We start from the raw sequence: 56423 nt of genomic DNA, 5'->3' as shown, positions 1-56423 counted from the left end.
GTCGGCGTTCTCCACCGTGCCCCGGCGGAACTGCATGGGCCAGGAGCCGTCCGGCCGCTGGGTGGCGGCCGACCAGGCGTACGCCGCCCGCGCGTGCTCGTACAGTCCGGCCACGGTGAGCGCCATGGCCGATTCGAGGTGATCCCACGGATCGGTGTGCCCGCCGTCGAACCAGGGAATGGCACCGTCGGATTCCTGTGCGGCGGCGATGGATTCGGCCGTGCGCAGCAGCTCGGCCGTGGTGAGCACCCCGGGCACGCCGGGTAGGTCAGTAACCGCCAAGGCGCACCGCCGGTTTCGTGAAGTACAGCGCCACGCTCTTGCCGATGAGCGGATCGAGCAGCCGTTCCGCCACCCGGGTGAGCGGCGGTGCGGACATCATGTCCCACACCAGCATTCGGTGATACGCCGATACCAGCGGATGTTTGTCCGCGGATACCCCCACCGCGCATTTCAGCCACCAGTACGGCGCGTGCAGAGCGTGCGCGTACTCGGTGCGCACGTGTCGCACCCCGCGCGAGCAGATCTTCTCCCGCAGTTCGTCGGCCTTGTAGATGCGCACGTGGCCGCCCTCATTGGCGTGGTACTCGTCCGACAGCGCCCAGCAGATGCGCTCCGGCAGCCATCGCGGCACCGTGACCGCAAGCGCCCCACCGGGTTTGAGCACCCGCACCAGTTCGTTGACGGCCTGGCCGTCGCGTGGGATGTGCTCCAGGATCTCCGAGGCGATCACCACGTCGAATTCGCCGTCGCCGTAGGGCAGATCGAGGGCGTCGCCGCGCACCGTCTCGGCCTTGGCGTAATCGGGGCTCTCCCCGGCCTCGGCCATGGCCTCGAACATGACCTGCACATCGGCGAGATCCGCCGCGTTCTGATCGAAGGCCACCACGTCCGCGCCGCGCCGATACGCCTCGAAGGAGTGCCGTCCGGCCCCGCAGCCCACGTCGATGACCCGGACGCCGGGTCCGATGCGCAGGCGGTCGAAGTCGACGGTCAGCATGTGCGTGCCTCCTGGGTGGGCGCGCCGAGTGGCGCGATGGCGGGGCGGATGAGATGCCGGGCGATGGCCCGCTCGTAGACGGTGACCGTCTGCGCGGCGACGGCCTCCCAACTGAAGACGGTCAGCGCGCGGCGGCGTCCGGCCGCGCCCAGGTGGTATCGCCGGTCCGGGTCGGCCAGCAGCGCGCCCAGCACGCGGGTCAGTTCGTCCACATTGCCGGGCTCGACCAGTTCCGCGCAGTCGCCCACCACTTCCGGCAGGGCCCCGGCCCGGCTGGCGACCAGCGGCGTGCCACTGGCCATGGCCTCCACGGCGGGCAGCGAGAACCCTTCGTACAGGGAGGGAATGCAGGCGATCTCGGCCGAGCTGAGCAGCCGCGCCAGTTCCTCGTCGGCGAGTCCGCTGACGGCGGTGACGATATCGGCGAGGCCGAGTTCGGCGATGAGCTTCTCGGTGGGTCCGTTGGGTTCCAGCTTGGCCACCAGCCGCAGTTCCAGGTCATGGGAGTTGCGCAGGCGCGCGATGGCTTTCAGCAGGTGACCGATGCCCTTGAGCGGCTTGTCGGCGCTGGCGACCGCCACGATGCGGCCGGGCACCCGGGGCAGCGGATGCGGCCGGAACAGGTCGGTGTCCACGCCCAGCGGCACGGTGCGCAGCTGCTGGGGCGCCACCCCGAAGTCGGCGCGGATATCGGCCGCCGACGAGGAGGACACGGTGATCAGGTCGGGCAGCTGGCGCGCCACCCGCATCTGCATTCCCAGGAACCCGTACCACCTGCGCACCAGCGGTTTGCGCCGCCACGGGGCCGCCGCCAGATCCACCGCCCGGTCCCGGGTGATGGGGTGGTGGATGGTCGCCACCAGCGGCAGATGCCGGGCGATGTCGAGCAGTCCGGTGCCGAGGCACTGATTGTCGTGCACCACATCGAAATCCCCGGCGCGGGCGCGCAGCAGCTTCGCGACCCGCAGGCTGAAGGTGCGCGGCTCCGGGAATCCGGCGGTCCACATGGTGCCCAGTTCCAGCAGGTCCACGCCATCGCGGAGCTCGCCGGGACGCGGGGTGCGGAAGGGGTCGGACTCGCGGTACAGGTCCAGGCTCGGCACCTCGGTGAGCCGCACCCGGGGGTCGAGCAGTTCGGGATACGGCTGTCCGGAGAACACCTCCACCCGATGCCCCAGTTCGGCCAATCCCTGGCTGAGGTACCGGACGTAGACGCCCTGCCCGCCACAGTGTGTCTTGCTGCGATACGACAGCAGGGCTACGCGCACGTCGGTGTGCCTTTCCGTGATGAAGCGTGGTGAAGCGAAAAGCGGGCTGGGCGAGTCGAACTCAGTCGTGCAGCCCGAGCGGTGCGAGTTTGCCCGCCAACCGGTCGAGGTAGGCGAAGACCTCGTCGTCGGATTTGTCCGGCAGGCCGTAGAGCACGTCGGTGACCCCGGCGTCGGCCCAGCGGGCCAGCCGCTCCGGGTCCGGTTTGAAGTCGAGCGCCACCACGCGGGGCGCGCCGGTGCGTCCCGCCTCCCGCCAGTGCTTCATGAGCAGTGCCGTGGACGCCTGCACATCCGATTCGGTCGGCGTGGTGATCCAGCCGTCCCCGGTCCGGGCGATCCACCGGAAGGTCTTCTCGGTGCCGCCCGCGCCGATCAGCACCGGCACGTGCGCCTGCACCGGTTTGGGCCAGGCCCAGCTGGGGCCGAAGGAGACGAACTCGCCGGAGTAGCTGGCCTCCTCCTGGGTCCACAGCGCCCGCATGGCCTCCACGTATTCGCGCAGCACCGTGCGCCGTTTGTTGCCGGGGACCCCGTGGTCGGCGAGTTCGTCGGTGTTCCAGCCGAATCCGGCCCCGAGCGTGACCCGCCCGCCGGACAGGTGGTCGAGGGTGGCGATGGTCTTGGCCAGGGTGATGCAGTCGCTCTCGGTGGGCAGCGCCACCGCCGTGGACAGTTCGATGCGCGAGGTCACCGCCGCCGCGGTGGCCAGCGCCACCCAGGGGTCGAGGGTGCGCGTGTACCGGTCGTCCGGCAGTTCGGCATTGCCCGTGAGCGGGTGCGCCGCTTCCCGTTTCACCGGAATGTGGGTGTGCTCGGGCACGAAGAAGGAGCGGAAGCCGCGCTCCTCGGCGGCCTTCGCGGCGGTCGCGGGCGCGATGCCGCGATCGCTGGTGAACTCGACGATGCCGAATCGCATGCGTGTCAGTACCTCTCAGTTGCCCTTGGCGGCGGTCACACCCGCGCGCCGACCGTAGAAGCTGCCGTCGCCGAGCGAGCAACCGCTGGCGTACCCGCCCGCGCAGATGCCCGAGGTGACCCGCCCGGCCGCGAACAGTCCGGGAATCGGTTCGCCGTCCACGTGCAGCACGCGCGAATCCAGGTCGGTGCGCAAGCCGCCGAGGGTGAAACCGCCGGTGTAGCCGCGCAGGTCGTACGCGCCCAGCGGGGTGCCGATGGGCTTGACCCATTCCGGCTTCTTGTGCAGGAACGGGTCCTCGCCCTTGGCGGCGTGGTGGTTGTACAGGTCGATGGTGGCCTGGAGTGCGTTCTCCGGCAGGCCCATCTCGGTCTCGAGTTCGGCCACCGTCTCGGCCACCCAGGTGGGGGCGATGCGCAGGAACGACATGGAGGACTTGGTCTCGAAGGCCGCCTCCAGGGCGGCCTCGTCGATGACCAAATACGCCTGGTTGTGCTGCTCCTGCAATACCGCCTGGCCCATCCGGCCCGGATAGGTGTCCTCGGTGATGAAGCGCTGGCCCTGCCCGTTCACCAGAATGCCGCGCACGATGACCTGCGGGTCGGCGATGAAGGCGACCTCGGTGGCGTCCATGTGCGCGAGATCCGCGCCGAGCGCCTGGGCCACCCGGATGCCGATGCCGTCGTGCTCCTCCACCGTCGCGGCGGGACGGCCGAAGATCTTGGGCGCGAACTGTTCCACCATCTGGTGCGCGTAGGCGAAGCTGCCCGTGGCCAGCACCACGCCGCGTTCGGCGCGCACGTGCACCGGTTTTCCGTAGCGGGTGGCCGCCACCCCGACCACCCGGCCGGAGTCGTCCACGATCAGCCGCCGCAGGCGCACGTCGTATTCATGGCGGACACCGAGCTTTTCGGCGGTGTCGGCGAGCGGCTTCATGAGCATGTAGCCGCCGCCCTTCTCACCCAGCTTCTTGTCCGGGGTCAGGGGCAGGTGCCCGCGCGGTGCCGGGTCGGCGATGGTGTTGAACGGCGCGGCGTTCTCCCCGCCGGAGTACATCAGCCCCTGGTCGGCGGGCGGTTCGTAGCCCGGTTCGCCCCAGAACTCCTCCTTGAACGGCACGCCCTGGGCGACCAGCCAGTTGTAGTGTTCGACGCTGCCCTGGCAGTAGTCGTGGATCTTGGCCTTGTCCACTCCGGGGCCGAGGGCGGCGGTGAGGAATTTCTCCATGTTCTCGGGGGTGTCGGAGAAGCCGAGCGCCTGCTGCAGCGGGGTGCCGCCGCCCAGGTAGATGAAGCCGCCGGACATGGCGGCGGCTCCGCCCCAGCCGCCGGTGCGCTCGAGCACCAGGGTGTCGGCGCCCGCGCGGGCGGCTTCGATGGCGGCACAGGCGCCGGCCACGCCGAAGCCGACGACGACCACGTCGGCCGTGTGATCCCAGGTCGGCACCTCGCTGGCCCGGAGCGGTCGCACGGTGGTTGTCTCGGCCATGGTGTTCGTATTCCTCACTGTTGAAACGCCGATACTGTTGAAACGCCGATTACTTCTTCTGCTCTTGCGCGATGACCTTCCCGACCTTCTGGTCGAGCGTGGTGCCCGCGGGCCAGCCCACGTAGTGGCACAGGAACAGCGCGATCTCACGCAGCTGCTCCGCGTCCAGCTCCTCGTTGCGCAAGGCCGCGCCGAGCTGGATCTCGGCGATATCGAACAGGCCCTGGGCGGTGAGCGCGCCGAGCAGCAGCAGCCGCCGGTCACGAATCGACAGGCCGGGGCGCGACCAGATATCGGCGAAGAGGTGATCGGCGGTGACCGCGAAGTGCGCGCCGGGCCCGTCCTGGAACTCCCAGCCGTACACCTCGGACATCTTCTTCAGGCCGCGCTGCCGACGCTCGTCCGGTGCTGTGCTCACTGCTGCTCCTTCTTCGCGACCGTGCCGGGACCGACGCCGAGGCCGGTGCCCAATTCTTCGAAAGCCTGTGCAGCCAGCGGTAATTCGACGCCGAGCCGGGATCCGAGCGCCAGTGCGAGCGCGAGATCCTTCTCGCCGAGATCGCGGACATGGCTCAGGATGGGGAACCAGAAGTCGTCGGCGGCCACCGGTGCGGTGGTGTCCCGCAACATGATGGAGCCGGGACCGCCGGTGTATGAGTCGGAATGGCGCACCACCTTGCCCAGTTCGGTGATGTCCAGCCCCGCGGCCTCGGCCAGGCGCTGCGCCTCCGACGCCGCGGTGAAGGCGATGAAGTGCAATAGATTGCGGGCCAGCTTCATCCGTGTCCCCGCGCCCACCGCGCCCGCGTGCACGATGAGCGAGGCCCAGCGCCCGAACGGTTCACGCACCGTGGCGAAGGCGGACTCGCTGCCGCCCACCATGACCGCCAGCGCCCCGTTCTCGGCCGCCGGAGCGCCGCCGCTCACCGGGGCGTCCACGAATTCCACCCCGTGCTCGGCGCAGTCGGCCGCCACGGCGACGGCCGTATCGTCGGAGATGGTGGAGTGCACCGCGACGACCGTCCCCGGCTTCGCGGTGCGTAGGATGCCGTCCGGACCGGTGACGACCGCGCGGACCTGCGCGTCGTCGAGCACCGCCACCGACACCACGCCGCAGCGCTCGCCCACCTCGGCGGCGCTCACCGCGCCTTCGGCGCCCGCGCTGGTGAACGGCTCCACCACCTCGGGCCGCATATCGCACACCACCAGTCCGCCCGGCCACTCCAGCAGCCGCCGCGCCATGGGTGCGCCCATATTGCCCAGGCCGATGAATCCGACCGCGGTCTCGCTCACGATCGGAACACCTGTCCGCCGTCGACATTCAGGATCTGGCCGGTCACCCAGGCGGCGTCGTCGGACAGCAGGTACAGGCAGGCCCCGACCAGATCCTCCGGGGTGCCGAGGCGTTTGATCGCCAACTGCTGTCGCACCATGGAGTCGACGATATTGCCCGGCACCACATTTCGCGTGGCCTCGGTGTCGATCGGGCCGGGCGCGATGGCGTTGACGCGGATCTTGGAGCCGCCCAGTTCGTGTGCCAGCTGCTGGGTGAGGCCGTTGATGCCGACCTTGGCCAGGCCGTAGAAGCCGGAGTAGGTCCAGGCGGCCGTGGAGGACTGGTTGACGATGGACCCGCCGCCGTGCTCCGACATGGGTTGCCAGACCGCGCGGGTCATATTCAGCGCACCGTCGAGGTTCACGCTCATGAACTTCTTGTAGTAGTCCCACGGCACGGTGAGCAGCAGGTCGAGCTTCATATCGCCGTAGATGGCGGCATTGTTCACCAGGTGGTCGACGCCCCCGAATTCGGTGACGGTGAATTCCACCGCGGCGGCGGCGGATTCGGGGTCGGAGACGTCCACCCGCCGGAACACCGCCGTGCCGCCCTCGGCGGCGATCTCCTTGGCGGTCGCCTCGCCGCGCTCGCTGTTCAGGTCGGCGACGACGACTTTCGCGCCCTCGGCGGCGAGCGCACGCGCGTACGCCGCGCCGATGCCCTGTGCGGCACCGGTGACGATTGCGGATCTTCCCGTGAAGCGGGCCATGGTCGAACTCCTTCAGCAGCCGGTCGCGATCAATTTGGTCTCGGTGTATTCCTCGAATCCGGCGACGCCCATCTCGCGTCCGATCCCGGACTGCTTGTATCCGCCGAAGGGCGCGTCGGCGGAGTACCAGATGCCGCCGTTCACGCTCAGCGTCCCGGTGCGCACGCCCTCCACCACGCGCCGCACCCGCTCGGGGTCGCTGCCCCACACCGAGCCGGACAGGCCGTAGGGGGAGTCGTTGGCCAACCGCACGGCGTCGTCGTCGCCGTCGTGCGGAATGATCACCAGCACCGGTCCGAAGATCTCCTCCTGTGCCACCGTGGCCGAGTTCGGCAGGCCCGCGATGAGGGTGGGTTCGATGTAGTAGCCGGTCGCCGCGTCGGCGGGGCGGCCGCCGCCGGTGACGACGGTGCCGCCCTCGGCGCGGGCGAGGTCGAGGTAGTGCTCCACCCGGGCCCGCTGGCGCTCGGAGATCACCGGGCCGCAGACGGTTCCGGGAAGCGACGGGTCGCCGGGCGCGATACCGCCGAGCGTGCGCGCGGCGATCTCCACCGCCTGTTCGCAGGTTTCGCGCGGGACCAGCAGTCGGGTGCTGATGGCACAGCCCTGGCCGGCGTGCACGCAGACGCCGAAGGCCGCGTAGCTCACCGCCGCCCGCAGATCGGCGTCGTCGAGCACGATGAACGCCGATTTGCCGCCGAGCTCCAGGAACACCTTCTTCAGGGTGGCGGCGGCGGTGGCCATGACCGCGCGGCCGGTCTGGGTGGAGCCGGTGAAGGAGATCATGTCCACGCGCGGATCGGCCACCAGCTGGGTGCCCAGGGCGTGGTCGTCGGAGGTGACGATATTGACCACTCCGGCCGGAATGTCGGTCTCCTCGGCGATGATCCGGCCGACGGCCGCCGCGCACCAGGGCGTATCGGGTGCGGGCTTGAGCACCACGGTGGCGCCCGCCGCCAGCGCCGGACCGAGCTTGGCGAAATTGATCTGGTGCGGGAAGTTCCAGGGTGTGATGGCTCCGACCACCCCGATGGGTTCACGCCGCACCCGCCGGGCGCTCTTGATGCCCATGGGCTCGGCGACGCCGAGATCGGTTTCCCACGCGTAGTTCTCGGCCAGGTCGGCGAAGTACCCCAGATCGCCGACCGGTCCTTCGAGCTGCGGACCGCTGGTGAGCATGCGCGGCGCGCCCGCCTCGGCGATGGTGATCTCGCGCAGTTCCTCGATGTGCCCGCGCAGCGCGTCGCGCAGCTGGCGCAGGCAGCGCGCGCGGAAGGCATGGTCGCGGGGCCAGTCGGTGGTGTCGAAGGCGGTGCGCGCGGCGGCGATGGCCGCGTCCATATCGGCGCTGTCGGCATTGGCGGCCGGGCCGAGCGCCTCCTCGGTGGCCGGGTTGACGGTGGTGAAGACGCCCGCGCCGCCCGGTAGCAGCTTGCCGCCTATCAGCAGCTGTGACCCAGCGCTGGTGACGAGGCCGTTCATCGGTAGCTCCTCTGCTGTCCGGACACGTGTACGGACTATATGTTCGGAGTTCGAAGCCACGCAAGAACCTGTTTCAGTATGACGATCCGCCGCGGGGCTCGCGATTTATCCGGAAATGGGCGAACCCGTTGTTTCACTCGGGCCGCTCCAGTACCGTACAGACACATGTCCAGCTATGTGTCTTCCATGGCGGGCGGGTGCCGACACTGCTCGGTGAACGCGTTCTCGAACGGGAGGTGTGCGCGATGACAGCCGCATCACTGGAACCGCTACTCTTCGACCCCTACGACTACGCCGTCCACGAGGACCCGTACCCGCTGTACCGGCGGCTGCGCACCGAAGCGCCGCTCTACCACAATCCCGAGCTGGGTTTCTGGGCGCTGTCCCGGCACGCCGACGTCTCGGCCGGGTTCCGCGACAATATCGGCCTCTCCAGCGGCAACGGCGTCTCCCTGGACCCGGCGGCCTGGGGACCGCACGCCCACCGCACCATGTCCTTCCTGGCCATGGACGACCCCGCGCACCTGCGCCTGCGCAAACTCGTCTACCAGGGCTTCACACCGCGTCGGGTCACCGAGATGGGCGACCGCATCCGGGAGATCACCCTGCGCCACCTCGAACCGGCCCTGGCCCGTACCGATTTCGACTGGATCGACGACGTCGCGGGACGGCTGCCCATGGACGTCATCTCCGAACTGCTCGGCGTCCCCGAGGCCGACCGCGCCGAGATCCGGCGCATGGCGGACCTGCTGGTTCACCGCGAGGACGGTGTCCTCGACATTCCGCCCGCCGCCATGGACGCCGCCCTGCACCTGGCCGGGTACTACGCCGAGATGGTCGCCGAGCGCCGCCGGTCCCGCACCGCGGATCTGACCTCCGCGCTGCTCGACGCCGACGCCGACGGCGACCGGCTCACCGACGAGGAGATCATCGGCTTCATGTTCCTCATGGTGGTGGCGGGCAACGAGACCACCACCAAACTCCTCGGCAACGCCCTGTACTGGGCGGCGCGCCACCCCGAGCAGTACACCAAGGTGGCAGCTCACCCGGAACTGGTGCCGGACTGGGTCGAGGAGACACTGCGCTACGACGCCTCCACCCAGATCCTCGCCCGCACCGCCACCGCCGAGCTGAGCTACGCCGACGGCACCATCCCGGCGGGAGCCAAGGTGCTGCTGCTCATCGGCGCGGCCAATCGCGACGACGCCGTCTTCCACCAACCCGACCGCTACGACATCGAGCGCGGCGACAAGGGCGGGCTCATCAGTTTCGGTCGCGGCGTGCACTTCTGCCTGGGCGCGCATCTGGCGCGGCTGGAGGCGGAGATCGTGCTGCGCGAATTCGCCACCCGGGTACGGGATTACGGCGTGGACGAGGCCGGGAGTGCGCGCGTGCACTCGATCAATGTGCGCGGTTTCGCGAAACTGCCCGTCACGGTGGAGGTTCGGTAATGCCCCGATTCGCACCCCATCCCGAGCGCCGTCCGGTGCTGATCGCCGGAGCCTCCTCCGGCATCGGCGCGGGCACCGCGCTCACCCTGGCCGAACAGGGATATCCGGTGGCGCTGGGTGCGCGCCGGGTCGACCAGTGCGAGGAGTTGGCGGGCAAGATCCGCGCGGACGGCGGTGAGGCGTTCGCCCAGCGGCTCGATGTCACCGACGGGGCGTCCGTCGACGCGTTCGCCACCGCCGCCGAGAACGCGCTCGGCCCGATCGAGATCGTCGTCTCCGGAGCCGGGGACCTGGAGTTCGGCCGGATCCACGCCACCGATCCGGACGTCTTCGACCAGCAGCTGCGGGTCCACCTCGGCGGCGCGCAGCGGCTGGCCCACCGGCTGCTGCCCGGCATGATCGAGCGCCGCCGCGGCGATTTCGTGGTCATCGGCTCCGACTGCGCGGATCGGCCCCGCCCCGGCATGGCCGCCTACAACGCCGCCAAGATCGGCGCGGAAACCCTGGCGCGCCAGCTCCGCATGGAGTTGGAGGGCACCGGTGTGCGCGCCTCGGTGGTGCGGCCCGGCCAGACCCTGACCGGCATGGGCATGAACGCCGCGCCCGAGGTGGTCGGCCCGCTGCTGGAGGACTGGGTGAAGTGGGGTTTCGCCCGCCATTCGCACTTCCTGCGCGCCGCCGATATCGCCGCCGCCGTCGCCGCCGTGGTGAGCACGCCGCGCGGAGCGCATCTGGTGCTGGTGGAGGTCCAGCCGGAGGCCCCGCTCAGCGATGACGGGAGCCGGTGATGCGTCTCGTCGTGGATCTCGATCTCTGCCAGGGGCATGCGGTCTGCCAGGACGAGGCCCCGGAACTGTTCGAGGTGCCCAAACAGGGGCAGGTGCGCATTCTGCGCGCCGACCCCGGTGCCGATCTGGAGGCGGCCCGCCTGGCCGTCCGTTACTGCCCGACCCAGGCGCTGTCCCTGGTCGACGACGACAAGGAGTCGTAATGCCTTTCCCGCGTGCGGAACTCGATGAGATGGTGCGCCGCTGGGTGGAGGATAACCAGCGCTGCGAGGCCCTCGGCGACTGGAAGCCACTGGCGCACTTCTACACCGAGGACGCCACCTACGGCTGGAACTACGGCCCGCAGCAGGAGTTCATGGCCGTCGGCCGCGACGAGATCCGCGAGATCGCGCTCGGCCAGGAGATGTTCGGGCTGGAGGGCTGGACCTACCCGTACCAGGAATTCGTCGTCGACGACCGCAGTGGCAGCGTCATCGGCCTCTGGAAGCAGGTCAACGAGAAGCACCGGCCCGACGGGCGGCCCTACAGTCCGGAGGGCATCGGCGGCAGCTGGTTCCGCTACGCCGGGAACTTCCAATGGTCCTGGCAGCGCGACTTCTTCGACTTCGGCAATGTGTCGGCGCTGTTCGTGGAGATGATGACCGACAACGCGCTCTCGGCCGGTATGCAGAAGCGCATCGAGCGGTCCGTCTCCGGGCAGCCGCTGCCCGGCTGGTATCCGGTAGGTCAGGGGCCGGTCCCGCAATGGTGACAGTTCCCAGCCGATTCGACAGCCTCTCCCGCGCGGAGTTGGCCGTGCTGGTGCCGGAACTGCTGCTGTGCGGGCACCTCATCGACCGCTCCGGCATGGCGCACACCATCGCCGCCTTCGGACGCGCGGGAATGACGGCCGTGGCCATCGAGGAATGGCAGCTGGCGAGCCCGGTCTACGCGCGGCGCATGCGCGAGGCGCTGCGCATTCCGGGCGACGGCGTGGACGCCGTCTTCAAGGCCATGCAGCTGGATATCGGCGCGCCACCGCAGTTCATGGACTTCCGGTACCGGGTGATCGACCACGACCACGGCGAATTCCATCTCGACCACTGCGGTGCGCTGGCCGATGTGGAGCCCATGGGGGAGGACTACGTGGTGGCCATGTGCCACCACATCGAGGACCCCACCTTCGACGCCACGGCCCTGGCCACCAACCCGCGCATCCGGGTGCGACCCGTGCACCGGCCGCCGCGGGTGCCCGCCGACCGGCATCCGGTGTGCGCGTGGACCGTCACCATCGACGACAGCCATACGCCGCCCCCGACCCCGGCCAATGCGCACCGCACCGCGAATTCCCGTGCGGCGCTGCTGGAATTGCCGCCCATCGAACGGGAGGGCCCCGGGCTGCACGATTACGCCGGACCGCTGCTCGCCGACCTCCGCTTCGGCGACTTCTCCCGATCGGCGCTGGTCCGGATGGCCGACGAGGTGTGCCTGCAACACCACCTGCTCACCCTGGGCTTCCGGATCGCGCTGGCCGAGCGCGCCGACGAGCCGACCGCCCTGGCCATCGCGCGCAAACAGTTCACCGGTATCGCCGGACTCACCGCCGAGCGCATCCGACGCGCCCTGGGTCTCGGCGACGACATGGCGGCACTGGCGAAAGTGCTACGGCTGCATCCGGCCTGGAACCCGGCGGCCTACGTGGGAGTCGACGTGGCCGTGGAGACCGTCGGCGGACATCAGGCCGTGGAACTGCGGCTGCGCCGCGATTGCGACGCCGTCGCCGACGGCGCGTGGCCCGCACTGCTCGCCTCCGACCATCTGGAACCCCTCGATGCCATGGCGCGCGGTGTGAACCCGCGCTTCCACACCCGCCTGCGCGCGGCCGACGACGACCTGCTCGTCGTCGAGATCGCCATGGCCGCAACGCCGTTCCGGGAGGCCGACGAGGTGGCCGTCACGCGATTCAGCACCGGCGCGGACTTCACCTTCACCGAACACGGCAGCACCCCACTGCCGCTCACCAACGGATAGACCAGAAAGCGACAAGCCATGGCGTGTAATTTCGCCGATCTGTACGAGCACTCCGTCGACGCCATGCCGGATCGGGTCGCCGTCATCCAGGGCGACCGGCGGCGCACCTTCGATGAACTCGAGCAGCGCGCCAACCGGCTCGCCCACCATCTCGCCGCGGCCGGTGCGGGACCCGGCACCCACATCGGCTTCCTCATGCACAACAGCGTCGAGACCCTGGAGACGCTGCTCGCCTGCTTCAAGATCCGGGCTGTCCCGATCAATATCAACTATCGGTACCGGGCCGACGAGCTGCGCTACGTCTTCGACAACGCCGACCTCGAGATGGTGGTGCACCACCGCTGCTACGCGCCGCTGGTCGAAGAGGTGCGGCCCCAGGTGCCGTCGTTGCGGCACGCGCTGGTGGTCGAGGACGATCAGGGCGGCGCGGGGACGGCGAGCACCTCGGTGCCCTACGAGCAGGCGCTCGAGAACGGATCAGCGGCACGGGATTTCGGGCCGCGCAGCCCCGACGATCTGTTCCTGATGTACACCGGCGGCACCACCGGCCTGCCCAAGGGCGTCATGTGGCGGCAGGAGGACATGTGGCGCGTGCTCGGCGGCGGCATCGACTTCTACACCGGCGAACCCGTCGCCGACGAGTACCAGCAGTCCCGCACCGGCGCATCCGGGGACCAGGCCACCTGGTTCATTCTGCCGCCGCTCATCCATGCCGCCGCCATGATGCCCACCTTCACCGCGCTGTGGTCGGGCAATGCGGTGATCTTCGAACCGCGCTTCGATCCGGCGCGGGTCTGGCGGGTGGTGGCGCGGGAGCGACCGCAGGTGCTGGTCATCACCGGGGACGCCATGGCTCGACCGCTGCTGGACGCGTACCGGTCCGAGCCCGCCGATGTCTCCGCACTGTGGGTGATCGCCTCCGGGGCGGCGCTGCTGTCGCAGTCGGTGAAGAACGAACTGCTCACCACCTTCCCCTCGAAGATGGTGTCGGATTCCATCGGCTCCTCCGAAACCGGTTTCGGCGGTATCGGATTCGCGCAGCGCGACGACGATCCGACGCGCGGGCCGCGGGTGAACGTCGGACGCGGGGCCGTGGTGGTGGACGACGACGGACGGCCCGTCGCGCCCGGCGGTGAGGGCTGGGTGGCCAAGACCGGCAATGTGCCCATCGGCTACTACAAGGACCCGGCCAAGACGGACAAGCTCTTCCGCACCGTCGACGGGGTGCGCATGGTCATCACCGACGACCGCGCCAAGGTGGAGCAGGACGGCTCGGTCACCCTGCTCGGACGCGGGAACATGGTGGTCAACAGCGGTGGGGAGAAGGTGTTCGCCGAGGAGGTGGAGGCCATTGTCAAGGCGCACGAATCGGTCTACGACGCCATAGTCGTCGGTGTTCCGCACGAGCGGTGGGGACAGCAGGTCGCCGCCGTGGTCTCCACCGCCGACGGAGGGGTGGACTTCCCCGCCCTGGAGCGGCACGTGCGCGCGCATCTGGCCGGATACAAGCTGCCGCGTCGGATCTGGGTGGCCGAGACGGTGGTGCGGACGCCCAGCGGCAAGCCCGACTACCGCTGGGCCAAGGACTACGCCGCATCGCACGCGCCCGATTACGAGGTCGTATCCCGGTGATCGGGATATGTGTCCGGAACCCTGTACGTATGCTATGAGAACCTGTTCTAATTCCATCATGGTGGAGGCCCATACCGTTCTCGGGGAAGACGTCCGCATGCCGGTGGAAATCCGCGCCGCGGACACCAGTTCAGCGCTGTTCCCGGTCGACGCCGCGGCGGCCCGCGTGCTGCTCGCGGCCACCGGGCTGGAACCGGTCACCGTGCTCGGCCGGGCGCTGTGCAATCTCGCCTTCGTGCGCTACGTCGACGGCGATCTGGGCCCCTACCACGAATTCGCCTTCTCGCTCATGGCGCGCCAGCCCGGCCGCAAGGGCAGCACCGGCGCCTATATCCACTGGCTGCCGGTGAACCAGAGCTTCACCTGCGCGGCGGGACAGGAGATCTGGGGATTCCCCAAACTCATGGCCGATATCGACATCGTGCCGACCCGGCGCGGCCATCGCTGCGAGGTGGCGGTGGACGGCCGAAAGGTGCTGGCGCTCACCGTGTCCGACGGCATCCCCGCGCCCGGCGCGGCGGGTGGGGCCTCCATCGACGCCTACACCTACCGCGACGGCGTCCTGCGCCGCACCCCCTGGGCCATGCATCCGGGCGGGGTGCGCATGCGGCCCGGCGGTGTCCGCCTCGAACTCGGTGATCACCCCGTCGCCGACGAGCTGCGCTCGCTCGGCCTGCCCCGATCCGCCCTCTTCGCCAGTCGAATCGGCGCGCTGCGAATGACTTTCGCCGACGCCACCACGGTACTGCCCTCCCGGGAGAACTCATGACCAAGACAGCACTCGTCACCGGCGCGGCCAGCGGTATGGGCCGCATGGTCGCCCAGCGCCTGGCCGCCGCGGGTCACACCGTCGCCGCCCTGGACCTCAATGGGGAGGGGCTCGCCGAGACCGCGCGGCGCTCCCCGAACATGCACACCTACACCTGCGACGTCTCCGACACCGATCAGGTGTTCGCGGTGGTGGAGAAGGTGCGCGCCGAACTCGGCACCCTCGACCACGTGGTGCACGCCGCGGGCATGTGCCACGTCCACGCGTCCGCGCTCGACCACGACGTGGCGCAGATCCGGAAGATGATGGACGTCAACTACATCGGCACCGTGAACATGTGCCAGGCCATCATTCCGGCCATGAAGCAGGCACGCGCCGGCACCGTGGTGCTGTTCGCGTCGGTGGCGGGCTGGCTGCCCTCACCCGGTATGGCCGGGTACTCGGCGTCGAAGTTCGCGGTCGTCGGATTCGTGGAGAGCCTGTCCTATGAACTGCGCGACAGCGGCGTGCGCCTGCTCGCGCTGTGCCCGCCCATGGTGGAAACGCCCTTCCTGGACAAGGTTCGGGAAGAGAACGCCTCCGTCCTCGGCGGCGCGGGCGGGATGAGCCCGGAAGGAGTGGTGGACGCGCTGGAGCGGGCGCTCGCCAAGCCCACCAATCCACTGTTCGTCTTCCCGGGCCAGGCCAAACCCACCTACTACGCCCGCCGCTTCATCCCCGGCACGCTGCGCAAACTGGTCGCCAGCAAGGTCAGGCCGGTCGACTGACCCTCACACCGCGACCTCGTCGGCGAGGAACCCGCCGGACTGGTGCCGCCACAGCTTGGCGTAGGCCCCGTCGGCCCGCAGCAGCTCGGCGTGCGAACCCTGCTCCACGATGCGGCCGCGATCCAGCACCACCAGCTGATCCATGCTGGCCACCGTGCTCAGCCGGTGCGCCACCACCAGGGCGGTGCGGCCCGCCATCAGCTCCCAGAGGGCCTGCTGCACCAGCAGTTCGCTCTCGGAGTCCAGGGCGCTGGTGGCCTCGTCGAGCAGCAGGATGGGCGCGTCGCGCAGGATGGCTCGGGCCAGTGCGACTCGCTGCCGCTGACCGCCGGAGAGCTTCACGCCGCGCTCGCCGACCAGCGTGTTCATCCCCTCGGGCAGTGAATCCGCGAATTCGGTCACGTGGGCGGCCTTGGCCGCGCGCATGATCTCCGCATCGGTGGCCTCGGGCCGGGCGAAGCGGATGTTCTCCCGCAGCGTGCGGTGGAACATGGCCGGTTCCTGTGGCACATAGGCGATCAGGCCGCGCAGCTCGGCCTGGGTGATCGTGGCGATGTCCTGGCCGCCGATGCGGATCGCCCCGCCCTGGATATCGGTCATGCGCAGCAGCAGTTGGGTGATGGTGGTCTTGCCGCCGCCGGAACGGCCGACCAAACCCAGCCGGGTGCCCGCCGGCACCTCCAGTTCCAAACCCTGGAACAGCGGTCGCGCACCCGGGTAGGTGAAGTCGACCTTGTCGAAACGCACGCTGAAATCCTTGGGGCGCAACGGTTGCGGATCGACCGGATCGAGCACCTCGGGTTCGCGCAGCAGCAGTTCGGTGAACTGCGCTGCCTCGGTGAGCGAACTCTCCAGCCGCCGGTAGATCTGGTTGAACTGGAACATGATTCCCGTGGCGTTCCAGAAGTACGTGAACGCCACCAGCACCACCTCGACCCCGGCCTTGCCGCCCACCAGCCGCAGTGCCACCAGCAGGCCGAGCACATTGGTGAGCACGAACATGGGCGCGACCACGGTGTCGATGCGCAGATTGGCGTAGTCCCAGGAGATCAGCGTCTTGCGCCGCTGCTCGGTGACCCGTCTGCGGTGCTCGGCGGCCTCCTGGGGTTCCGCGGCGAAGGCGCGCACGGTCTGCATATTCGACAGGCTGTCGGCCACATGCCCCGACACCCGGGCGATGGACTCCTCCCGGGCGTCCACCAGGCGCTGGCGGCGTTTCACCAGCGGCGTGATGATCAGTCCGGTCGTCACGATCAGGCCGATCAGCACGAAGACCAGGCGCGGGTCGTAGCGCCACAGGATCACCGAGGCGAAGAGCAACGGCACCAGCGCGGCGAAGATCTCGAAGACCAGCGTGTCCACGAACTGCTCGAAGCGGGTCGCGAAACTCAGCGATCGCTTGGTGAGCGACCCGGCGAAATTGTCGTGGAAGAACGCGGCGTCCTGCGCCAGCAGCCGGTCCATGGCCTGGATGTAGAGACTCTCGATGCCGAGTGCGTCGGCGCGGTTCAGGCAGTGAATGCCGATGCGCCAGCACACCTCCGACGCCAGCAGCAGCCCCGCCACACCCAGCAGGTAGGGCGCGACCGTATCGAAACTCGCATCGCCGGTGGCGGCGATCCTGGCGATCAGCCAGGCCACCACCAGGGGTGCGATGTACAGCTGACAGATATTGCCCAGCGCGGGCGCGAACAGCGCGGGTAGGGCGAAGCGCGGCCGCCTCGCCAACTCCCGGAAGTAGTAGCGAAGAACCAGCCTGACAGCGGGTGCGCGGGTAGCCATCCGCCTCCTCTCGAATCGTGTTCGAGCACAAGCCCCGTCCTCCGAACAGCGCCGATCGGCGTCCCGGTGTGCCTGGTGGCCGGGACGCATGCGAGAAGGGGGAGCCTCCATGCTGCCCCGCCTGCCCCGGTTCGGCCACCGAATTTCCGAACCGCCATCCGCCTGCGGCCCGCACGTCCGCGATCTCCGCTGTCGGCGCGCCCGGCCTCGTCACACGCCGACGGCCCCCGCCCGGCAGGGCAGGGGCCGTTCCTCGGCTGGATGTAACGCGCTGTTGTAACCCTCAGCGTCCCTGGAAGTTCGGCTTGCGCTTCTCGGCGAAGGCGCGCGGCCCCTCCTTGGCGTCCTCGCTGCGGAACACCGGCACCCCGACCTTGGCGTCGATCTGGAACGCCTCCTCCTCGTGCATGCCTTCGGTATCGCGCATCACCTTCAGAATGGCCTGCACCGCCAGCGGCCCGTTGTTGTTGATGAGTTCGGCGATCTCCAGGGCCTTGTCCAGCGCGGTGCCGTCCGGCACCACGTGGCCGATCAGGCCGAATTCCTTGGCCTCGGCGGCGGTGATGTGACGGCCGGTCAGCAGGATCTCGGCGGCGAGGGTGTAGGGAATCTGGCGGGGCAGCCGCACCGCCGATCCGCCCATCGGGAACAGGCTCCACTTCGCCTCGGAGACACCGAATTTCGCGCTCTCACCGGCAACGCGGATATCGGTGCCCTGCAAGATCTCGGTGCCACCGGCGATGGCCGCGCCCTCGACGGCGGCGATGAGCGGCTTGGACAGCCGGTAGCCCTTGAGCAGGCCGGGCATGCGGGTCGGATCGAACGAACCACCGGCCGTCATATTGTCGCCCGGATTGGACCTGGCCATGTTCTTCAGGTCCGCGCCCGCGCAGAACGCCCCGCCCGCGCCCGTGAGAATGCAGGACCGGATCTCCGGATCGCTGTCCACGCGCTGCCACGCCTCGGCCATGATGGACAGCATCTCGGCGGTCAGCGCGTTCTTGGACCGGGGTCGGTTCATGGTCACGATCAGCGTCGCACCCCGCTGCTCGACCAGGGCGTGCGGTTCCTCGGTGCCGTCGGTGTTGCTACCTGTTGCAGCGGATGCGGTGGTCATCGTTGGCCCTTCTTGTCCTTGCGTTACCGGAGATTCTGAGACGAAAGTACCCGGCGGCGTTGTACAGAACAATAACGTGTTCTAGTTTGGAACGTGGTGACCGCCGTCACGGGCGGGGCGAGCATTTGGAGAGAGGTCCCCATGGACACAACGAGTACGCGCAGTGAGTCGCGGGCGAAGCTGCCGCCGCGGATCACGGAATCCTTGATCAACCGGCTCACCGCCATGGTGACCGCGGGTCAGGCGGGCGAACCCCGCGAACCGTACGAGATGATCGAGGTCTATACCGGCGATATCGTCGGCGAACTGCCGCAGTCCTCGCCCGAAGACGTCGAGAAGGCCGTCGCCACCGCCCGCGCGGCACAGCGCGAATGGGCCGACTGGCCGCTGGAGAAGCGGCTCGCGGTCTTCGAACGCGCCCACGAACTCATTCTCACCGAGATCGAGACCCTGGCGACGCTGATCCAGATCGGCTGCGGCAAGTCGCGGCGCATGGCCATCGAGGAAGTGTGCGACACCCCGATGGTCATCGCCCACTACCTCAAGACCGCGCGCAAGGTGCTGAAGTCGAAGCGGCGCACCGGGCCCATGCCGATCATCACCTCCTCCACCGAGGAACACCGGCCCAAGGGCGTGGTGGCGGTGATCGCGCCGTGGAACTTCCCGTTCGCCATCTCCATGTCGGACTCCACCCCGGCGCTCATCGCGGGCAACGGCGTGGTCATGAAGCCGGACAACAAGACCGCGCTGTGCACGCTGTACGGCATCGAACTGCTGCACAAGGCCGGTATGCCGCGCGGGCTGGTGCAGGTGGTGTGCGGCGGCGGCCCCGACGTCGGCCCCGCCCTCATCGACAATGTCGATTTCGTCATGTTCACCGGCTCCACCGCCACCGGGCGGGTCATCGGCGAACAGGCCGGACGCAACCTCATCGGATGCAGTCTCGAACTCGGCGGCAAGAACCCGATGATCGTGCTCGACGACACCAACCTCGACGAGGCCATCCCCAGCGCCATCTTCGCCGTCTACGGCAACAGCGGGCAGGCGTGCATGCATATCGAGCGCATCTACGTGCACGAACGCATCCACGACGAATTCCTGCGCCGCTTCGTCGCCGCCGCGAAGGAACTGGGCGACAAGGCGGGCGCGACCTACGACTTCGGCCCCGAATACGGCTCGCTGGTCTCGGTGGACCACATGAACCGGGTGGCGGCGCACGTCGACGAGGCCCGCGCCAAGGGCGCGACCGTACACACCGGCGGCAAGGCGCGCCCCGATATCGGGCCCGCCTTCTACGAGCCGACGGTGCTCACCGGGGTCACCCCGGAGATGGAGCACGCCACCAAGGAGACCTTCGGCCCCGTCGTCGCCATCTACACGTTCGGTGACGAGGCCGAGGCGATCCGCCTCGCCAATGCCACCACCTACGGACTCAACGCCAGCGTGTGGGGCGGCGACCTGGACCGCGCCCGCCGCGTGGCCGAGCGGCTGGAGGCGGGCAGCGTCAATATCAACGACGGTTTCGTGACCACCTATGCCGCCAAGGGCACGCCGTCGGGCGGGGTGAAGCAGTCCGGCGTGGGTACCCGGCACGGCGACGCCGGGCTGCTCAAGTACACCGACACCATCAATATCGGCGTGCAGAAGAAGCAGATCCTCGCCGCCCGCTCGGGGATGCCCTACGAGAAGCAGCTCAAGAGCACGCTGGTCACCCTGCGGCTCATGAAGAAGCTGCGCATGGGCTGAGATGCGGCCGCGCTAGCGCCAGCCGGTGATCTCCACACCCTTGGCGACATCGACGCGGAAGGAGAGGTTCACCGTCTCCGTCTCGCCGGGCGCGATCTCGAGCTTCCAGGTGATCTCGCCCAGGTCGGTGGTCTCCGCCGGCGTGGGGGAGGTGCGCACATCCTTGACGGTGATGGCCTCGTCGCGCGACACCGGCGACTGGTCCAGGACGGTGACGGCGATCGCGGCGGGCGTGTGATTGGCGATGGTGGTGCGGTATTCGGCCTCGCGGCGGCTGGTGCTCGACAAGGTGGCCTTGCTCGCGGTGCGGCGCACCAGTTTTCGCTCGATGCGAATGCGATCGTCCACGCCCAGCGCCAATTCCAGCTCCTCGCCGGGAGCCCAGGTGTCGATGCGCGTGCTGCCGACGAACTCCTCCCCACGGAAGATCGACGCCTTGCCCGCGCGCAGGGTGTGTTCGGAGTTGTTGGTCACCTCGGCGCGCAGGTATGCCTCCTCGGCCTGGACCGGGGCGGTGATGTAGCCGAGGTTCGCGGGAAACTCCAAGCGCGCCAGCGTGGCCCGGTGCCCGCGAGCTCCGGTGGGGATGGCGGTGGGGCGCACGGTGCGATAGGTGCTCGCCGTCGCGCCCTGCTCCAGGTCGGCGAACTCGTCGGCCATCGGTGCCATGGCCACCATCTCGACCTCGTCGGCGGCACCGGCGAATGTCATGGCGGGGCCCGCGGCCCGAGCGCGCATCGCCATTCCGGGCGCGGGCGGCGCGCCCACCGGCAGCGGCCGGTTCCGGTCGAGGAACCACGGCCGCAGCTCCGGCACCGTCACGGTGACCGCCGGGCGCGCCGTGGACAGCGACAGCTCGCACTCCGGCCAGTTCTCGCCGGTGCGCTGGGTCACCAGGCCGTACCACATCACCTCGACGTCCTTGTCACCCACGCGAACGTCGTACGCCGGTTCCCAACTCGCGTTCTCGACCACGTAGGAAAGCTCCAACTCGGCCGCACCCGTGCCGGTCGCCTCCAGCTCGACCACGACTTCCGTACTGTCCCTGCTGGATTGGCGACCCATCGACTGGATGCGCCGGTCCAGGGCGTCGAGCTCCTCCTGGGCTTCGTCGCGCCGGACGGCGATCGCCCGCCGCGCCTTCAACGCCTGTGCCAGCTGCGCGTCCAACGCGCCGCCGACCGTCGCGATCCGGCCGGGCTCGGCCTTACCCTTCGCCAACGCCTGCGCGAAGCTCTCGGCACTGCTGCGCGCCAGCTCGGTGAGCATCTCGACCTTCGTCGCCGCGGCCTGCTCCTCATCGGCGATGCCGTCGATCGTGGCCTGCAACGCCTTCCGCTGCGCGGTCAGCTCCCGTCGCTTGGCATCGGCCGGATCGGGGTGGTGCGCGGTCCGCACATCCACCCCGACGATCCGCGCGGGCCCGGCCCCGGTGACCCGCACCGACTCCGCGTCCAGCGCCACCGGCAACCCGGCGAATACGATGCGCGGTCCCTCGGCCACGTCGAACTCGGCCCGCCGGGTGACCCTGGCCTGCTGCGGATACACGGTGACGGCGACGATCGGCGCGGTAACGGTCGGCATGCCGCCGAGGCTAGTCCGCCGTCAGCGTGAATGCCGCCGTCCGCACCACATTCCCGTGCCGGAAGTCCAGGAACAACCGGTAGGTACCCCGTCCCGGCACCGCGGTGTGGAAGGTGACCTCCGGCCCCGCGGCCGTAACCCCGTCTCCCGGTTCACCATTCGGATGCACGTGCACATAGGCGAGATCGCCCGCCCGCAGTACCACCAGGTGACCGTAGGCCGCCAGATACGGCTGGAGATCCGTCACCGGCGCACCGTCCTTGCGCACGGTGAGCGTGAGCAGCCGCCCCGCACCCGCCTCCAGATCGCCGTCCAGGGCGACCTCGTACCCGTCGACCGCCGCGATGCGGCCGGTAACGGGCACCGGCCGCGGCCGGTAGTCGCCCGCGACGGCGAAATCCGCCCCGAGCGTAATGGTCTTGCCCAGCGCCGTCGGCGCGATATCCGTGAACGCCCGATACGCCCCCGCCTCCGGCAACGTCAACCGCACCTCCCAGGTCCCGTCCTCCCGTCGCACCGGATGCACATGCCAGAACCCGTCCAACTCCCGCCGCACCACGATCAGATGCAACTCCCGATCGTGAATAGGCGCGAAATCGGTCACCGCCTTCCCCTCCGGCCCCACGATCCGGAACCGAAAGTCGACTTCCCCTGCGCGCACGATGTTCTCGACCAGTTCGAGCGTGTACCCGTCCTGAGTCACCTGCAACCCGCCCGGTGCGCCATGAGCGGCGTGATCGCCGTGCCCGGCGTGGTGCTGGTGCCCGCCATGATGTCCCGTGGTGCCGCCGTGAGCCCCATGGTCGGCGTGGGTGGTGTGCGCCGCATGCTGTGCGTGCGTGGTGTGTCCCGCGTGGGCGGTGTGCTGAGCGGTCATGGCTGGTACCTCCGAACGGTCGCGCTTCTTCGTTGCCATGAACATATACCCCCAGGGGGTATCTGGCAAGTGTCGTCGTATGCGAGGTGATCCACGAGCGGCGATCGGGAAAAATTCTTTCGCGGGCGGCGATGAGTCTTCGGGACCTGCTCCGTCCTATCTGTTGAACGCGCTACCAACCCGGCGCGACCGACCAGAAGGACCAGACATGACCACCGCCAACCCCTCCGCGAACTTCTCCGACGCCGCCTACCGTCCCGGCAAGATCCGCAACCGCGTCCTGTGGACCCTGCAGATCGTGCTCGGCCTGTTCTTCATCATCGCCTCCGGCGGGCCGAAGCTCGTCATCCCGAACACCCTGATGGAAAACGCCCCGGAGAACCTGACCATCCCCCTCGGCCTGCTCATCTTCATCGGAGTCGTCGAGGTCGCGGGCGGTATCGGCCTGATGGTTCCCCGCCTGAGTGCCCTGGCGGCGGCGGGCCTGTCCGTTCTCACCGTGCTCGCCGCAGGAACCCAGGCATTCATCGCCGACGCCCCCGAGATGGCGATCTTCCCCCTGGTCCTCGCCGCGATCTTCGCCTGGATCGCCTACGAGCGCCGCGCCACCATCACCGACCTGCGCAAGTCGCTCTCGCGATGACAACCCCATAAGCACGACCGGCGATCGGTGGGTGACCACCGATCGCGGTCGCGTGTCCGGGTCGATCGCCTGTCGGGTTGGCGGCGATCGATCCACACGGCCAGCTGGCGCCACGCCTATCCGAGCGGGGGCGCCAGCTGGCCATCGTGTGCGTGCAGTGCATGGCGGCCGTAATGCTTGCCCGGCAGCACATTTCATCGGTCGTCTTCGAGCCAGGTCAGAAGGGCGGGCGGTCCGCATCCCCTTCGAAGCCGCCGACATCGCACAAAGTGCTCCCGATCCGGATGGTGTGACGGGCGCGGAGGTTGCGTTGGCTTGGTGATATGTAGACGTGGAGTAGCTCGGTGAGCGCGTTGATCACCTGGCCGGGGTTCAGTAGTGGTGGATCGGGTTGCGGATCAACGGGTTCCACCCGTGTCGCGGCCACCGGTGTATGCGGGAAGAGGAATTTCGCGCCTTCGGGGCTGGTGGTGATCGAGTCGCCGGTGGGCGTGCTCCATTCGATGCGCCGGTGTGGATGGTGGGTGACCGTCCACCCGTTGAGTCCGTGGTCGGCCAGGGTCTTGAGGCGATGGTGGCGGCGGCAGCGGCAGCCGAGGTTGTGCACGGTGGTGGGTCCGCCGGTGACGGGGGAGCGGTGGTCGAAGGGCTGTTGGTGATCGAGGTCGGTGGCCGCGGCCGAGACCGAGCAGCCGGGAGCCCGGCAGGTTCCATCGAGTGCCCGCACGCGTGCCGCGACCGTGGCGCTGGGCCGGTACCGCCATTCTGGCGGGTTCGCCGGTGCTGGTGGGGGAGCCGGGATGCGCGGGGGCGGGTCCGCGGGTTCGATGATGACAGGGCCATCGCCAGCCGGTTCGACGATTGCGGCGCTGTCGCTGGTGGGTTCGGTTGCGGCCCTTGCGTGATTGGTGGTGTTGGCGGATTCGCCGCGCGCCGAGCCACGGTGGGCGGCGGCGGGTGTAGTCGCCGCCGAGGCACGGCGGTTGGCAGGCACGGTTGCCACCGAGCTGGGATCGGTGTCGTCGCCAGCGTCTTCGGGCACGGTCGCAGTCCGCGACTGCCCCGTGTGGAGTTCGGTGGTGTCGCTTGTGTGGGGTGGGGTGGTGCCACTCGTGTGCGATGCGGCGGAGCCGCGACGCATCTCGTCGCTGGTCTCGGTGACCACATGGAAGCGGGCGTGGCGGGCGATCTGCCGCGCCAGATCGGCGTCGATCGCCCCGAAACCGGCCAACAACCCCGGATTGTCCTGCACCCCCGCCAGGGTCGCCGCGCTGACACCGACCTGCACCAACGCCCGCCGCGCCACCGGCACCGGCACGGTCGGGTCCCGGCGGGCACACTCGGGCAGTCCGCAGCCGCAGATCAGTCGCCCGCTCCCGTCGGCCAACGCCACCAACGCATCAGCACGCCGCTGGTTCATCGAGCGCGGATCGGCGGCACAACACTGACTGACCGCCATCTCCCGCAACCGTTCGAACAACGTCCACCCCCCGGCCGCGGGCAACACGGCATCGACCAGCGCGGTCCCGTCGTCGGCCGCACGCACGGCCACATACCGTTCGCGTTCGGCCTCACGCCGCCGCCGCGCCTGCCCGGCGGGGTCGAGCTCGAGCAGCCGCTTACGGATGATGCGCCGCAACCGCGCAGGATCACTGCGCTCGGCACGAGCGACGACCGTTTCTTCCAGTTCTGTGACGGTGTCGTCGGGTGTGTTGACCAGGGTGTCGTGGATCGCGCGTACCCGCGCCAGATCGATGCGCCCCTGCGCGAACGCGACCCGGGTCGCGGGCAACCGCCCCAATCCCATCCCGAGCGCGATCAACCCGTCCGCGCTGCGCTGCGAGACCCGCACCGCCACACCGATTTCCGTGGCCGCCGACTCCCCGGCATACCGTGCCGCGACCCCGGCCTCGAGCTGCTGGGCGCGCCGCAGCCGATACAGCCGCGTCATCAACGCCACCTCCTCGGCCTGGGCGGCGGCGATCTGCGCGTGTACCTCCCGCAGCCGCGCGACCAGCTCGTAGCTGGTGGCCTCGACCGCGACGGTTTCGCTCATGTGTTCGAATCTACCGCCCGCGACCACGACACGAAACCCCAGCTAGACCGACATGCCGAACCAATTTCGATAGGCGATGCCGCACAACGGTTCGGCAAGGTCTCACCGAGTAGAGGCGGAAAAGAAAAATGGCTCTAGATCAACCTTGTCGATCCAGAGCCATCTTCGTGTCTCAACCACACGAGTCGGGGTGACAGGATTTGAACCTGCGACCTCTTCGTCCCGAACGAAGCGCGCTACCAAGCTGCGCCACACCCCGTGAAGCGAACGGGGAGTAGCTTAGCGCACGGTGGGGGTGGACGTTAAATCGGCTGGTCAGGGGATCAAATGAGGCGGAGGGTGGTGAGGAGGCGGCGGGCGAAGGTGGGGTCTATGGAGCGGTCTACGCCGGTGTCGGCGGCGATGGTGAGGACTATGGAGTTGGTGGTGCCGCCGGAGACGGCGAAGGTGTAGACGGAGAAGGTGTCGGCGCAGCGGGGGTCGGGGGCGGTGAAGGTGCCGGTGGTTTCCATGAAGACGCCCTGGAGGGAACCGTCGGTGTTGGTGAGGGGTTCACCGGGGGTGGAGGTGACGGCGGAGCCGGTGGTCCAGCCGATGCGGGCGATCTTCTCGCCGATCTCGCGGGCCGAGGCGGTGGCGTCGGGGTTGGTGGTGGCGCTCAGGAACATGTTGGTGCGCACGAAATCGGTGCAGTAGTTGACGCCCTCGGTGGTGAGGCCGGAGACGGGGACGGTCTCGTCGGCGCTGGCGAACTCCTTGATCGACTCGTCGAGCACCCAGTCCTGCGGGACATCCCAGGCCGCGCCGATATCGGTGGGGGAGATCACCTGATAGCCGGGGATGACGGGCGACGGCGTGGTCGGTCCCGTCGTCGGCTGGGTGGTTCTGGTCGTGGTGGTCGGCTTGGCCGCGGAGGTGGTGGTGGTCGGACCCGCGACCGGTTCCTCGGAGCCGCGGTTCACCAGGATGACGGCCACCGCGGCGACCAACGCCAGCACCACGATGCCGATACCCGCGAACAGCAGGCCCTTTCGGCCGCCACCGGATGGTGGACCGTACTGGTTCGGAGGGAATGGCGCGGGGCTGGACTGGTACGGGTTCGGCGCCGACGGACTCGCCATCGTTCCGAACGGATTCGGAACGGTTCCGGACGGGCTCGAAAAAGGTCCGGAGAGATGCGGAACAGGTCCGGATGGAGGCGAAGCAGGTCCGGATGGAGGCGAAGCAGGTCCGGAAGGATGTGATTGTGGCGCAGCGGGATTCGGCACCGGCCCGGATTGCTGCGGTGCGGGTCCGGGCGCATACGGCGGATAGCCCCCGTACCCGCCCGGTGCCCCGTACCCAGCCTGCGTCGTCGGGTCGCCGGGCTGCTCCGGGTAGCGCGGCTGCGACTGCCACCGCGAACCGGGTTCGGGATCGCCCTCCCACCATTCCGGATTCCGCTGTGTCCCATCGTCATCGCGGTCGTTCGAGCCACTGGTCATGGTCGACCCCCTGTTTCTTGCGGCCGTCGATCCGCCTAGAGGGGGCGGAGAGTGGCCAGGAGTTGCTTGGCGAAATCTGTGGTCACGGCCTTGTCCACACCCGTGTCCGCGATGATGGTCAGCACGAAAGCGCCACTGTCGCCGGGGAATCCGAAGGTGTAGATGGCGTAGGTGGACGCGCAGCCCGGGCTCGGCGCGGGAGCGTTGCCGGTGGTTTCCACGAAGACGCCCTCCAGCTTGCCGTCGGAGGTCCGGAACGATTCGGCGGGGCCCGGCGTGGAGTCCGTGGAGGTGGTGTACGCGAATCCGATCACGCGGGCGGTGACGTCGGAGATCGCCCGCACCGGATCGGATTCGTCGGATTGGGTCAGGAACATATTGGTGCGCACGTAGTTGGGGCAGTAGCCCGCGCCCTCCTGCGCCACCCCCGCCACCGGCAAAGCGTCAGCGCCGTAGCCGATTTCGACGGTGCTCCGGTCGATCTCCCAATCGGCGGGCACATCGTAGGCCGCGCCGTTCTCCGGAAGCACGACCACCTGGTAGCCGGGGATCACCGCGGCGGGCGTGGTGGGGCGGGCCGCCGTGGTTCGGGGAGCGGTGCTCGTGGACGGTGCGGAGTTCTCCGTGGTCAGTGCGCTCACCATGGACGGTGTGCTGCCCGGCGAGGCGGAATCGGCGGAATCCCGGTTCACCAGCGCTACCGCAGTGACCGCGCCGACGACCACCAGCGCCAGCACGCCGAGGGCCGCGAAGAGCAAACCCTTGCCGCGCTTGCCATTCGGAGGTCGGCCGTAACCGTGCGCCCCGTATCCGGGCGGGCCACCGTACGGCGGCTGGCCCCCGTACCCGGCGTGCACGGTCTGGTCCATCGGACTCGCCTGATACGCGGCGGTCGGCGGCCCCGAAGGATCGGGTCCGGCCCACGGCTGGGGTGGCCGATACCCGGCGGTCGACTCCACTCCGTACGGGGTAGTCCCGGCGGGCGGGCCCGCAGCGTACGGACCGGCCTGTGGATGAGGCGGCGCCGCGTCTGGAGCGGGCGCGCCCTGCCACCACTGCGGCTCCGGCTGATTGCGGTCGTCGCCACTCATGGTCGTCCCCTGCCTGTCGTATCACCGCGTTGTATATCGCGGCCGACGCCTATCGCGCAGCAGTGGCCGAAGACGCGGTGATCCCGCGCCCGCTATCGGCGGCCGGCTTCTTCGGCGGAGCGCCCACCAGGGTGAGGAGGGTGGCCTCCGGGCGGCAGCAGAACCGGTACGGGGCCCACGGCGAGGTGCCCAGGCCCGCCGACACGTGCAGGCGGGTGTGCGCGCCCCAGCGCGACGCGCCCTTGACCCGGGAGCGGTCGATGCCGCAGTTGGTGACCAACGCGCCGTAGAACGGCAGGCACAGCTGGCCGCCGTGCGTATGCCCGGCCATGACCAGGTCGTAGCCGTCGTCGGCGAACCGGTCCAGCACCCGCGGCTCGGGGGAGTGGGTGAGGCCGATGCTCAAGTCCGCCAGGGGATTCGGTGCGCCCGCCACGGTGTCGTAGCGATCCCGCTTCAGGTGCGGGTCGTCGACGCCCGCGGTCGAGATCTTCACCCCGGCGACCTCGATATCGCGGCGCACGTGCGTCAGGTCCAGCCAGCCCCGCTCACTGAAGGCGGCGCGCAGATCCTGCCATGGCAGCGGGTCGCCGAAGACCCGCTTGTGGTCCTTCTCGAAGTACTTCAGCGGATTCTTCGGCACCGGCGCGAAGTAGTCGTTGCTGCCGAAGATGAAGATGCCGGGCCGCGCCAGCAGTCCGCCCAACGACTGCACGACGGACGGCACCGCCTTCGGATGCGCCAGATTGTCGCCGGTGTTCACCACCAGATCCGGTTCCAGCCGATCCAGCTCCCGCACCCACGCCTGCTTCAACTGCTGGCCGGGCGTCATGTGCAGATCGCTGATGTGTAGCACGCGTAGCGAGGGCTTACCCGGTTCGAGCACCGGTAGCGTCGCCTCCCGCAGCACGAATGCGTTCCGTTCGATGAGCGAGGCGTAACCGATTCCGGCGACCGCGGCCCCGGCGGCTCCCAGAGCGGCGTTTCGCAGGGCGGAGGTCGAGATAACGGGCATTCGCCCAGAATAGGCGACCTGCGGGGGAAACATCGACTTGTATGAGGCGTGGACCACTCCGGGGCGTCGACACCGGGAAAAAGAGTGGCGGGTGCGGGGGCCGCGAGCGGTAGCGTGGGCGCATGTCGGAACTCAAGGCGAAGCTGCGTACGGACCTCACGGCCGCGATGAAGGCCAAGGACGCGCTGCGGCTCAACACGCTGCGCATGCTGCTGTCGGCCGTGCAGAACGCGGAGGTCGCGGGTACCGAGGCTCGGGAGCTCTCCGATGCCGAGGTGATCACGGTGCTGTCCAAGGAAGCCAAGAAGCGCAACGAGGCCGCCGTCGTCTACGAGCAGAACGGTCGCGGGGAGCTCGCCGCCAACGAGCGCGCGGAGGAGTCGATCATCGAGGAGTACCTCCCCACGCCGCTCACCGACGCGGAGGTCGCGAATGTCGCCGACACCGCCATCGCCCAGGTGGCCGAGCAGAACGGGGAGCGCCCCGGCATGAAGCAGATGGGCCAGGTCATGAAGATCGCGACCGCCCTCGCCGCGGGCCGCGCCGACGGCTCGCGCATCTCGTCGGCGGTCAAGGCTCGGCTCTAGCCGAGGGCGTCACTTCCCGCCGGGAACAGCGAAATCGCCCGGGGTGCACAGTGCACCCCGGGCGATTCTCGTCGGTGTTCCCGCTAGCGCGGGATGGGTATCGGTAATGGGATCGGTGGCAACTGCGGGAGACCCGGCAGGCTCGGCACGCCCGGTGGTGGCACCGGCGTCTGCACCGGGGCCGGGCGCTCACTGCCGTCGCTCACGTAGATGGTGACCACCGAGCCCGGAATCGCCGATCCGTCCGGCGAGATGCTGAGCACGGTGCCCTTGGTCGGCCCGGGGGCGGAGGCGACCGACACCTGGAAGCCCGCGCCGATCAGGGTCGAGGTGGCCTCGCCCTGGCTCATGCCGACGACGTCGGGGATCTGGGCATTGTTGGAACCGCGCACGTACTTGTCGTCCAGTGGCGGGAACGCCAGCGGCGGGAAGCGGTCGAGCACGTTCTTCATCGCGCCCATCCAGGTGCGGGCCGGTTCGTTACCGCCGAACAGGTCGCCGCTGTAGCAGTTGCGCAGCGGGAACGAGCAGATCTCGCCGGGCGTCGGGGTGTCGCCGTAGATGTAGGCCGCACCCGCGAACGAGTTGGTGAACGCCAGGAACGCCGAGGAGCGGTGCGATTCGGTGGTACCGGTCTTCGCCGACAGCGGCCCGTTCCAGCCCACCGAGCGGGCCGCGCCCGCCGCCGTACCGCTGATGTCGTCCTTGCCCATGGCATTGGCGAGGGTGTGCGCCAGACCCGGCTCCACCACCTGCTCACACGCCTGCTGCGTCAGCGGCACCGGTTTGCCGTTGCGGTCGAGCACCTCGCGGATCGGGGTGGGCGGGCACCATTTGCCGCCGGAGGCCAGCGTCGCCGCCACATTCGACAGCTCCAGCGGATTGATGGCGACCGGCCCCAGCGTGAACGAGCCCAGGTTCTGGTTCTTCACCATGTCGGCCAGGCTCTGGTTGCCGAAGCCGGAGGTGCCGGGCTGGGTGTAGGAGCGCATGCCCAGCCGCACCGCCATATCCACCGTCGGCTCGACGCCCACGTCCCGGATCAGCTTGACGAAGGTGGTGTTGGGCGAGGTCGCCAGCGCCTCGGTCACCGACATGGGCGACTTGTAGGAACCGGCGTTCTTCACGCAGTAGGTCTCGGGCGGGCAGCCGGGGGTGTTGGAGTTACCCATGCCCCGGGCCTGGAAGGTGGACGGCACATCCAGCTGGGCGCTGATGCCGAGGCCCTTCTCCATGGCGGCGGCGGTGGTGAACAGCTTGAACACCGAGCCCGCGCCGTCACCGACCATCGAGTACGGCTGCGGCTGCACCGTCTGATTCGCCGCCGCGTCGAGTCCGTAGGTGCGGCTCGACGCCATGGCCAGCACCGGATGCGAATCCTGGCCGGGCGCGACGATATTCATGACCTGGGCGATGTCGTCCAGGTTCGGGTCGGCGTTCTGCGTCACCGACGCCTTCACCGCATCCTGGACGACCGGGTCGAGGGTGGTGCGGATCAGGTAGCCGCCCTTGTCGATCTGGTCGCGGCTGATGCCCGCGTTGGCCAGGTACTGGAGGGCGTAGTCGCAGAAGAAGCCGCGGTCGTAGGCCGCGATGCAGCCGCGCGGCAGCCCCTTGGGCTCCGGCAGCACGCCCAGCGGTTCGGCCTTGGCCTTGCGGAATTCGTCGGCGCGGCTGGGGATGTTCTGGATCATGGTGTCCAGCACGGTGTTGCGCCGCTCCAGCACGCCCTGCGGATTGGTGTAGGGGTTGAGCTTGGAACTGGACTGCACCATGCCCGCGAGCATGGCCGACTGCACCACGTTCAGATCCTTGGCGTCGATGCCGAAGTAGGTCTGTGCGGCGTCCTGGATGCCGTAGGAGGAATTGCCGAAGGGCACCAGGTTCAGATACCGGGTGAGGATCTCGTCCTTGGTGAGCTGCTTGTCCAGGGTGAGCGCCATCCGGATCTCGCGGATCTTGCGGGCCGGGGTGGTCTCGATGGCGGCGCGGCGCTCGGCGTCGGTCTTGGCCACCACCAGCAGCAGGTAGTTCTTCACGTACTGCTGGTCGAGCGTGGAGGCGCCCTGCTGCACTTCACCACTGGAGGTGTTGGTGAGGAAGGCGCGGAAGGTGCCCTGCCAGTCCACGCCGTGGTGGTCGGCGAAGCGGCGGTCCTCGATGGACACGATCGCCAGCTTCATGTCGTTGGAGATCTTGTCGCTGGGCACCTCGAACCGGCGCTGCTCGTACAGCCAGGCGAACGGGGTGCCGTTCGCGTCGACCATGGTGGACACCGCGGGGACAGTGCCCTCCACCAGTTCGGCGGAGACATTGTCGACGGCGTCCGCGGCGCGGTTGGAGATGTATCCGAATCCACCGGCGAGCGGGAAGAGCAGCCCGGCGAGCAGCACGGCGGCCAGTACGCAGCTGCCGGCGAGTCTCGCGAGCGTTCGTGATATCGGCACGAGTCCTAGCCTAATTGGCCTCGCGGGCACTCGGTGTGCGCGTGTCGTCGGCGTCGGTTTGTCACAAATGAGGCCGACTGCCCGGTTCCATGTCTCGATTGCATGGACGGACGTACCAGAAAATCTCGGCACGGTCTTGCGCAGGGCGCGCACCACTATCTAGATTGAGAACCCAGTGTGATAGAGCTAACACTCAAAGTGGAATGTGGTGCGGAACGCAGCGGGGTTGGGTAGCTGCGCGTCGTACGCGATTCTGGAGCGCCGTGACCCGGTGTTCGGACTGCAAAGGGGCACACCAAATGCACATGACTACCCCGATCGCTCGATTGGACGTGGAGCAGGCCGAAGCGAGAATCGCCTGGGTTTCCCAGGCCCGATGCAAGGAAGTGGATCCCGACCAGCTGTTCGTGCGTGGCGCGGCGCAGCGCAAGGCGGCCACCATCTGCCGGCATTGCCCGGTGTTGATGGAGTGCGGCGCTGACGCCCTCGACAATCGCGTCGAGTTCGGAGTGTGGGGCGGCATGACCGAGCGGCAGCGCCGGGCGCTGTTGAAGCAGCACCCGGAGGTGACGTCCTGGGCGGATTTCTTCCGCGTCCAGCGTCAGCAGAAGGTAGCGATGTAACCCGTATACCGATTAGCAGAACGGACCGAGCCCGCGTATAGCGGGCTCGGTCCGTTTCTGGGGCAAAATCGGTCGTTTCGCACAGACCGTACCAATCGGAAGAGGGTCACTTATGTCCGATTGCTACTGCTCCAGCTGGTGCCGCGGGCTCGGCGAGCTGTGCGCCCACCGCCCGCAGCGCCTCCAGATCGGCGACCTCGAATGGCAGGGCGGGCACGGCGGCGATCGGCACCCGCGGATGCGCGCCCGTGAACCGGTGCAGCAGGTGCTGTTCCCGCCGAGCCGTCTCGGCGCGGTGTGCGTGGATGCGGAGTACGGCGGCGGTCAGCGTGGCCGCGGTCGCCTCGGCGTTCTCGGTGCCGTCGGCCGGGGCCAGCCGGTCGGCGGCCACCAGCGCCTCCTGCGCCGACAGTGAACTCAGCACCGGGTGGGTGCGATTGAGCACCAGCCCGGCCAGCGGCATCTTGTCCGTCGAGAGCCGATCGACGAAGAACGACGCCTCCCGCAGCGCGTCCGGCTCGGCCGTCGCGACCACCACGAAGTGAGTGCCCGGCCGCGACAGCATGGCGTAGGTGCGGTCCGCGCGATCCTGGAAGCCGCCGAACATGGACTCCAGCGACTGCAGGAACAGTGAGGCGTCCTTGAGCAGCTGCCCGCCCACGATGGTGGACACACCGCGTAGCGCCAGGCTCATGGCCCCGGTCACCAGGCGGCCCACGCCGCGACCCGGCATCATGATCACGCGAATCATGCGGCCGTTGAGGAAGTTCCCGAGCCGCTTGGGCGCGTCCAGGAAATCCAGCGCATTGCGTGAGGGCGGGGTGTCCACCACGATCAGGTCCCACTCGCGCTTGGCGGCGAGCTGCCCCAGCTTCTCCATGGCCATGTACTCCTGCGTCCCGCCGAAGGACGAGGCCACCGTCTGGTAGATCGGGTTGGCGAAGACCTGCTCGGCCTTCTCCGGACTGGTGTGCTCGAGCACCATCTCGTCGAAGGTGCGGCGCATGTTCAGCATCATGGCGTACAGCTCGCCCTTGGCGTCGGGGCCCAGCTGCACCCGCTGCGGGGTGTTGCCCAGGTCCGACACGCCCAGCGACTGCGCCAGCCGCCGCGCCGGGTCGATGGTCAACACCACCACGCGACGGCCCTCCTCCGCGGCGCGCAACGCGATGGCCGCGGCCGTGGTGGTCTTGCCCACGCCACCGGACCCGCAGCACACCACGATGCGCGAGGCCGGATCCTTGATGATCTTCGAAAGCTCCAGCGGGACCGTACTTGCCGGAAGAATCATGTCAGCGAACCCCCTGCGCGCTCAGATATTCGGCCAGCTCGTAGAGCCCGCCCAGATCCATGCCGTCGGCCAGCGACGGCAGGTACAGCCGGGAGATGTCCACCGCGGCGAGTTCCGACGCGCTCTCGTCCTGCGCCTGCAAACGCGCCGAATGTTCCACGGCCTCGGTGACCAGGCCCTGGAAATCCTGCTCCGACAGCGTGATTCCGGCCTCGGCCAGACCCGACTTCAGCGCCTCGGCGTCGAGTTCGCCCCGGGCGGTCTCGGCCCGCACGCCGCGCGGAAGGTAGCCCTCGCTCGCCCGGTTCACGATCACCGTGCCGATATTCAGGTCGTTCGCGGTCAATTCGGCGACCGCGTCGGCGGTTTCCTGCACCGGCAGCGCCTCCAGCAGCGTGACCAGATGGATCATGGTCTGCTCGGAGTGCAGCAGCTTGGAAACCCCCTCGGCCTGCGCGGCGATCGGCCCGCCCTTGGCGATCTCCGCCATGGCCTGGGTGACGTCCAGAAAGCTGGCGATGCGGCCGGTCGGCGGGGCGTCGATGACGATCTCGTCATAGGCCGGTTTGCCCGACTTGTCGACGCGCACCGCGCATTCCTTGATCTTGCCGGTGAGGATCACGTCCCGCAGCCCCGGCGCGATGGTGGTGACGAACTCGATGGCGCCCACCCGGCGCATGGCGCGCCCGGCGAAACCCAGGTTGTAGAACATGTCCAGGTATTCCAGGAACGCATGCTCGACATCCAGGGCCAGCGCCACCACCTCGCCGCCGCCGTCCGCGGTGGCGATGCGGGTCTCGGTGGGCGGCAGCGGTGGTACGTCGAAGAGTTGGGCGATGGACTGCCGACCCTCCACCTCCACCAGCAGCACCCGACGACCACCGGCCGCCAGTGCGAGCGCCAGTGCCGCCGCGACCGTCGACTTCCCGGTCCCCCCTTTCCCCGAGACATAGTGCAGCCGGGCCTTCTCGGCCCGCTGCGGCCATCCTGTTTGGACCCCTGGCTCCGCCGAAACGGGCACTGCGATCGGTACTCCCACGTTCGCGAGCCTATAACTCGTTCCTTATTCCTGCCCAGAGGATGACCAGGACTGTCTGGTACACCACGTTTCGACCGGCCGATTCGCCATTCGTCCGGCACGGTCGGGAGGGCCGGGGATGCCTTGCGCCGCACCCGAGCTCTACGCTCACCCCATGAGTGATGTGACCGCGTGGGAATACGCGACCGTGCCGCTGCTGACGCATGCGACCAAGGCGATCCTCGACCAGTGGGGCGCCGACGGTTGGGAACTCGTCACGGTGCTGCCCGGACCGACCGGTGAGCAGCACGTGGCCTACCTGAAGCGGCCCAAGAACTGATGAGCGCCGCAGCGGCCACCAACTGGGCCGAGAACCTGGAGAAGCTGGGGCTCACCCTGCCCCCGGTCGCGGCACCCGTCGCGGCGTACATCCCCGCCATCCGCAGCGGCATCCACGTCTACACCTCCGGGCAGCTGCCCTTCCGCGACGGTGAACTCACCGCCGTCGGCAAGGTCGGGGCCGAGGTGAGCCTGGAGCAGGCCAAGGAGGCGGCCAAGTACTGCGCGCTCAACGCGTTGGCGGCCGTGCACGGACTGGTCGGGCTCGACAATGTGGTGCGGATCGTGAAGGTCGTCGGATTCGTCGCCTCCGCACCGGGATTCACCGACCAGCCGGTGGTCGTCAACGGCGCGTCGGAACTGCTCGGCGAGGTCTTCGGCGAGGCGGGCGTGCACGCGCGCTCCGCGGTCGGCGTCTTCGAACTGCCGAAGAACACCCCCGTCGAGGTCGAACTCATCGCCGAGGTGCGTTGACCGCTGCCGACCGGCACGGTGACAGCGCGGTGAGTCCGACAATGGACTCACCGCGCTTGGTGCACTAGGACTGGATCATGACCCTCAACCATCCCGCGTACGAGCGGGTGCGACAGGTGACGCCGAGCGCCGCGGTGCTGCTGGCGGACAATCCCGGCCAGATGACGCTGGAGGGCACCAACACCTGGCTGCTGCGGGCGCCGCAGGCGTCGGGGTGGGTGGTGGTGGATCCTGGTCCCAAGGACCGGGCGCACTCCGAGGCCATCGCGCGCGCCACCGACGGGGATATCGCGCTCACCCTCATCACCCATCACCACCACGACCACACCGGGGGCATCGATCGGCTGGTCCGGCTCACCGGCACCCCCGTGCGGGCGGTGGACTCGGGCTTCCTGCACGGCGGCGGCACCGAACTGGTGGACGGCGAGGTCATCGAGGCGGCGGGCGTCCGGCTGACCGCCGTGGCGACCCCGGGGCACACCGCCGACTCGATGAGCCTGCTGCTCGACGGCCCCGACGACGCCGATGCCGCGGTACTGACCGGCGACACCGTGCTCGGCAGCGGCACCACGGTGCTGGAATCCCGTGACGACGCCCTCGCCGACTACCTGGCCTCCCTGCGCCGACTGGCCGAGATCGCCCCCGGCCGCACGCTGCTGCCCGCCCACGGACCCGACCATCTCGACGCCGAACCCGTGATCGGCTACTACCTGAAGCACCGCGAGGAACGTCTCCAACAGGTCCGTGACGCATTGGAGAAGCTCGGCCCCAAGGCCAAGCCGCTCCAGATCGTCGCGCACGTCTACGCGGATGTGGACAAGCGGCTGTGGCCCGCGGCGCACAGCTCGGTGAAAGCCCAACTCGCCTACATCCGCAGCCACGGCTGACAGTTGCGAGGCTCCGCCGTCACCACGGGTGACGGCCGCTCGCCGGTACTCGGTACCTCACCGGGCGCGGACACGCGTAGGACCGGGACGCCACCTCGGCGGTGACGACCCGGTCCGTGCGAGTCCGAGATTCGCCCGCGTCAGCGCGCGCGGCGGGCCAGCCGCTCCGAGTCGGAGATCAGCACGCTCTTGCCCTCGAGGCGCAGCCAGCCGCGGTGCGCGAAGTCGGCCAGGGCCTTGTTCACGGTTTCGCGGGAGGCGCCGACCAGCTGGGCGATCTCCTCCTGGGTGAGGTCGTGGGTGACGCGCAGGGCGCCCGCCTCCTGGGTGCCGAAACGCTGTGCGAGCTGCAGCAGCGCCTTGGCGACACGACCCGGCACGTCGGTGAAGATGAGGTCGGCGAGGTTGTTGTTGGTGCGGCGCAGACGGCGCGCCAACACTCGCAACAGCTGCTCGGCGATCTCCGGCCGCTGATCGATCCACGACTTCAACGCGTCGCGATCCATCGTGACCGCCCGCACCTCGGTGACCGTGGTGGCCGTCGAGGTACGCGGGCCCGGGTCGAAGATCGACAGCTCACCGAACATGTCCGACGGGCCCATGATGGTCAGCAGGTTCTCCCGACCGTCCGGGGACCGGCGGCCGATCTTCACCTTGCCGGACGTGATGATGTACAGGCGGTCGCCGGGCTCACCCTCGTTGAAAATGACATGGCCGCGCGGGAAGTCCACGGGCTGAAGCTGTTTGGCGAGGGCCGCCACGGCGGTTGGCTCGACGCCTTGGAAGATGCCTGCTCTGGCGAGGGCCTCGTCCACGAATGTGCTCCTTATGGGAAATGGCTCTGTCCTGGACCGAAGCTGATTCGGCCGACAGTGCAGTCTACTTTGCAATATGTCCGGGTAGTGATAGACACCACGCGCCGCGTTCAATCTCCGACACGCGGAGGCCCTTTTCACGACGCCCACTGTCGGCCCTCGCGACACACAGAAGCCCACTACAGCGACACGCGGTGCGTTTCCTGCGACACACGGGTCCGGTGCTCACGACACGCAGAACATAATTCTGCGACACGCGTAACTTTCGCAACCTGCGGGTCGGCCGCGTCGCATTCGAGCGGCCGCTGTGCGGCGCTCAGCTGGCCTGCGCCACATCCATGGCTTCACCGCGGGTCCGCCGCGGCCGCGGGCGCGCCGCCGCGGCCGGAAGTCCCAATTTGGTCAGATCGCTGACCTCGGCATTCGTCGCCCTATCCAGGTACTGCCGCACCTCTTCGTCCGGTTCGAGCAGCTTGCGGAGCCGGTTCTCGACTCGTTCCATCCCCAGTGCGAACAGCATCAGCACCACCGGGAAGAGCACCACAGCGAGTCCTTGCATACGGGTGAGTAAACACGCCCAAGGTCTCAGATGGAACACGGGAGGTGCGCAGCCCGGTTGTCGGCCGGTTCTGGTTCCGTAAGGTGGACGCGTGCGTGTCTCCGAATCCAGCGCTGCCGCGCGAAGCGGTAAAGCGCGGTCCGCCGATGCCGTCGTGCCCGCGGCGGCGAGTGAAAGCGCCACCGCGCCGCGAGCGTTCGAGCGACCGGTGAAAGCGAATCCGCGCCGCAATGAGACCCGTACGGGTCTGGTGCGCCGCGCCCGTCGGATGTACCGCGATCTGACCGTCGCATTTCCCGACGCGCACTGCGAACTCGATTTCACCACGCCGCTCGAATTGGCCGTGGCCACAATTCTTTCCGCGCAGTGCACCGATGTGCGGGTGAACATGACCACCCCGGTGTTGTTCGCGAAGTATCCCGATGCGCGCGCCTATGCCGAAGCCGATCGCACCGAGCTGGAGGAGTACATCCGGCCGACCGGTTTCTACCGCAACAAGGCGTCCGCGCTCATCGGCCTCGGCCAGGCGCTCATGGAGCGCTACGACGGCGAGCTACCCGATACGCTCGACAAGCTCGTGCAGCTGCCCGGCATCGGGCGCAAGACCGCGAACGTCATCCTCGGCAATGCCTTCGATGTGCCCGGTATCACGGTCGACACCCACTTCGGTCGCCTGGTGCAGCGCTGGAAATGGACCACCGAGGACGACCCGGTCAAGATCGAGCACGCGGTCGGCGCCCTCATCGAGCGCAAACACTGGACCATGCTCTCGCACCGGGTGATCTTCCACGGCCGTCGCGTCTGCCACGCCCGCAAACCTGCGTGCGGGGCCTGCCTGCTCGCCAAGGACTGCCCGTCCTACGGCACCGGACCCACCGATCCCGCCACCGCCGCCGCCCTGGTCAAGGGACCCGAGACCGAGCATCTGCTCGAGTTGGTGGGGCTGTGAGACCCGAGCGGTCGGGGGACGAGCAGAGATCACGTGGACTGTCGCACCGGCCGGTGCTGCGGTGGGGGCTGCTCGCCGTCGTGGTGGCCGTCGCGCTGACGGTGGCGCTGTGGCCGCGCGACGCGAGCGACGACACCACCGCCGAGGGCGGCGCGACCCGCCCCGTTCCGGTCGTATCCGAACAGGATCGCGCCGCCGCCGCGCTGGCCGCGTGCCCGCGACCCGGCGGCGTGTCCGTCGGCGACGGCCCGCTGCGCGGCATCACGCTGACCTGCCTGGCAGACGGGCAGCCCGTCGATCTGGCCGCCGCCTTGGCGGGCAAACCCGCACTGCTCAACCTGTGGGCCTACTGGTGCGGCCCGTGCGCCGAGGAACTACCTCTGCTACAACAGTTTTCGGATCGAGCCGCCGGTGCGGTTACGGTGCTGACCGTGCACAGTGATCCCGATGCGGTGAAGGCGTTGGCGCGACTGACCGATCTCGGCGTCCACCTGCCGGGCGTGGCGGACGCCGACGCCCGGGTGCGGGTCGCGGTCGGGACCGGGCCCTACTACCCGCAGTCGGTGCTGCTGCGGGCCGACGGCACCGTGGCCGATATCGTCCGGCGCACCTTCACCAGCGTCGACGACATCGCGGCGACCGTCGACGCCCAGCTCGGAGTGCAGGCATGACATACGAGATTTCCACCGACGGCGTTCCGCAGTGGCTGCGCGGGGTGGTCGAACACGATCCGGCCGACCCCACCGGCATCAATCCGGTGCTGCGCCGCACCGTGATGCGCAAGGCCGTGCGGAAGGTCGCCGGTGCCGCCGGCATGACGCGCGACGCCGCCGTGCTGGTGCTGTTCGGCGGACAGCCCGACCCCGACCCGAACGCGCCCGGCGGTCTGCCCGAGGACGCGAATGTGCTGCTCACCCAGCGCGCCGCCACCCTGCGCCAGCACAGCGGGCAGGTCGCCTTCCCCGGCGGCGCGGTCGACCCCGGTGACGAGGGACCGATTTTCACCGCCCTGCGGGAGGCCGAGGAGGAGACCGGACTGGACCCGGGCGGCGTGCAGCCGCTGTCCGTCCTCCCCAAGATCTTCGTGCCGCCGTCGGGCTTCGACGTCACCCCCGTGGTCGGCTACTGGCGCACCCCCGGGGAAGTGGGGGTGGTCAGCGCGGCCGAGGCCACCCGGGTGGCCCGGGTGCCGCTGTCCGAACTGCTCGATCCGGCCAACCGGTTCGTGGTCCGGCATCCGCTCGGCTACATGGGTCCGGCCTTCGCGGTGGACGGCATGCTGGTCTGGGGATTCACCGCGGGCGTGCTCGCGGGGCTGCTCGCGGTATCCGGCTGGGAGAAAGAATGGGACCATCACGATGTGCGTGATCTACAGGCCTCGTTGGCCGCGGTAGGGATGACGTTATGAGCGCCTCGGCCTGGCTCGACCTCGGTGTCCTGATCATCGCGCTACTGGCCGCCTCCTCCGGGTGGCGGCAGGGCGCGGTCGCCTCGGCGCTCGCCTTCCTAGGTGTCGTGCTGGGGGCCGTGGCGGGCATCCTCATCGCGCCGCACATCCTCATCCACCTGAGCGAGGGCCGCAGCCGCGTGCTGGTGGGCGTGGTGCTCATCGTCGTGCTGGTGATCATCGGCGAGGTGGCGGGCATGGTGCTGGGCCGCGCCGCGCGCAGCGGCATGCGCGATCCCTTCACCCGCAGTGTGGACAGTGTGGTCGGCGCGGGCCTGCAGACGGCCGCGGTACTGGCCACCGCATGGCTGCTTGCCCTGCCGCTGACCAGCTCCTCGCAGCCGAATATCGCCGCGGCCGTGCAGAATTCGCGGGTGCTGGCCGAGGTGAACTCGGTGGCGCCGGACTGGCTGCGGCAGCTGCCCAACGAATTCTCCAGCCTGCTCAACACCTCCGGACTGCCCGATGTCATCGGCCCGTTCGGCCAGGTGTCGGTGGCGGCCGTGGAGCCGCCCGACGCGAGCGTGCTGCAGTTGCCGGTGGCGCAGCAGTTGCAGCTCAGCGTGCTGCGCATCCGCGGGCAGGCACCCAGTTGCCAACGCGCACTGGAGGGTTCCGGATTCGTGGTCGCGCCCGAGCGCGTCATGACCAACGCGCATGTGGTGGCGGGCACCAACAAGGTCAGCGTGGACACCGTGCGCGGGCCGCTGTCGGCCACCGTGGTGCTGTTCGATCCGATGAAGGACATCGCGATCCTCGACGTGCCCGGATTGGCCTCCCCGGTCATTCCGCTGGCCCCGGAAGCGGCGGCGGCCGGGGAGAGCTCCATCGTGCTCGGCTACCCCGGCGGCGGCGCCTACTCGGCCAGCGCCGCCCGGGTGCGGGAGACCCTGGACCTCAAGGGGCCGAACATCTACCGCGACGGGAACGTGCAGCGCGAGGTGTACACCGTGCGCGGGCTGGTGCGCGCGGGCAACTCCGGTGGGCCGCTGGTGGACACCGAGGGGCAGGTGCTCGGAGTCGTGTTCGGCGCGGCCGTCACCGACGAGGACACCGGGTATGTGCTGACGCTCAACGAGGTTCGCGGCGAACTGGACAACGCGTCCGCCTTCACCGCGCCGGTGGCGACCGGGCAGTGCGTGCTGAGCTGACCGGCGCGGCGGTTCAGGCCAGGAGGTTCAGGTCAGGAGCTTGGCCAGTTCCGCGGTGACCGCCTCGGGGTTCTCCTGGTGGGCGAAATGGCCCGCGTCCGGGATGCCGACCAGGCGGCGTTCGGGGGAGAGGTGGTGGCCGCGGCGGACGGTGGCGGCGAGGATGTAGCGGTCGCCGTCGCCGTGCAGGGCGAGTACCGGGATGCGCACCGGTTCGCGCATGGTCGCCATGAAACGCTTGCCGTCCGGCCGCCACTGACTGCGGAAGGCCCAGCGCTGGTACTCCAGGGCGCAATGCGACGCGCCCGGGATGCGAATGGCGGCGCGCATCCGGACGGCGGTGTCGGCGAACTCGGCGCTGTGCGACCAGCGTTCGCTCACCCGCTGCCGCAGCAGCCGCTCCAGCTCCGCGCCATCGGCCTTGGTGAGCAGCCGCTCCCCGTAGCGCGGCAGCTGGTAGCGCAGGAAATTGGGCAGCCAGGCCCGCCGCTGCCGCCCGTCGCGCAGCACCATGTGCTTGAGCGCCGCCGGATGCGGTGAGCTGATCAGGGCGATGGACCGCACCACGCGCGGATGCAGCACCGCGGTCGCCCAGCACACCAGACCACCCTCGGCGTGTCCGACGAGCGTGGCCTCGGTGTGCCCGAGCGCGCGGATCAGACCCGCCACATCACCGGCCAGGGTCCAGCCGTCGTAACCGCGCGGCGGCTTGTCGGAATCCCCGTAGCCGCGCAGATCCACCGCCACGGCCCGGAAACCGCGCGCGGCGAGTCCGGTGAGCTGGTGTCGCCACGACCACCAGAAATCGCCGAAACCGTGCAGCAGCACCACCAGCGGCGTGCCCGGATCGATCGGCGGCACACCGGCACCGGGCTCCGCCTCGACCACATGGAAGCGAATGCCGTTGGCATGCACGTCCCGATGGGTCCACGGGCCCTCGTAGCGGACGGTGGACGGATCCGGAAGCGAGTTCGACGACACTCCCGGAAGCGTAATGGAAGACCTACGCCCGGAACTTGTCGAGCGAGGCCGGCGCGGCCTCGTGCGCCCCGGGCGCGCCGAAACCGCTGGGCAGCACGGTCTTCGCCTCCTTGAGCGATTCGATGGTCTTCTCGGGGGCGCGCAGCTTGCGCACCTTGAGATAGCCCAGCCCGCCGAAGGCCGCCACGGCCACCACCATCAGCAGGAAGACGAGGAGGAACGCCAGCCAGCGCCACATCCACATATCCAGCAGCTCGGCCAGGAAGAAGAAGAAAAAGAACGAGCTGAACAGCAGGATGGTCAGCGCGACGATGAAGTAGACGCTGCCCTGCAGGCCCTTCTTGATCTCCCCGGTGACCTCGGCCTTGGCGAGCTCCACCTCGGCCCGCACCAGCGTCGACATCTGTTCGGTGGCATCACGAACCAGTCCGCCGATGCTTTCGGAGCGAGCATCGACCTCGGACAGTGGAATCGAGGTGAGGGTACGGGCATGACGCCCTTCCTGACCGTTGCCGCCCTGTGTGAAGCTCAATTGCTCGACCCTTCTCCGTGTCAGTCGACCCGTCCCGGTACCGCCCGGTCAGTCACTCTCTTGTTCCTGCAGTGCCCGCTCGTCTCGCGCTGCCTGGTGAGCACGGCCACGACGCAACAGTAGCGCCGAACCTGCCAGGGAAGCCGCCAACGACGTGAGCAACACCGCCGCCTTCGCGAGTTCCACCGTGGAGCCGTCGCCGACATCCGCGAGTGCGAGTTCTGCCACCAAGAGGCTAACGGTGAAGCCGATGGCTCCGAGGACCGACAGGGCGAACATATCCCGATAGGCGAGATCGGTGGGTTTCTTGGCCAGTCCGAGCCGGATTGCGGCCCAGGAGAATCCGAAGATGCCCACGGTCTTGCCCACCAGCAGTCCGAGCACGATGGCCAACCCCAGGCGGTTGGTGAAGATCTCCGAGAACACGTCGGCGTTCAGCGTGACGCCGGAGGCGAACAGTGCGAACACCGGCACGCAGAAGCCCGCCGAGATGGGCTGGAAGAAGTGCTCCAGGTTGGCGGCGGGCACGCAGTGCTCGTCCTCGTCCGGATCCGGACGCACGCGCGTCAACAAGCCCAGCGCCACGCCCGCCAGGGTCGGGTGGATGCCCGCCTCGTGCAGCGCGTACCAGGCCACCAGCGCCACCGGCACGTACAGGATCGGCGTGCTCACCCGGTACTTCTGTCCCGTCCACCAGATCGCGAAGCACAGGATCGCCGCCAGCAGCCACAGCATCTTCACCGTGGTGGTGAACAGCACGGCGATCAGGATGATGGCGATCAGATCGTCGACAACCGCCAGACTCAGCAGGAAGACGCGCGCGGCGGCCGGAATCCGGGAACCGGTGAGCGCCAGCACGCCCAGTGCGAAGGCGATATCGGTGGCCACCGGAATGGCCCAGCCGCGGTCCATGCCCTCCACGCCCCAGCCGACCGCGACGGCGATGAGCGCGGGCAGCAGCACGCCGCCGAACGCCGCGATGATCGGCAGGGACGCGCTCTTGCGGTCGGCGAGTTCGCCGACCACCAGCTCACGTTTGAGCTCGAGTCCGGCGACGAAGAAGAAGATGGCGAGCAGACCGTCCTTGGTCCAGTCGGCCAGGGTGAGGTCCAGATGTAGCGGCGGAATCGCCAGCCGGGTGTCGACCATGGTCGTATAGCTGTCGCCCCACGGCGAGTTGACCCAGATCAGGGCGGCCGCGGCGGCGATGAGGAGCAGTGCGCCACCGAATGTTTCGGTCCGTAGGTAGCGGGAGAGCTCGGAGCGGACCTGGGTGATCACTCGGGCACCTTTCAGCCGGTTCGACAGAACAGCGGCGTGCGAAACCCATCCGGGAGCGATCGGCCACATGCCGCATGCCGACCAGACTTCCCGGCACACCTTTACGGGATTCTAATGGTTTGCCGGAAATGTTCCGACTTGGAGTGAAACGGCCCTGTGACTGTGCAGGTCACAGGGCCGTTCGCGCGCCGCGGGCGGTATCAGACCCGGCGGGCCCGGATGGCCTCGAAGACGTTCGGGTCGACCAGGGTGGAGGTGTCGCCGAGTTCGCGGCCCTCGGCGACATCGCGCAGCAGCCGGCGCATGATCTTGCCGGAGCGGGTCTTGGGCAGCTCGGGCACGATGTGGATCTCGCGCGGTTTGGCGATGGGCGAGATCTCGCGGGAGACCTCGGCCTTCAGTTCGGCGACGAGACTCTCACCGGTGTCGGTGGCTTCGGCGGTGAGGATGACGAAGGCCACGATGCCCTGACCGGTGGTGGCGTCGGAGGCCCCGACGACCGCGGCCTCGGCGACACCGGCATGGCCGACGAGGGCGGATTCGACCTCGGCGGTGGAGATGCGGTGGCCGGAGACATTCATGACGTCGTCGACGCGGCCGAGTACCCACAGGTCGCCGTCGGTGTCGAGTTTCGCGCCGTCCCCGGCGAAGTACCAGCCCTGCTCGCGGTAGCGGGCCCAGTAGGTGTCGCGGTAGCGGTCGTTGTCGCCCCAGATGCCGCGCAGCATGGACGGCCAGGGCTGGTCGAGGACCAGATATCCGTTGGCCTCGGTTTCGCCGAGTTGGACGGGTTTGCCGTCCTCGTCGACGACGGTGGCCGAGATGCCGGGCAGGGGGCGCATGGCGGCGCCGGGTTTGGTGGCGGTGACGCCGGGCAGGGGGGAGATCATGATGGCGCCGGTTTCGGTTTGCCACCAGGTGTCGACGATGGGGGTGGTGTTGCCGCCGATGACCTCGCGGTACCAGCGCCAGGCTTCGGGGTTGATGGGTTCGCCGACCGAGCCGAGCAGGCGCAGGCTGGACAGGTTGTGGGCGTCGGGGATCTCGCGGCCCCACTTCATGAAGGTCCGCACCAGGGTGGGGGCGGTGTAGTAGATCGTCACCCCGTACTTCTCGATGATCTCGAAATGCCGATGCTCGTTCGGAAAGTTCGGGGTGCCCTCGTAGACGACCTGGGTGGCCCGATTCGCCAAGGGGCCGTACACGATGTACGAGTGGCCGGTGACCCAGCCGATGTCGGCGGTGCACCAGTACACGTCCTGGCCGGGCTTGTGGTCGAAGACGTAGTGGTGGGTGTAGGAGGTCTGCGTCAAATAGCCGCCGCTGGTGTGCAGGATGCCTTTGGGTTTTCCGGTGGTGCCGGAGGTGTAGAGGATGAACAGCGGGTGTTCGGCGTCGAAGGGCTGCGCCTCGTGTTCGGGGGACGCCTGGGCCACGGTGTCGTGCCACCACAGGTCGCGGCCGTCGGTCCAGGGGACCTCGATGCCGGTGCGGCGGACGACGAGGACGTGGTCGACGCTGGTCGCGCCGCCGTCGGCGGCGAGGGCTTCGTCGACGGCGGCTTTGAGCGGGGCGGCGGTGCCGCGTCGCCACTGTCCGTCGGTGGTGATGACGAGTTTGGCTTGGGCGTCGTCGACGCGGGAGCGTAGTGCGGTGGGGGAGAAGCCGGCGAAGACCACGGAGTGGGTGAGTCCGAGTCGGGCGCAGGCCAGCATGGACACGATGGCTTCGGGCACCATCGGCATGTAGATGGCCACCCGATCCCCGGCCACCAGGCCCAGTTCGGTCAGGTAGTTGGCCGCCCGTGACACCTCGGCCAACAGTTGGGCATACGTGATGTCACGGGAGTCGCCGGGCTCGCCCTCCCAGTGAATGGCGACCTGCTCCCCGTGCCCGTCGACGACGTGGCGGTCCACGCAGTTGTAGGCGACGTTCAGCGTGCCGTCCACGAACCATTTCGCGAACGGGGCATCACTCCAGTCCAGGACCTGTGTCCAGGGCTGCTGCCAGTGCAGGCGCTGCGCCTGTTCGGCCCAGAACGCCTCGCGGTCGGCGTCGGCCCGATCGTAGAGAGAGGCATCGGCATTGGCCGCGGCGGCGAAGGCCGCGCTCGGCGGGTACGCGTCCAGGTGATCAGCGGTGGGTTCGGTCATCTCTCTTCTTCTCTCGACATCTTCCCGCGGCGGTCCGCGGGGGTGACCGCGGCCACGTTCGACAGTATCCGACTGTGACCTGCGTCGTATTCGGCTGTCTCGAAGGGTGCCCGGATGTGCAATGTGTCACGCGGATACGTGGCAAAGAGTCGGGCATGTTGCCACATTGCTAACAAGGTGAACAATCCCTCATCGAATCGCTGACAACGGCGGACAGGGTGGCTACTGTCCGTTTCACCTGAGACGACCCCGCGGTGTGCTTCGGTGGACCCCGGCGCGCGCCGTGCCGTCTTCCTGCGATCGGGAGAATGCCTTGAGAGCGAAGATGATTGCCGCGGCGGCGGCCGCACTGCTGGCCACGAGCCTGACCCTGACGGCCTGCTCATCCGACAGCGGCGGCAGCGCCGATATCGTCACCGTCAACGGTGCCGAACCGCAGAATCCGTTGGTGCCCACCAACACCAATGAGAATATGGGCGGCCGGGTGGTCGACCGGCTGTGGGCGGGCCTGAAGTACTACGACGCCGACGGGGTGGCGCACAACGAGGTCGCGGAATCCATCGAGACCACCGATCGCAAGAACTACACCGTCACCCTGAAACCGGACTGGAAATTCACCGACGGCAGCCCGGTGACCTCCAGGTCCTTCGTGGACGCCTGGAACTACGGCGCGCTGTCCACCAACGCCCAGCTACAGAACTACGTGTTCACCCCCATCGCCGGATTCGACGAGGTCGCCAAGGAGAACCCGACGCAGCGCACCATGTCGGGACTGAAGGTGATCGACGACCGCACCTTCACCATCGAACTGAAGGCCCCCTCGATCGACTTCGAGGACTCCCTCGGCTACGCGCCGTTCTATCCGCTGCCCGAGTCCGCCTACGCCGATATGACGGCCTTCGGTCAGAACCCGATCGGCAACGGCCCCTACATGTTCGCCGGACCCGGCGCCTGGGAGCACAACAGCAAGATCGACCTGGTGCCCAATCCGGACTATCCGGGCGGCCGACCGGCCAAGAACAAGGGCCTGCGGTTCGTGATGTACCAGTCCTTCGACACCGCCTACGCCGACCTCCAGGCGGGCAACCTCGACGCCCTCGACACCATCCCGGAAAGCGCCCTCACCGTCTACCAGAACGACCTCGGCGACCGCGCGATCACCAAGCCGACCGCGCAGAACCAGCACATCGGGGTGCAGTCCAACGTCCCGCACTTCGGCGGCGAGGAGGGCCTGCTGCGCCGCCGCGCCATCTCCATGGCCATCGACCGGGAATCCATCTGCGACAAGATCTTCCACGGCACCCGGCTCCCGGCCCGCGACTTCACCGCCGCCACCCTGCCCGGTTTCGACGGTGACCTGCCGGGCTCGGAGGTACTGAAGTTCAACCCCGACGAAGCCAAGAAACTGTGGGCGCAGGCCGATGCCATGTCCCCGTGGTCGGGCCGGTACGAGATCGCCTACAACTCCGACGGCGGCCACCAGGCGTGGATCGAGGCCGTCGCCAACAGCGTCAAGAACACCCTCGGCATCGACGCCATCGCGGTGCCGTACCCGACCTTCAAGAACATTCGCGACGAGGTGAACGCCGAAACCATCGGCAAGGCATTCCGGTACGGCTGGCAGGGCGACTACCCGACCATGCTGCAGTTCCTCACCTCGCAGTACTACAGCTTCTCCGAGACCAACAACGTCAACTACAACAATCCGGAGTTCGACCGGCTGCTCGACGCCGCCCTGGCCGCGCCCACCCAGGAGGAATCGCACCGGCTCGTCGCCCAGGCCCAGACCCTGCTGATCCAGGACATGGCCGACATCCCGGTGCTCGACTACGTCGCCGCGGCCGGTGTCTCGGACAAGGTCAGCCATGCCGAACTCGCCTGGAACGGACTGTTCGACTTCGAGAACATCGAGAAGTAGCCGCCGCCGCGCCGGGTCCGAGCACATCGGCCCGGCGCACCACTCTCCGGAGGAAATATGGCTTGGTATGTCCTGCGGCGCCTACTCCAGATGATCCCGGTGTTCCTCGGCGCGACCTTCCTGATCTACGCGATGGTCTTCCTCATCCCCGGCGACCCGATCGCGTCGCTGGCCGGTGAGAAACCCCTCACCCCCGCCATCGAAGCCCAGCTGCGCGCCCGATACCACCTCGATCAGCCGCTCATCACGCAATACCTGCTCTACCTGAAAGGTATCTTCACCCTCGACTTCGGCACCGCCTTCTCCGGTCGGCCGGTCAGCGACGAACTCGCCCGCGCCTTCCCGATCACCATCAAACTCGCCTTCATGGCCGTCTTCATCGAAGGCGTGTTCGGCATTCTGTTCGGACTCGTCGCGGGCCTGCGCAAGGGCCGCCTGTTCGACTCCACCATGCTGGTCGCCAGCCTGGTCATCATCGCCGTGCCGGTCTTCGTGGTCGGCTATGTGGCGCAGTTCCTGCTCGGCGTGAAATGGGGGATCGCACCCACCACCGTCACCGGGGACGCGAGTTTCGCCGAACTGCTGGTACCCGCCTTCGTGCTCGGGTCGCTGTCGTTCGCGTACGTGCTGCGGCTGACCCGGAATTCGGTGGCCGAGAACATGTCCGCCGACTACGTGCGCACCGCCACCGCCAAGGGTCTCGGACGACGGCGGGTGGTCACCGTCCACATCCTGCGCAACTCCATGATCCCGGTCGTCACCTTCCTGGGCGCGGATCTGGGCGCGCTCATCGGCGGCGCCATCGTCACCGAGGGCATCTTCAATATTCCGGGCGTCGGCGGGACGCTGTACCAGGCGATCACCCGCGTGGAACCGCCCACGGTGGTGTCGTTCGTGACCGTACTCGTGGTGATCTTCCTGCTGTCCAACCTGCTCATCGACCTGCTCTACGCCGCACTCGATCCGAGGATCCGCTATGTCTGACCTCGTCAAGGAATCCGAGGCCGGTACCCGGCCCGGACAGGGGCACTACGTCGCGCCACCCGACGAGGTGGAGGTGCTCGCCACCGACCGCGTGGTGGAAACCGGTGAGCCGACCAGCATCTGGACCGACGCCTGGCGACGGCTGCGCCGCAATCCGATCTTCATCGTCGCGATGCTGCTCATCCTGATCGTCACCGTGGTGGTGCTGTGGCCCGGGCTGTTCAGCGATCAGGACCCGCGCGAATGCGTGATCGACAACAGCATGGCGCCCTCCCGGCCCGGGCACCCCTTCGGTTTCGACAAACAGGGCTGCGACGTGTACGCCCGCACCATCTATGGTGCGCGCGCGTCGGTCATGGTGGGGCTGGGTGCGGCGGCGCTGTTCATGTTCATCGGCGGCACGCTCGGGGCGCTGGCCGGATTCTTCGGCGGGCTGCTCGATTCGGTGGTGTCGCGCATCGCCGAGATCTTCTTCGCCATCCCCATGGTGCTCGCCGCCATCGTGCTACTGCAGATGCTGCGGCCCACCACCATGTGGAATGTCATCCTGGTGCTCGCCTCGTTCACCTGGCCGTTGGCCGCGCGTATCGCCCGCGGCGCCGTCATAGAGGCCAAGAGCAGTGAATATGTCACGGCGGCAAAGGCATTGGGGGTGTCGCGGCTGGGCATTCTGCTGCGGCACGTGCTGCCCAACGCGGCCGGGCCGATCATCGTGGTGTCCACCATCTGGCTGGGCGTCTTCATCGTCACCGAGGCGACGCTGTCCTATCTCGGCGTCGGCCTGCCACCCGACATCGTGTCCTGGGGCGGCGATATCGCCAAGGCCAAGAACGATCTGCGCACCTCCGCCATCCTGTTCTATCCCGCTGCGGCGCTGGCCATTACGGTGCTGAGCTTCATCCTGCTGGGCGATGCCGTGCGCGACGCCCTCGATCCCAAAGCCCGGAAGAGGTGAGCGCCGTGACCGCTGACGACACGCCACTGCTGGACATCCGCGATCTCAATGTCTGCTTCACCTCCGACGGCAAGCGGGTGCCCGCCGTGCGGGATGTGAGTCTCACCGTGTACCCGGGGCAGACCGTCGCCATTGTCGGAGAATCCGGCTCCGGGAAGTCCACCACGGCACACGCCATCATCGACCTGCTACCCGGCACCGGACAGGTGACCTCGGGATCCATCCGATTCGACGGCAAGGACCTCACCCGGGCGTCGGCACCGGAGATCGTCGCCGTGCGCGGGCGCGGCATCGGACTGGTGCCCCAGGATCCCATGTCCAACCTGAACCCGGTCTGGAAGATCGGCTTCCAGGTGCGGGAAACCCTGGCGGCCAACGGCATCGCCAAGGGCACCGAGGCGCGCCGCCGCGCCATGGAACTGCTCGAGGAAGCCGGGATGTCCGACGCCGAGCGACGGATGAACCAGTACCCGCACGAATTCTCCGGCGGTATGCGCCAGCGCGCCCTCATCGCCATCGGACTGTCCTGCCGGCCGAAACTGCTCATCGCCGACGAACCCACCTCGGCGCTCGACGTCACCGTGCAACGGCAGATCCTCGACCACCTGGACCGGCTCACCACCGAACTCGGCACGGCGGTCCTGCTGATCACCCACGACCTCGGCCTGGCCGCCGAACGTGCCGAACACCTGGTGGTCATGTATCGCGGGCGGGTGGTGGAATCCGGTCCGGCACTGCGGATCCTGCGTGACCCGCAGCACGCCTACACCAAGAAACTGGTGAACTCCGCACCCTCGCTGGCCTCGCAGCGGCTCTCGACGGTGCGCCACCGCGTCGAGGTCCGTGAGCACGCGGTGGAGGTCGCCGAGGCCGAAACCGCCACCCTGCCCGATGATGTCGTGATCGCCGAGAACCTCGTCAAGAGATTCCGGATCCGCGGCAAGCGGCCTTGGCAGTCGACGGACTTCACGGCTGTCGACGATGTTTCCTTCCGGCTGCGGCGGGGCACCACCACGGCCATCGTCGGCGAATCCGGGTCCGGGAAATCGACCGTGGCGCACATGGTGCTGGGGCTGCTGAACCCGACCGCCGGGCGGGTGCTGTTCGACGGTGCTCCGGTGGCGGCACTGAAAGGTAAGTCGGCCTTGGGATTCCGGCGACGCGTGCAGCCGGTGTTCCAGGACCCGTACGGGTCGCTCGACCCCATGTACTCCATCTACCGCACCATCGAGGAACCGCTGCGCGTGCACGGTGTCGGCACCCGGTCCGAGCGCGAGGACACCGTCCGCGACCTGCTCGACAAGGTCTCGCTGCCCGCTTCGGTCATGCGGCGCTACCCCAATGAGCTCTCCGGCGGCCAGCGCCAGCGCGTGGCCATCGCCCGCGCCCTGGCCCTGCGACCCGAGGTGGTGGTCTGCGACGAGGCCGTCTCCGCACTGGACGTGCTGGTGCAGGCACAGATCCTCACCCTGCTCAACGACCTGCAGGCCGAGCTGGGCCTGTCCTACCTGTTCATCACCCACGACCTGGCCGTGGTCCGCCAGATCGCCGACGATGTGGTGGTGATGCGGCAGGGCCGGGTGGTCGAGGCCGCCGCCACCACGGAGGTCTTCGACAATCCGGAATCCGACTACACCCGCCGCCTGCTCGACGCCATCCCGGGGCGGGAACTGCTGGCGAGCTGACTGCGTCGAGGGGGCGGGCGGCCCGGTCACCCGGGACAAGTAGCCTCATAACCCGTGACCGACCCGCTCCAGCCCCTAGTCGACCTGCCCGGTGTGCGCGAGGCCGCCGACAAGGCCCGCGACGCGCTCGCCGAGGTGCACCGGCACCGGGCCAACCGGCGCGGCTGGCCGACCACGGCGGCCGAGGCGGCGGTGCGGGCGGCGCGGTCGTCGGCTGCCATCGACGGCGGCAGCATCGACATTCCGGCCGACGGGCGGGTGGAGGACCCGGTGCTCGCCGGATCGCTGCGGGTCGGGCAGGCCCTCGACGGGGAGGCGCTGCGCACGCTCGCCGGAGTATGGCAGCGCGCGCCGCTGCAAGCCCTCGCGCGGCTGCATCTGCTGGCCGCCGCCGATATGGTCGCCGACCAGCAGTCGCTGGGACGTCCGCGGGATGTGCCGGGAGTGGCGGAGCGACTCGACCTGTTGGCGCAGACGGTGCTGACCACGAACGCCCCCGCCCCGGTGGTCGCGGCCGTCGTGCACGGGGAGCTGCTGACGCTGCGACCGTTCGGCACCGCCGACGGCATCGTGGCGCGGGCGGCTTCCCGGCTGGTCGCGGTGTCCAGCGGGCTGGATCCGCACAGCCTCGGCGTGCCGGAGGTGTTCCTGCTGCGCCGCCGTCAGGCGTATCTGGATGCGGTGGCCGCCTTCGGCACCGGTACCCCGAACGCGGTGGGCGGCTGGGTCATCTTCCACTCCGGGGCGCTGGAAGACGGTGCCCGCGAGGCCCGTTCGATCGCCGACGCGGCATCCGGCTGAAAAGTTCCCCGCACGAAGTCCCCGCACATCAGAGCGGGCGGCGTTGTCGCTGTTGCGACCTCACCGCCCGCTAGCACGGACCACCCGGTTACCAAGCGTGCTGTATCGGGTTGTGTGATTCGGCCTCGGCGAGCTCTCCGGACCCCGCCGATTCATCCCCACAGCGTGTGCGGGGCCGTCATCGACGGAATCACGGATAACGCAGGCCCACAACACTCGTGCCCTTGTCGCGGCGTGCTCCGCGTGGGTGCCTGGTGTCCGTGCTGGGAAGGGTGGGATGGGAGATAGGACCTTCTCTTCCGATCCGATCTTGGCCTTCCGTCCTTCCTTGTCACCATTGTTACTCTGTGACCGCACTCACAGCAAGAGCTGCGGAAACTTTCCTCGAGCGGTGTGTCGCGCGGCGTTTCACGCCAGCTCAGCGCCGCTTGCGCAGTAGTCGGTAGCTCAGTGCCCCGGCGGCCACCGCGCCGAGTCCGACGGCCACGCTCGCGGCCACCGTGGTGGTCGAGGGGGCGGGGATACGCGACCACAGCGACACCGGATTCTCGAAGGTCAGCACCGGCCAGCCGCGCTGATGCGCCTCCCGCCGCAGCGCCCGGTCCGGATTCACCACCGTCGGATGTCCGACCGCCGCCAGCATGGGCAGATCGGTCACCGAGTCGGAGTAGGCGTAGCAGCGAGACAGGTCGTAACCCTCACTCGCGGAAAGCTTTTCGATCGCTTGAACTTTGCCCTCGCCGTAACAGTAGAACTCGACTTCGCCGGTGTACTTGCCGTTCTCGACGACCATGCGGGTGGCGGCCACATGATCGGCGCCCAGCGCGGCGGCGATCGGCGCGACGATCTCCTCGCCCGAGGCCGACACCACGATCACGTCGTGGCCGCGGATGCGGTGGTCGGCAATGAGATCGGCGGCCTCGGCGTAGATGAGCGGGTCCACGATCTCGTGCAGGGTCTCGGCCACGATGCCCTTCACCTGCTCGACGTCCCAACCAGCGCACATGCTGGTGAGATGCGCGCGCATCCGCTCCATCTGGTCGTGGTCGGCGCCGCTGAGCAGGAACAGGAAATGGGCATAACTGCTTTCGAGCACCGCGCGGCGGCTGAGCAGACCCTGATCCAGGAACGGCTTGCTGAACACGAAGGCGCTGGATCGGGCGATCACGGTCTTGTCGAGATCGAAGAAGGCGGCGACTCGTCCGCGTTCGGCTGTCACGCCGTCCAGAATAGGTTTTCCGGGGCGGTGGGGTGGCGGGCGGTCGGTCCGGACGGGTTTGCCAGCCGGAAGCCGGCATGTCCGGTTCGGAAAACGACTCGCGCGACGGACTTGCATTCCGGGCGGGGCTTGGGTGTAGTATCGCAATTACCTGGACATGGTCCAGGCGCGTTCAGCCCGACCCCCCGGGGCTGAACCCCGACGGCCCCAGCCTCCTCCCCCCCCGGCTGGGGCCGTCCTCTATTTCCGGACCGATTCGCCTCGGTCCCGCGGGGCGTAGTTCTCCACAGGCCGCGTGTTATCCACACTCGCCGCTGCGGGTCTGTCGTCGGTCATCCGCATCTGTGACGCTGACCTGCATGAACCCTGTTGTCGCCGCCGCGCCCGCGCTCATGCTCGTCGACCGGCCGGGCTTGCGCGCCGAGATCCGCCGCATCGCCGCCGCTGCCGATCGGCGCGTGGACGAGCGGGCGCTACCGGTCGGGCGGCACGACTGGATGGGGGCGTCCGTGGTCCTGCTCGATACCGCCGCCGCCCGCGAATGCGCGGCCGCGCGGTGTCCGCGGCGGCCCGGGGTGTTGTTGGTCACCGAGGACGAACCGGGTTTGCCCGACTGGCAGACCGCCACCGCCGTCGGTGCGGAACAGGTGCTGGCCTTACCCGATGCGGCCGAGGCGCTGATCGCGGCATTCGCCGCGAATGCTCACGGTGGCGGCGGTCGCGGGGTGGTGGTCGCGGTGGCCGGAGCCTGCGGCGGGGCCGGTGCGTCCACCCTGGCCGCGGCCATCGCACTCACGGCGGCGCGCCGTCGGTTCCGGCCGCGCACGCTGCTGCTGGACGCCGCACCCTTCGGCGGCGGGCTCGATCTGCTGCTCGGTCTCGAGCAAGCACCCGGACCCCGCTGGCCCGACCTCGCCGTGGAGCACGGCCGCGTCGCCGCCGACGCGCTGCACGCGGCACTGCCCGGCGTCGGCGGCATCACCGTACTCGCTTGCACCAGAGACGGATCCGCGCCCGCTCCACCGCCGACGGCCGTGCGCGCCGTCCTGGATGCCGTGCGCGGCGCGGGGGATCTGCTCGTCTGCGACCTCTCCACCGAACGTGGCGCACACGCCGACCAACTTCTCGACTCGGCCGACCTGGTGGTGCTCATCGCCCCCGCCCAGCTCCGCGCGGTAGCCGCCGCCGAACCCACCACCGCCCGCCTCCGCACCCGAAATCCGAACCTCGCCCTGCTGGTTCGCGGGCCGGCCCCCGGTGGCCTGCGCCCCGCCGACATCGCCACCGCCCTCGACCTCCCGCTGCTCCACACCATGCGTGCCCTCCCCGCGCTCTCCCATCAGCTGGAACGCGGCGGCCTGCCCCTGCACGCCCGCCACCCCCTCCACCGCGCCGCCACCGCCGTCCTCGGTGTGCTCACCTCCACCGGCGCCCCACCGCGATCCGGGTGCGCAGCGCCCCGCGAGCCGATACGGCACACGTTCGCGGCACAGCAGCCGAAACCGCCCGCAACCGCGGTCGATCCTGTTGCACCACACGATGTCCCGGCCGGGCCTGCCGTCACGCCACTCATACCGGAACCGGGGCGGCGATGAGCGCGCTGGTGACCGCCGAACTGCTGGAGCGAGTGCGGGAGCGGCTGGCGGACGGGGTCGGAGATCCGGACCCGGCGCAGGTGGCGGCGGCTGTTCGGGCCGAGGCGGGCGGGGTGCTCGGGGATACCGATCTGCTGCGGGCGCTGCGCTTGCTGCAGACGGAACTGACCGGAGCGGGGGTGCTGGAGCCGCTGCTGCACGACCCCGAGGTGGCGGATGTGCTGGTGACCGGACCGGATGCGGTGTGGGTGGACCGCGGGCAGGGGCTGCGGCGGACCTCGGTGCGGTTTCCGGACGAGGCCGCGGTGCGGCGGCTGGCGCAGCGTCTGGCGCTGTCGGCCGGGCGACGACTGGACGACGCGCAGCCGTGGGTGGACGGTCGGCTCGCCGGAAGTGAGACGGCGGTGGGGAATTCCTTCGGCGTGCGGCTGCATGCCGTGCTGGCCCCCATCGCCCACGGCGGCACCTGCCTGTCGCTGCGCATACTCCGCCCGGCCACACAGGGCCTCGATGCCCTGGCTGCTGCCGGTGCCGTCCCGCCCGATGCGAAACGCCTGCTGGAGAACATCATCCGCGCCCGCCTGGCCTTCCTCGTGGTCGGCGGTACCGGCGCGGGCAAGACCACCTTGCTCTCCGGACTGCTCGCCAAGGTGGACGCGGCCGAGCGCATCGTCTGCGTGGAGGACGCCGCCGAACTCGCCCCACCGCACCCGCACGT

The 56423-nt window shown here is 68.8% G+C and carries 53 protein-coding genes and 1 tRNA gene (2 of these 54 running past the window's edge); 26 read left to right on the top strand and 28 right to left on the bottom strand.

Annotation, left to right across the window (positions count from 1 at the left end; all coding sequences use genetic code 11):
• The 9 genes from FOH10_RS29865 to FOH10_RS29825 all read right to left on the bottom strand — a co-directional run.
• On the bottom strand, positions 1-282 hold the 5' end (the start) of the coding sequence (locus tag FOH10_RS29865; protein WP_143983181.1) for a glucosidase family protein. The gene continues 792 nt to the left of window position 1, outside the view; 282 of the gene's 1074 nt are visible here — the first part of the coding sequence; its start codon is at positions 280-282; the stop codon falls past the left edge of the window.
• Positions 269-1000 (bottom strand): class I SAM-dependent methyltransferase, encoded by a 732-nt coding sequence (locus FOH10_RS29860; protein ID WP_143983180.1) that lies wholly within the window; start codon positions 998-1000, stop codon positions 269-271. The genes FOH10_RS29865 and FOH10_RS29860 overlap by 14 nt, the downstream gene beginning before the upstream one ends.
• Positions 994-2268, bottom strand: a complete 1275-nt coding sequence (locus tag FOH10_RS29855) for a glycosyltransferase family 4 protein (protein ID WP_143983179.1) — start codon at positions 2266-2268, stop codon at positions 994-996. Before FOH10_RS29855 ends, FOH10_RS29860 begins: the two co-directional genes overlap by 7 nt.
• Positions 2269-2329: 61 nt before the next feature.
• On the bottom strand, positions 2330-3187 hold the full coding sequence (locus FOH10_RS29850) for an LLM class F420-dependent oxidoreductase (RefSeq protein ID WP_143983178.1): 858 nt from the start codon (positions 3185-3187) through the stop codon (positions 2330-2332).
• Between the two features lie 15 nt (positions 3188-3202).
• The gene (locus FOH10_RS29845) at positions 3203-4675 is read right to left on the bottom strand and encodes an FAD-dependent oxidoreductase (RefSeq protein WP_143983177.1); all 1473 of its coding nucleotides are present in this window, start codon (positions 4673-4675) and stop codon (positions 3203-3205) included.
• Positions 4676-4724: 49 nt separating this feature from the next.
• Positions 4725-5048, bottom strand: coding sequence for a carboxymuconolactone decarboxylase family protein (locus FOH10_RS29840; protein ID WP_051036701.1), 324 nt, complete (start codon positions 5046-5048; stop codon positions 4725-4727).
• 41 nt (positions 5049-5089) lie between these two features.
• Positions 5090-5929, bottom strand: a complete 840-nt coding sequence (locus FOH10_RS29835; protein ID WP_228813497.1) for an NAD(P)-dependent oxidoreductase — start codon at positions 5927-5929, stop codon at positions 5090-5092.
• Between the two features lie 35 nt (positions 5930-5964).
• The gene (locus FOH10_RS29830) at positions 5965-6720 is read right to left on the bottom strand and encodes an SDR family oxidoreductase (protein WP_143983175.1); all 756 of its coding nucleotides are present in this window, start codon (positions 6718-6720) and stop codon (positions 5965-5967) included.
• Between the two features lie 12 nt (positions 6721-6732).
• On the bottom strand, positions 6733-8202 hold the full coding sequence (locus FOH10_RS29825) for an aldehyde dehydrogenase (protein ID WP_143983174.1): 1470 nt from the start codon (positions 8200-8202) through the stop codon (positions 6733-6735).
• Between the two features lie 245 nt (positions 8203-8447).
• On the opposite strand from FOH10_RS29825, the gene FOH10_RS29820 reads away from it, so the two are divergent.
• The 8 genes from FOH10_RS29820 to FOH10_RS29785 are packed head-to-tail and all read left to right on the top strand — an operon-like array spanning position 8448 to position 15619.
• The gene (locus tag FOH10_RS29820; RefSeq protein WP_143983173.1) at positions 8448-9653 is read left to right on the top strand and encodes a cytochrome P450; all 1206 of its coding nucleotides are present in this window, start codon (positions 8448-8450) and stop codon (positions 9651-9653) included.
• Positions 9653-10441: an SDR family oxidoreductase gene (locus tag FOH10_RS29815; RefSeq protein ID WP_143983172.1), complete on the top strand. Its 789-nt coding sequence runs from the start codon at positions 9653-9655 to the stop codon at positions 10439-10441. Before FOH10_RS29820 ends, FOH10_RS29815 begins: the two co-directional genes overlap by 1 nt.
• Positions 10441-10644, top strand: coding sequence for a ferredoxin (locus FOH10_RS29810; RefSeq protein WP_029932777.1), 204 nt, complete (start codon positions 10441-10443; stop codon positions 10642-10644). Before FOH10_RS29815 ends, FOH10_RS29810 begins: the two co-directional genes overlap by 1 nt.
• On the top strand, positions 10644-11192 hold the full coding sequence (locus FOH10_RS29805) for a nuclear transport factor 2-like protein (protein ID WP_143983171.1): 549 nt from the start codon (positions 10644-10646) through the stop codon (positions 11190-11192). Before FOH10_RS29810 ends, FOH10_RS29805 begins: the two co-directional genes overlap by 1 nt.
• Positions 11186-12451: a hypothetical protein gene (locus FOH10_RS29800; RefSeq protein WP_143983170.1), complete on the top strand. Its 1266-nt coding sequence runs from the start codon at positions 11186-11188 to the stop codon at positions 12449-12451. The genes FOH10_RS29805 and FOH10_RS29800 overlap by 7 nt, the downstream gene beginning before the upstream one ends.
• A gap of 18 nt (positions 12452-12469) precedes the next feature.
• Positions 12470-14083 carry an acyl-CoA synthetase gene (locus tag FOH10_RS29795; protein WP_143983169.1) on the top strand — a complete coding sequence of 538 codons (1614 nt, stop codon included), beginning with the start codon at positions 12470-12472 and terminating at the stop codon, positions 14081-14083.
• 58 nt (positions 14084-14141) lie between these two features.
• A complete protein-coding gene (locus FOH10_RS29790) occupies positions 14142-14852 on the top strand; it encodes an acetoacetate decarboxylase family protein (RefSeq protein ID WP_303627686.1) in 711 nt (236 codons plus the stop codon).
• Positions 14849-15619: an SDR family NAD(P)-dependent oxidoreductase gene (locus FOH10_RS29785; RefSeq protein ID WP_143983168.1), complete on the top strand. Its 771-nt coding sequence runs from the start codon at positions 14849-14851 to the stop codon at positions 15617-15619. Before FOH10_RS29790 ends, FOH10_RS29785 begins: the two co-directional genes overlap by 4 nt.
• Before the next feature lie 3 nt (positions 15620-15622).
• Here FOH10_RS29785 and FOH10_RS29780 read toward each other — a convergent pair whose 3' ends face one another.
• Both FOH10_RS29780 and FOH10_RS29775 read right to left on the bottom strand, forming a co-directional pair.
• The gene (locus tag FOH10_RS29780; protein ID WP_143983167.1) at positions 15623-17401 is read right to left on the bottom strand and encodes an ABC transporter ATP-binding protein; all 1779 of its coding nucleotides are present in this window, start codon (positions 17399-17401) and stop codon (positions 15623-15625) included.
• 283 nt (positions 17402-17684) lie between these two features.
• Positions 17685-18518 (bottom strand): crotonase/enoyl-CoA hydratase family protein, encoded by an 834-nt coding sequence (locus FOH10_RS29775; protein ID WP_143983166.1) that lies wholly within the window; start codon positions 18516-18518, stop codon positions 17685-17687.
• A 141-nt stretch (positions 18519-18659) separates the two neighbouring features.
• On the opposite strand from FOH10_RS29775, the gene FOH10_RS29770 reads away from it, so the two are divergent.
• Entirely contained in the window at positions 18660-20264 is a 1605-nt protein-coding gene (locus FOH10_RS29770; RefSeq protein ID WP_143983165.1) for a succinic semialdehyde dehydrogenase, read from the top strand.
• 12 nt (positions 20265-20276) lie between these two features.
• Here the strand turns inward: FOH10_RS29770 and FOH10_RS29765 are convergent, their stop codons facing one another.
• Complete coding sequence (locus tag FOH10_RS29765) at positions 20277-21848, bottom strand: DUF4139 domain-containing protein (RefSeq protein ID WP_143983164.1); 1572 nt, start codon at positions 21846-21848, stop codon at positions 20277-20279.
• Positions 21849-21858: 10 nt separating this feature from the next.
• Entirely contained in the window at positions 21859-22725 is an 867-nt protein-coding gene (locus FOH10_RS29760) for a hypothetical protein (RefSeq protein WP_143983163.1), read from the bottom strand.
• 208 nt (positions 22726-22933) lie between these two features.
• Between FOH10_RS29760 and FOH10_RS29755 the strand changes: the two genes are divergently transcribed.
• The gene (locus FOH10_RS29755; RefSeq protein WP_029932764.1) at positions 22934-23368 is read left to right on the top strand and encodes a DoxX family protein; all 435 of its coding nucleotides are present in this window, start codon (positions 22934-22936) and stop codon (positions 23366-23368) included.
• Positions 23369-23585: 217 nt separating this feature from the next.
• On the opposite strand, the gene FOH10_RS29750 is transcribed toward FOH10_RS29755, so the two are convergent.
• The 5 genes from FOH10_RS29750 to FOH10_RS29730 all read right to left on the bottom strand — a co-directional run bounded on the left by FOH10_RS29750 (position 23586) and on the right by FOH10_RS29730 (position 29014).
• Positions 23586-25424: an HNH endonuclease signature motif containing protein gene (locus FOH10_RS29750; protein ID WP_143983162.1), complete on the bottom strand. Its 1839-nt coding sequence runs from the start codon at positions 25422-25424 to the stop codon at positions 23586-23588.
• A 185-nt stretch (positions 25425-25609) separates the two neighbouring features.
• Positions 25610-25683, bottom strand: a tRNA-Pro gene (locus FOH10_RS29745).
• 64 nt (positions 25684-25747) lie between these two features.
• Positions 25748-26545: a DUF8017 domain-containing protein gene (locus tag FOH10_RS35070; protein ID WP_186000623.1), complete on the bottom strand. Its 798-nt coding sequence runs from the start codon at positions 26543-26545 to the stop codon at positions 25748-25750.
• A 398-nt stretch (positions 26546-26943) separates the two neighbouring features.
• The gene (locus tag FOH10_RS29735; protein WP_143983161.1) at positions 26944-27777 is read right to left on the bottom strand and encodes a DUF8017 domain-containing protein; all 834 of its coding nucleotides are present in this window, start codon (positions 27775-27777) and stop codon (positions 26944-26946) included.
• Between the two features lie 271 nt (positions 27778-28048).
• The gene (locus FOH10_RS29730; protein ID WP_143983160.1) at positions 28049-29014 is read right to left on the bottom strand and encodes a metallophosphoesterase; all 966 of its coding nucleotides are present in this window, start codon (positions 29012-29014) and stop codon (positions 28049-28051) included.
• Between the two features lie 122 nt (positions 29015-29136).
• Between FOH10_RS29730 and FOH10_RS29725 the strand changes: the two genes are divergently transcribed.
• The gene (locus tag FOH10_RS29725) at positions 29137-29601 is read left to right on the top strand and encodes a GatB/YqeY domain-containing protein (RefSeq protein WP_143983159.1); all 465 of its coding nucleotides are present in this window, start codon (positions 29137-29139) and stop codon (positions 29599-29601) included.
• Positions 29602-29684: 83 nt separating this feature from the next.
• On the opposite strand, the gene FOH10_RS29720 is transcribed toward FOH10_RS29725, so the two are convergent.
• Positions 29685-32048, bottom strand: a complete 2364-nt coding sequence (locus FOH10_RS29720) for a penicillin-binding protein (protein ID WP_143983158.1) — start codon at positions 32046-32048, stop codon at positions 29685-29687.
• 299 nt (positions 32049-32347) lie between these two features.
• On the opposite strand from FOH10_RS29720, the gene FOH10_RS29715 reads away from it, so the two are divergent.
• Positions 32348-32671 (top strand): WhiB family transcriptional regulator, encoded by a 324-nt coding sequence (locus FOH10_RS29715; protein ID WP_029932757.1) that lies wholly within the window; start codon positions 32348-32350, stop codon positions 32669-32671.
• A 106-nt stretch (positions 32672-32777) separates the two neighbouring features.
• Here the strand turns inward: FOH10_RS29715 and bagB are convergent, their stop codons facing one another.
• Positions 32778-33962, bottom strand: coding sequence for an ATPase BagB (gene bagB / locus FOH10_RS29710; protein ID WP_143983157.1), 1185 nt, complete (start codon positions 33960-33962; stop codon positions 32778-32780).
• 1 nt (position 33963) lies between these two features.
• Complete coding sequence (gene bagA / locus FOH10_RS29705) at positions 33964-34983, bottom strand: ATPase BagA (RefSeq protein ID WP_143984393.1); 1020 nt, start codon at positions 34981-34983, stop codon at positions 33964-33966.
• Positions 34984-35155: 172 nt separating this feature from the next.
• Here bagA and sp36 point away from each other — a divergent pair, with 172 nt between their 5' ends.
• From sp36 to FOH10_RS29690, 3 genes are all read left to right on the top strand, one after another.
• Positions 35156-35320, top strand: coding sequence for a Sp36 family protein (sp36, locus tag FOH10_RS29700; protein WP_085996322.1), 165 nt, complete (start codon positions 35156-35158; stop codon positions 35318-35320).
• Positions 35320-35793: a RidA family protein gene (locus tag FOH10_RS29695; protein ID WP_029932754.1), complete on the top strand. Its 474-nt coding sequence runs from the start codon at positions 35320-35322 to the stop codon at positions 35791-35793. The genes sp36 and FOH10_RS29695 overlap by 1 nt, the downstream gene beginning before the upstream one ends.
• A gap of 77 nt (positions 35794-35870) precedes the next feature.
• Complete coding sequence (locus tag FOH10_RS29690) at positions 35871-36680, top strand: MBL fold metallo-hydrolase (protein ID WP_143983156.1); 810 nt, start codon at positions 35871-35873, stop codon at positions 36678-36680.
• A 140-nt stretch (positions 36681-36820) separates the two neighbouring features.
• On the opposite strand, the gene FOH10_RS29685 is transcribed toward FOH10_RS29690, so the two are convergent.
• The gene (locus FOH10_RS29685) at positions 36821-37495 is read right to left on the bottom strand and encodes a Crp/Fnr family transcriptional regulator (protein WP_011206875.1); all 675 of its coding nucleotides are present in this window, start codon (positions 37493-37495) and stop codon (positions 36821-36823) included.
• Between the two features lie 316 nt (positions 37496-37811).
• Positions 37812-38054 (bottom strand): hypothetical protein, encoded by a 243-nt coding sequence (locus FOH10_RS29680; protein WP_029932752.1) that lies wholly within the window; start codon positions 38052-38054, stop codon positions 37812-37814.
• Positions 38055-38322: 268 nt separating this feature from the next.
• Between FOH10_RS29680 and nth the strand changes: the two genes are divergently transcribed.
• Genes nth through FOH10_RS29660 form a run of 4 tightly spaced genes read left to right on the top strand, consistent with a single transcriptional unit; the run spans position 38323 to position 41601 of the window.
• Positions 38323-39003 carry an endonuclease III gene (nth, locus tag FOH10_RS29675; RefSeq protein WP_081592172.1) on the top strand — a complete coding sequence of 227 codons (681 nt, stop codon included), beginning with the start codon at positions 38323-38325 and terminating at the stop codon, positions 39001-39003.
• A gap of 38 nt (positions 39004-39041) precedes the next feature.
• Complete coding sequence (locus FOH10_RS29670) at positions 39042-39674, top strand: TlpA family protein disulfide reductase (protein WP_143984392.1); 633 nt, start codon at positions 39042-39044, stop codon at positions 39672-39674.
• Positions 39671-40411 (top strand): NUDIX hydrolase, encoded by a 741-nt coding sequence (locus FOH10_RS29665; protein WP_143983155.1) that lies wholly within the window; start codon positions 39671-39673, stop codon positions 40409-40411. The genes FOH10_RS29670 and FOH10_RS29665 overlap by 4 nt, the downstream gene beginning before the upstream one ends.
• Positions 40408-41601: a MarP family serine protease gene (locus tag FOH10_RS29660; protein ID WP_029932748.1), complete on the top strand. Its 1194-nt coding sequence runs from the start codon at positions 40408-40410 to the stop codon at positions 41599-41601. The genes FOH10_RS29665 and FOH10_RS29660 overlap by 4 nt, the downstream gene beginning before the upstream one ends.
• A 27-nt stretch (positions 41602-41628) precedes the next feature.
• Here the strand turns inward: FOH10_RS29660 and FOH10_RS29655 are convergent, their stop codons facing one another.
• The 4 genes from FOH10_RS29655 to acs form a co-directional block, all read right to left on the bottom strand.
• Positions 41629-42582, bottom strand: coding sequence for an alpha/beta fold hydrolase (locus tag FOH10_RS29655; RefSeq protein WP_143983154.1), 954 nt, complete (start codon positions 42580-42582; stop codon positions 41629-41631).
• A gap of 22 nt (positions 42583-42604) precedes the next feature.
• Entirely contained in the window at positions 42605-43114 is a 510-nt protein-coding gene (locus FOH10_RS29650; protein WP_029932746.1) for a phage holin family protein, read from the bottom strand.
• A 48-nt stretch (positions 43115-43162) separates the two neighbouring features.
• Entirely contained in the window at positions 43163-44392 is a 1230-nt protein-coding gene (gene nhaA, locus FOH10_RS29645; RefSeq protein ID WP_186000934.1) for a Na+/H+ antiporter NhaA, read from the bottom strand.
• 203 nt (positions 44393-44595) lie between these two features.
• Positions 44596-46548 (bottom strand): acetate--CoA ligase, encoded by a 1953-nt coding sequence (acs, locus tag FOH10_RS29640; protein ID WP_143983152.1) that lies wholly within the window; start codon positions 46546-46548, stop codon positions 44596-44598.
• Between the two features lie 325 nt (positions 46549-46873).
• On the opposite strand from acs, the gene FOH10_RS29635 reads away from it, so the two are divergent.
• The 5 genes from FOH10_RS29635 to FOH10_RS29615 are packed head-to-tail and all read left to right on the top strand — an operon-like array spanning position 46874 to position 52891.
• Positions 46874-48466: a peptide ABC transporter substrate-binding protein gene (locus FOH10_RS29635; RefSeq protein WP_039808891.1), complete on the top strand. Its 1593-nt coding sequence runs from the start codon at positions 46874-46876 to the stop codon at positions 48464-48466.
• 57 nt (positions 48467-48523) lie between these two features.
• Positions 48524-49450, top strand: a complete 927-nt coding sequence (locus FOH10_RS29630; RefSeq protein ID WP_143983151.1) for an ABC transporter permease — start codon at positions 48524-48526, stop codon at positions 49448-49450.
• A complete protein-coding gene (locus FOH10_RS29625) occupies positions 49443-50405 on the top strand; it encodes an ABC transporter permease (protein ID WP_143983150.1) in 963 nt (320 codons plus the stop codon). Before FOH10_RS29630 ends, FOH10_RS29625 begins: the two co-directional genes overlap by 8 nt.
• A 5-nt stretch (positions 50406-50410) precedes the next feature.
• Positions 50411-52090, top strand: a complete 1680-nt coding sequence (locus FOH10_RS29620; protein WP_221937894.1) for an ABC transporter ATP-binding protein — start codon at positions 50411-50413, stop codon at positions 52088-52090.
• Positions 52091-52144: 54 nt separating this feature from the next.
• The gene (locus FOH10_RS29615; protein WP_029925093.1) at positions 52145-52891 is read left to right on the top strand and encodes a Fic family protein; all 747 of its coding nucleotides are present in this window, start codon (positions 52145-52147) and stop codon (positions 52889-52891) included.
• Positions 52892-53309: 418 nt separating this feature from the next.
• Here the strand turns inward: FOH10_RS29615 and FOH10_RS29610 are convergent, their stop codons facing one another.
• Positions 53310-54227, bottom strand: coding sequence for an HAD family hydrolase (locus tag FOH10_RS29610; RefSeq protein ID WP_143983148.1), 918 nt, complete (start codon positions 54225-54227; stop codon positions 53310-53312).
• A gap of 242 nt (positions 54228-54469) precedes the next feature.
• Here FOH10_RS29610 and ssd point away from each other — a divergent pair, with 242 nt between their 5' ends.
• Positions 54470-55705, top strand: a complete 1236-nt coding sequence (gene ssd, locus FOH10_RS29605) for a septum site-determining protein Ssd (RefSeq protein WP_143983147.1) — start codon at positions 54470-54472, stop codon at positions 55703-55705.
• On the top strand, positions 55702-56423 hold the 5' portion of the coding sequence (locus tag FOH10_RS29600) for a TadA family conjugal transfer-associated ATPase (RefSeq protein WP_143983146.1). The gene runs 466 nt beyond the window's last position; the window shows 722 of its 1188 coding nt (coding positions 1-722); it begins with the start codon at positions 55702-55704; its stop codon lies beyond the right edge, outside the window. The genes ssd and FOH10_RS29600 overlap by 4 nt, the downstream gene beginning before the upstream one ends.

It is taken from the genome of Nocardia otitidiscaviarum, from assembly GCF_007362295.1.
GTDB lineage: Bacteria > Actinomycetota > Actinomycetes > Mycobacteriales > Mycobacteriaceae > Nocardia > Nocardia otitidiscaviarum.
This window is presented reverse-complemented; position numbering and strand designations above follow the sequence as displayed.

What these genes read in the sequence shown, in the direction of transcription:
- FOH10_RS29625 (WP_143983150.1), top strand. Translation starts at nt 49,443, where the DNA reads ATGTCTGACCTCGTCAAGGAATCCGAGGCCGGTACCCGGCCCGGACAG.
- FOH10_RS29840 (WP_051036701.1), bottom strand. Translation starts at nt 5,048, where the DNA reads ATGTCCGAGGTGTACGGCTGGGAGTTCCAGGACGGGCCCGGCGCGCAC.
- FOH10_RS29835 (WP_228813497.1), bottom strand. Translation starts at nt 5,929, where the DNA reads ATGGGCGCACCCATGGCGCGGCGGCTGCTGGAGTGGCCGGGCGGACTG.
- FOH10_RS29825 (WP_143983174.1), bottom strand. Translation starts at nt 8,202, where the DNA reads ATGAACGGCCTCGTCACCAGCGCTGGGTCACAGCTGCTGATAGGCGGC.
- FOH10_RS29815 (WP_143983172.1), top strand. Translation starts at nt 9,653, where the DNA reads ATGCCCCGATTCGCACCCCATCCCGAGCGCCGTCCGGTGCTGATCGCC.
- FOH10_RS29820 (WP_143983173.1), top strand. Translation starts at nt 8,448, where the DNA reads ATGACAGCCGCATCACTGGAACCGCTACTCTTCGACCCCTACGACTAC.
- FOH10_RS29810 (WP_029932777.1), top strand. Translation starts at nt 10,441, where the DNA reads ATGCGTCTCGTCGTGGATCTCGATCTCTGCCAGGGGCATGCGGTCTGC.
- FOH10_RS29860 (WP_143983180.1), bottom strand. Translation starts at nt 1,000, where the DNA reads ATGCTGACCGTCGACTTCGACCGCCTGCGCATCGGACCCGGCGTCCGG.
- FOH10_RS29715 (WP_029932757.1), top strand. Translation starts at nt 32,348, where the DNA reads ATGCACATGACTACCCCGATCGCTCGATTGGACGTGGAGCAGGCCGAA.
- FOH10_RS29800 (WP_143983170.1), top strand. Translation starts at nt 11,186, where the DNA reads ATGGTGACAGTTCCCAGCCGATTCGACAGCCTCTCCCGCGCGGAGTTG.
- FOH10_RS29695 (WP_029932754.1), top strand. Translation starts at nt 35,320, where the DNA reads ATGAGCGCCGCAGCGGCCACCAACTGGGCCGAGAACCTGGAGAAGCTG.
- FOH10_RS29725 (WP_143983159.1), top strand. Translation starts at nt 29,137, where the DNA reads ATGTCGGAACTCAAGGCGAAGCTGCGTACGGACCTCACGGCCGCGATG.
- FOH10_RS29735 (WP_143983161.1), bottom strand. Translation starts at nt 27,777, where the DNA reads ATGGACCAGACCGTGCACGCCGGGTACGGGGGCCAGCCGCCGTACGGT.
- FOH10_RS29750 (WP_143983162.1), bottom strand. Translation starts at nt 25,424, where the DNA reads ATGAGCGAAACCGTCGCGGTCGAGGCCACCAGCTACGAGCTGGTCGCG.
- FOH10_RS29845 (WP_143983177.1), bottom strand. Translation starts at nt 4,675, where the DNA reads ATGGCCGAGACAACCACCGTGCGACCGCTCCGGGCCAGCGAGGTGCCG.
- FOH10_RS29665 (WP_143983155.1), top strand. Translation starts at nt 39,671, where the DNA reads ATGACATACGAGATTTCCACCGACGGCGTTCCGCAGTGGCTGCGCGGG.
- FOH10_RS35070 (WP_186000623.1), bottom strand. Translation starts at nt 26,545, where the DNA reads ATGGCGAGTCCGTCGGCGCCGAACCCGTACCAGTCCAGCCCCGCGCCA.
- FOH10_RS29760 (WP_143983163.1), bottom strand. Translation starts at nt 22,725, where the DNA reads ATGACCGCTCAGCACACCGCCCACGCGGGACACACCACGCACGCACAG.
- FOH10_RS29690 (WP_143983156.1), top strand. Translation starts at nt 35,871, where the DNA reads ATGACCCTCAACCATCCCGCGTACGAGCGGGTGCGACAGGTGACGCCG.
- FOH10_RS29635 (WP_039808891.1), top strand. Translation starts at nt 46,874, where the DNA reads ATGATTGCCGCGGCGGCGGCCGCACTGCTGGCCACGAGCCTGACCCTG.
- FOH10_RS29755 (WP_029932764.1), top strand. Translation starts at nt 22,934, where the DNA reads ATGACCACCGCCAACCCCTCCGCGAACTTCTCCGACGCCGCCTACCGT.
- FOH10_RS29795 (WP_143983169.1), top strand. Translation starts at nt 12,470, where the DNA reads ATGGCGTGTAATTTCGCCGATCTGTACGAGCACTCCGTCGACGCCATG.
- bagB (WP_143983157.1), bottom strand. Translation starts at nt 33,962, where the DNA reads ATGATTCTTCCGGCAAGTACGGTCCCGCTGGAGCTTTCGAAGATCATC.
- sp36 (WP_085996322.1), top strand. Translation starts at nt 35,156, where the DNA reads ATGAGTGATGTGACCGCGTGGGAATACGCGACCGTGCCGCTGCTGACG.
- FOH10_RS29850 (WP_143983178.1), bottom strand. Translation starts at nt 3,187, where the DNA reads ATGCGATTCGGCATCGTCGAGTTCACCAGCGATCGCGGCATCGCGCCC.
- FOH10_RS29680 (WP_029932752.1), bottom strand. Translation starts at nt 38,054, where the DNA reads ATGCAAGGACTCGCTGTGGTGCTCTTCCCGGTGGTGCTGATGCTGTTC.
- FOH10_RS29770 (WP_143983165.1), top strand. Translation starts at nt 18,660, where the DNA reads ATGGACACAACGAGTACGCGCAGTGAGTCGCGGGCGAAGCTGCCGCCG.
- FOH10_RS29775 (WP_143983166.1), bottom strand. Translation starts at nt 18,518, where the DNA reads ATGACCACCGCATCCGCTGCAACAGGTAGCAACACCGACGGCACCGAG.
- FOH10_RS29805 (WP_143983171.1), top strand. Translation starts at nt 10,644, where the DNA reads ATGCCTTTCCCGCGTGCGGAACTCGATGAGATGGTGCGCCGCTGGGTG.
- FOH10_RS29830 (WP_143983175.1), bottom strand. Translation starts at nt 6,720, where the DNA reads ATGGCCCGCTTCACGGGAAGATCCGCAATCGTCACCGGTGCCGCACAG.
- FOH10_RS29660 (WP_029932748.1), top strand. Translation starts at nt 40,408, where the DNA reads ATGAGCGCCTCGGCCTGGCTCGACCTCGGTGTCCTGATCATCGCGCTA.
- FOH10_RS29630 (WP_143983151.1), top strand. Translation starts at nt 48,524, where the DNA reads ATGGCTTGGTATGTCCTGCGGCGCCTACTCCAGATGATCCCGGTGTTC.
- FOH10_RS29785 (WP_143983168.1), top strand. Translation starts at nt 14,849, where the DNA reads ATGACCAAGACAGCACTCGTCACCGGCGCGGCCAGCGGTATGGGCCGC.
- FOH10_RS29780 (WP_143983167.1), bottom strand. Translation starts at nt 17,401, where the DNA reads ATGGCTACCCGCGCACCCGCTGTCAGGCTGGTTCTTCGCTACTACTTC.
- nth (WP_081592172.1), top strand. Translation starts at nt 38,323, where the DNA reads ATGTACCGCGATCTGACCGTCGCATTTCCCGACGCGCACTGCGAACTC.
- FOH10_RS29790 (WP_303627686.1), top strand. Translation starts at nt 14,142, where the DNA reads ATGGTGGAGGCCCATACCGTTCTCGGGGAAGACGTCCGCATGCCGGTG.
- FOH10_RS29610 (WP_143983148.1), bottom strand. Translation starts at nt 54,227, where the DNA reads ATGCAAGTCCGTCGCGCGAGTCGTTTTCCGAACCGGACATGCCGGCTT.
- ssd (WP_143983147.1), top strand. Translation starts at nt 54,470, where the DNA reads ATGAACCCTGTTGTCGCCGCCGCGCCCGCGCTCATGCTCGTCGACCGG.
- FOH10_RS29765 (WP_143983164.1), bottom strand. Translation starts at nt 21,848, where the DNA reads ATGCCGACCGTTACCGCGCCGATCGTCGCCGTCACCGTGTATCCGCAG.
- acs (WP_143983152.1), bottom strand. Translation starts at nt 46,548, where the DNA reads ATGACCGAACCCACCGCTGATCACCTGGACGCGTACCCGCCGAGCGCG.
- FOH10_RS29730 (WP_143983160.1), bottom strand. Translation starts at nt 29,014, where the DNA reads ATGCCCGTTATCTCGACCTCCGCCCTGCGAAACGCCGCTCTGGGAGCC.